The sequence below is a fragment of the Microbacterium sp. ARD31 genome (assembly GCF_031844425.1).
In genome coordinates this window covers 1-45,850 of sequence record NZ_JAUZVE010000053.1, presented here as the reverse complement: position 1 = coordinate 45,850, position 45,850 = coordinate 1, and the positions used below count along the sequence as shown (strand labels likewise).

Annotated in this window: 43 protein-coding genes and 2 pseudogenes; 18 read left to right on the top strand and 27 right to left on the bottom strand. The window is 71.6% G+C overall.

What is annotated here, in order from left to right; all coding sequences use genetic code 11:
* Both Q9S36_RS44470 and Q9S36_RS44465 read right to left on the bottom strand, forming a co-directional pair.
* Positions 1-203: pseudogene (locus tag Q9S36_RS44470) on the bottom strand (Fe-S cluster assembly protein SufB); the annotation flags it as partial.
* Complete coding sequence (locus Q9S36_RS44465) at positions 200-898, bottom strand: metalloregulator ArsR/SmtB family transcription factor (RefSeq protein WP_311291163.1); 699 nt, start codon at positions 896-898, stop codon at positions 200-202. The pseudogene Q9S36_RS44470 and the gene Q9S36_RS44465, both read right to left, overlap by 4 nt.
* A gap of 118 nt (positions 899-1,016) precedes the next feature.
* On the opposite strand from Q9S36_RS44465, the gene Q9S36_RS44460 reads away from it, so the two are divergent.
* From Q9S36_RS44460 to Q9S36_RS44450, 3 genes are read left to right on the top strand one after another with little or no spacing between them, the layout of a single operon-like run.
* Positions 1,017-1,955 carry an ABC transporter ATP-binding protein gene (locus Q9S36_RS44460; protein WP_311291162.1) on the top strand — a complete coding sequence of 313 codons (939 nt, stop codon included), beginning with the start codon at positions 1,017-1,019 and terminating at the stop codon, positions 1,953-1,955.
* The gene (locus Q9S36_RS44455; protein ID WP_311291161.1) at positions 1,952-2,743 is read left to right on the top strand and encodes an ABC transporter permease; all 792 of its coding nucleotides are present in this window, start codon (positions 1,952-1,954) and stop codon (positions 2,741-2,743) included. The genes Q9S36_RS44460 and Q9S36_RS44455 overlap by 4 nt, the downstream gene beginning before the upstream one ends.
* Positions 2,743-3,669, top strand: coding sequence for a COX15/CtaA family protein (locus Q9S36_RS44450; RefSeq protein WP_311291160.1), 927 nt, complete (start codon positions 2,743-2,745; stop codon positions 3,667-3,669). The genes Q9S36_RS44455 and Q9S36_RS44450 overlap by 1 nt, the downstream gene beginning before the upstream one ends.
* A gap of 76 nt (positions 3,670-3,745) precedes the next feature.
* Here the strand turns inward: Q9S36_RS44450 and Q9S36_RS44445 are convergent, their stop codons facing one another.
* From Q9S36_RS44445 to Q9S36_RS44435, 3 genes are all read right to left on the bottom strand, one after another.
* Entirely contained in the window at positions 3,746-4,216 is a 471-nt protein-coding gene (locus Q9S36_RS44445) for a class F sortase (protein ID WP_311291159.1), read from the bottom strand.
* Complete coding sequence (locus tag Q9S36_RS44440; protein WP_311291158.1) at positions 4,216-5,319, bottom strand: hypothetical protein; 1,104 nt, start codon at positions 5,317-5,319, stop codon at positions 4,216-4,218. The genes Q9S36_RS44445 and Q9S36_RS44440 overlap by 1 nt, the downstream gene beginning before the upstream one ends.
* A 220-nt stretch (positions 5,320-5,539) precedes the next feature.
* Positions 5,540-6,469: a heme o synthase gene (locus Q9S36_RS44435; protein ID WP_311291165.1), complete on the bottom strand. Its 930-nt coding sequence runs from the start codon at positions 6,467-6,469 to the stop codon at positions 5,540-5,542.
* Positions 6,470-6,732: 263 nt separating this feature from the next.
* On the opposite strand from Q9S36_RS44435, the gene tkt reads away from it, so the two are divergent.
* Genes tkt through pgl form a run of 6 tightly spaced genes read left to right on the top strand, consistent with a single transcriptional unit; the run spans position 6,733 to position 14,856 of the window.
* Complete coding sequence (gene tkt, locus Q9S36_RS44430; protein WP_311291157.1) at positions 6,733-8,850, top strand: transketolase; 2,118 nt, start codon at positions 6,733-6,735, stop codon at positions 8,848-8,850.
* A 35-nt stretch (positions 8,851-8,885) separates the two neighbouring features.
* Positions 8,886-10,001 carry a transaldolase gene (tal, locus tag Q9S36_RS44425; RefSeq protein ID WP_311291156.1) on the top strand — a complete coding sequence of 372 codons (1,116 nt, stop codon included), beginning with the start codon at positions 8,886-8,888 and terminating at the stop codon, positions 9,999-10,001.
* Positions 9,998-11,647 carry a glucose-6-phosphate isomerase gene (gene pgi, locus Q9S36_RS44420; RefSeq protein WP_311291155.1) on the top strand — a complete coding sequence of 550 codons (1,650 nt, stop codon included), beginning with the start codon at positions 9,998-10,000 and terminating at the stop codon, positions 11,645-11,647. Before tal ends, pgi begins: the two co-directional genes overlap by 4 nt.
* A complete protein-coding gene (zwf, locus tag Q9S36_RS44415; protein ID WP_311291154.1) occupies positions 11,647-13,170 on the top strand; it encodes a glucose-6-phosphate dehydrogenase in 1,524 nt (507 codons plus the stop codon). The genes pgi and zwf overlap by 1 nt, the downstream gene beginning before the upstream one ends.
* Before the next feature lie 31 nt (positions 13,171-13,201).
* Positions 13,202-14,116 (top strand): glucose-6-phosphate dehydrogenase assembly protein OpcA, encoded by a 915-nt coding sequence (locus tag Q9S36_RS44410; protein ID WP_311291153.1) that lies wholly within the window; start codon positions 13,202-13,204, stop codon positions 14,114-14,116.
* Positions 14,113-14,856, top strand: a complete 744-nt coding sequence (gene pgl / locus Q9S36_RS44405) for a 6-phosphogluconolactonase (RefSeq protein WP_311291152.1) — start codon at positions 14,113-14,115, stop codon at positions 14,854-14,856. The genes Q9S36_RS44410 and pgl overlap by 4 nt, the downstream gene beginning before the upstream one ends.
* A 113-nt stretch (positions 14,857-14,969) precedes the next feature.
* Here the strand turns inward: pgl and Q9S36_RS44400 are convergent, their stop codons facing one another.
* From Q9S36_RS44400 to uvrA, 14 genes are all read right to left on the bottom strand, one after another.
* Positions 14,970-15,959 (bottom strand): hypothetical protein, encoded by a 990-nt coding sequence (locus Q9S36_RS44400; RefSeq protein WP_311291151.1) that lies wholly within the window; start codon positions 15,957-15,959, stop codon positions 14,970-14,972.
* A gap of 147 nt (positions 15,960-16,106) precedes the next feature.
* Positions 16,107-16,466, bottom strand: coding sequence for an RNA polymerase-binding protein RbpA (locus Q9S36_RS44395; protein WP_311291150.1), 360 nt, complete (start codon positions 16,464-16,466; stop codon positions 16,107-16,109).
* A 31-nt stretch (positions 16,467-16,497) separates the two neighbouring features.
* Positions 16,498-16,737 (bottom strand): preprotein translocase subunit SecG, encoded by a 240-nt coding sequence (secG, locus tag Q9S36_RS44390; protein WP_311291149.1) that lies wholly within the window; start codon positions 16,735-16,737, stop codon positions 16,498-16,500.
* Between the two features lie 43 nt (positions 16,738-16,780).
* Entirely contained in the window at positions 16,781-17,587 is an 807-nt protein-coding gene (tpiA, locus tag Q9S36_RS44385) for a triose-phosphate isomerase (RefSeq protein WP_396653966.1), read from the bottom strand.
* A 2-nt stretch (positions 17,588-17,589) separates the two neighbouring features.
* Positions 17,590-18,795, bottom strand: a complete 1,206-nt coding sequence (locus Q9S36_RS44380; RefSeq protein ID WP_311291148.1) for a phosphoglycerate kinase — start codon at positions 18,793-18,795, stop codon at positions 17,590-17,592.
* 5 nt (positions 18,796-18,800) lie between these two features.
* Positions 18,801-19,796 carry a type I glyceraldehyde-3-phosphate dehydrogenase gene (gene gap, locus Q9S36_RS44375; RefSeq protein ID WP_311291147.1) on the bottom strand — a complete coding sequence of 332 codons (996 nt, stop codon included), beginning with the start codon at positions 19,794-19,796 and terminating at the stop codon, positions 18,801-18,803.
* 203 nt (positions 19,797-19,999) lie between these two features.
* Positions 20,000-20,986, bottom strand: coding sequence for a DNA-binding protein WhiA (gene whiA / locus Q9S36_RS44370; protein ID WP_311291146.1), 987 nt, complete (start codon positions 20,984-20,986; stop codon positions 20,000-20,002).
* A gap of 32 nt (positions 20,987-21,018) precedes the next feature.
* A complete protein-coding gene (gene yvcK / locus Q9S36_RS44365) occupies positions 21,019-22,002 on the bottom strand; it encodes a uridine diphosphate-N-acetylglucosamine-binding protein YvcK (protein ID WP_311291145.1) in 984 nt (327 codons plus the stop codon).
* 1 nt (position 22,003) lies between these two features.
* The gene (rapZ, locus tag Q9S36_RS44360) at positions 22,004-22,879 is read right to left on the bottom strand and encodes an RNase adapter RapZ (RefSeq protein WP_311291144.1); all 876 of its coding nucleotides are present in this window, start codon (positions 22,877-22,879) and stop codon (positions 22,004-22,006) included.
* Between the two features lie 3 nt (positions 22,880-22,882).
* Positions 22,883-24,862, bottom strand: coding sequence for an excinuclease ABC subunit UvrC (gene uvrC, locus Q9S36_RS44355; protein ID WP_311291143.1), 1,980 nt, complete (start codon positions 24,860-24,862; stop codon positions 22,883-22,885).
* A gap of 66 nt (positions 24,863-24,928) precedes the next feature.
* Entirely contained in the window at positions 24,929-27,109 is a 2,181-nt protein-coding gene (locus tag Q9S36_RS44350) for a hypothetical protein (protein WP_311291142.1), read from the bottom strand.
* A 100-nt stretch (positions 27,110-27,209) separates the two neighbouring features.
* Positions 27,210-27,911: a cytochrome c biogenesis CcdA family protein gene (locus Q9S36_RS44345; protein WP_311291141.1), complete on the bottom strand. Its 702-nt coding sequence runs from the start codon at positions 27,909-27,911 to the stop codon at positions 27,210-27,212.
* A 116-nt stretch (positions 27,912-28,027) separates the two neighbouring features.
* A complete protein-coding gene (locus Q9S36_RS44340) occupies positions 28,028-28,453 on the bottom strand; it encodes a Rieske (2Fe-2S) protein (protein WP_311291139.1) in 426 nt (141 codons plus the stop codon).
* Positions 28,454-28,502: 49 nt separating this feature from the next.
* Entirely contained in the window at positions 28,503-31,562 is a 3,060-nt protein-coding gene (gene uvrA, locus Q9S36_RS44335) for an excinuclease ABC subunit UvrA (RefSeq protein WP_396653965.1), read from the bottom strand.
* Between the two features lie 140 nt (positions 31,563-31,702).
* Here uvrA and Q9S36_RS44330 point away from each other — a divergent pair, with 140 nt between their 5' ends.
* Genes Q9S36_RS44330 through trxA form a run of 3 tightly spaced genes read left to right on the top strand, consistent with a single transcriptional unit; the run spans position 31,703 to position 33,795 of the window.
* The gene (locus tag Q9S36_RS44330) at positions 31,703-32,407 is read left to right on the top strand and encodes a maleylpyruvate isomerase family mycothiol-dependent enzyme (protein WP_311291137.1); all 705 of its coding nucleotides are present in this window, start codon (positions 31,703-31,705) and stop codon (positions 32,405-32,407) included.
* Positions 32,404-33,090: an MBL fold metallo-hydrolase gene (locus tag Q9S36_RS44325; RefSeq protein WP_311291135.1), complete on the top strand. Its 687-nt coding sequence runs from the start codon at positions 32,404-32,406 to the stop codon at positions 33,088-33,090. The genes Q9S36_RS44330 and Q9S36_RS44325 overlap by 4 nt, the downstream gene beginning before the upstream one ends.
* A gap of 24 nt (positions 33,091-33,114) precedes the next feature.
* A complete protein-coding gene (gene trxA / locus Q9S36_RS44320) occupies positions 33,115-33,795 on the top strand; it encodes a thioredoxin (protein WP_311291134.1) in 681 nt (226 codons plus the stop codon).
* A gap of 4 nt (positions 33,796-33,799) precedes the next feature.
* On the opposite strand, the gene Q9S36_RS44315 is transcribed toward trxA, so the two are convergent.
* Positions 33,800-34,375 (bottom strand): cytochrome b/b6 domain-containing protein, encoded by a 576-nt coding sequence (locus Q9S36_RS44315; RefSeq protein ID WP_311291133.1) that lies wholly within the window; start codon positions 34,373-34,375, stop codon positions 33,800-33,802.
* Positions 34,376-34,440: 65 nt separating this feature from the next.
* On the opposite strand from Q9S36_RS44315, the gene Q9S36_RS44310 reads away from it, so the two are divergent.
* Complete coding sequence (locus Q9S36_RS44310; protein WP_311291132.1) at positions 34,441-35,082, top strand: sulfotransferase family 2 domain-containing protein; 642 nt, start codon at positions 34,441-34,443, stop codon at positions 35,080-35,082.
* Here the strand turns inward: Q9S36_RS44310 and Q9S36_RS44305 are convergent.
* Entirely contained in the window at positions 35,076-35,738 is a 663-nt protein-coding gene (locus Q9S36_RS44305; RefSeq protein WP_311291131.1) for a hypothetical protein, read from the bottom strand. The genes Q9S36_RS44310 and Q9S36_RS44305 overlap by 7 nt on opposite strands.
* 85 nt (positions 35,739-35,823) lie before the next feature.
* On the opposite strand from Q9S36_RS44305, the gene Q9S36_RS44300 reads away from it, so the two are divergent.
* Positions 35,824-36,468 (top strand): sulfotransferase family 2 domain-containing protein, encoded by a 645-nt coding sequence (locus tag Q9S36_RS44300; RefSeq protein WP_311291130.1) that lies wholly within the window; start codon positions 35,824-35,826, stop codon positions 36,466-36,468.
* 13 nt (positions 36,469-36,481) lie between these two features.
* On the opposite strand, the gene Q9S36_RS44295 is transcribed toward Q9S36_RS44300, so the two are convergent.
* Positions 36,482-37,432, bottom strand: coding sequence for a zinc metalloprotease (locus Q9S36_RS44295; protein ID WP_311291129.1), 951 nt, complete (start codon positions 37,430-37,432; stop codon positions 36,482-36,484).
* Positions 37,433-37,557: 125 nt separating this feature from the next.
* Here Q9S36_RS44295 and Q9S36_RS44290 point away from each other — a divergent pair, with 125 nt between their 5' ends.
* Positions 37,558-38,301, top strand: coding sequence for a dienelactone hydrolase family protein (locus tag Q9S36_RS44290; protein WP_311291128.1), 744 nt, complete (start codon positions 37,558-37,560; stop codon positions 38,299-38,301).
* A 502-nt stretch (positions 38,302-38,803) separates the two neighbouring features.
* The gene (locus Q9S36_RS44285; protein ID WP_311291127.1) at positions 38,804-39,928 is read left to right on the top strand and encodes a hypothetical protein; all 1,125 of its coding nucleotides are present in this window, start codon (positions 38,804-38,806) and stop codon (positions 39,926-39,928) included.
* Positions 39,929-40,159: 231 nt separating this feature from the next.
* Here Q9S36_RS44285 and Q9S36_RS51725 read toward each other — a convergent pair whose 3' ends face one another.
* Both Q9S36_RS51725 and Q9S36_RS44280 read right to left on the bottom strand, forming a co-directional pair.
* Complete coding sequence (locus Q9S36_RS51725) at positions 40,160-40,693, bottom strand: LLM class flavin-dependent oxidoreductase (RefSeq protein WP_396653964.1); 534 nt, start codon at positions 40,691-40,693, stop codon at positions 40,160-40,162.
* Positions 40,694-41,123: 430 nt separating this feature from the next.
* Positions 41,124-42,014: an aminoglycoside phosphotransferase family protein gene (locus tag Q9S36_RS44280; RefSeq protein ID WP_311291126.1), complete on the bottom strand. Its 891-nt coding sequence runs from the start codon at positions 42,012-42,014 to the stop codon at positions 41,124-41,126.
* 38 nt (positions 42,015-42,052) lie between these two features.
* Between Q9S36_RS44280 and Q9S36_RS44275 the strand changes: the two genes are divergently transcribed.
* On the top strand, positions 42,053-43,348 hold the full coding sequence (locus Q9S36_RS44275) for an alpha/beta hydrolase (protein WP_311291125.1): 1,296 nt from the start codon (positions 42,053-42,055) through the stop codon (positions 43,346-43,348).
* Here the strand turns inward: Q9S36_RS44275 and Q9S36_RS44270 are convergent.
* A complete protein-coding gene (locus Q9S36_RS44270) occupies positions 43,345-43,686 on the bottom strand; it encodes a VOC family protein (protein ID WP_311291124.1) in 342 nt (113 codons plus the stop codon). The genes Q9S36_RS44275 and Q9S36_RS44270 overlap by 4 nt on opposite strands.
* 109 nt (positions 43,687-43,795) lie before the next feature.
* Between Q9S36_RS44270 and Q9S36_RS44265 the strand changes: the two genes are divergently transcribed.
* Entirely contained in the window at positions 43,796-44,440 is a 645-nt protein-coding gene (locus Q9S36_RS44265) for a class I SAM-dependent methyltransferase (RefSeq protein WP_311291123.1), read from the top strand.
* On the opposite strand, the gene Q9S36_RS44260 is transcribed toward Q9S36_RS44265, so the two are convergent.
* Together Q9S36_RS44260 and Q9S36_RS44255 are read right to left on the bottom strand one after the other, a co-directional pair.
* Positions 44,402-45,508: a prenyltransferase gene (locus tag Q9S36_RS44260; RefSeq protein ID WP_311291122.1), complete on the bottom strand. Its 1,107-nt coding sequence runs from the start codon at positions 45,506-45,508 to the stop codon at positions 44,402-44,404. The two genes, Q9S36_RS44265 and Q9S36_RS44260, sit on opposite strands and share 39 nt — an antisense overlap.
* Positions 45,505-45,850: pseudogene (locus tag Q9S36_RS44255) on the bottom strand (SAM-dependent methyltransferase); the annotation flags it as partial. The gene Q9S36_RS44260 and the pseudogene Q9S36_RS44255, both read right to left, overlap by 4 nt.

The following is a 45,850-nucleotide window of genomic DNA, read 5'->3' as shown; positions in this document are numbered from 1 at the left end:
TGGAAGAGCTTGAGGCCCTTCAGGCGCAGGTCGAGCATCCACTGCGGCTCGGACTTCTTCGAGGAGATGTCGCGCACGACGTCCTCGTTGAGGCCGCGCGTCGCGGACGCGCCGGCGTCGTCGGAGTCGGCCCAGCCGAACTCGTAGCGGCCGATGCCCTTGAGCTCGGGGTTGAGGTCTTCGATGCTCAGGTTCTGGGTCATGCCTGCTCCTTCTCGGGGTCCGACTTCGTCGTGTGGATCTGGGGGATGCACGTGGTGCAGACGCCGTCGCCGTGGGCGATGGTCGCCAGCCGCTGCACGTGGGTGCCGAGCACGGAGGCGATCGCCTCGGTCTCGGCCTCGCACAGCTGCGGGAACTCGTGGGCGACGTGGGAGACCGGGCAGTGCTGCTGGCACAGCTGCTCCCCCACGACCGGCAGCTCGCGCACGGACGCGGCGTAGCCGTTCTGGGTGAACACCCGGGCCAGTGCCTCCGCGGGCGTCAGGTCGGGCTCGGCGGCCACCACGGCCGCGTAGTCGCGCTCGACGAACGACACCCGGCGCCGGGCGAACTCGACCACGGCCTCCTCGCCCTGCGTCTCGGCCAGGAACCGCATGGCCTGCACGGCGAGGTCGTCGTACTGCTGGTCGAAGCTGTCGCGACCCGCCTCGGTGAGCGCGAACACCTTGGCCGGTCGGCCGCGGCCGCGCGCGCCGTAGACCTTGGGCTCGCGCGACTCCACGACGCCCTCGAGGGTGAGGTGGTCGAGGTGACGTCGTACGGCGGCCGGGGTGAGGTCGAGGCGGCGGGCGAGGTCGGCGGCCGTCGAGGGCCCGTTCTCCAGGATCGTGCGGCACACGCGATCGCGCGTGGGTGCGTCCCCGTCCGGGGTCGCCGCCGTCCTGGTGAATTCCACAACGACAGTGTGACGTTATTGCCGTACGCCGTTCAAGCAAGGGTCCCCTAAGTGACCCGGGCCACGACGGTCGACGCCGACCACGGCCCCGGCCGGGGTCCGACCTAGACTTCGCGACGTGCCAGCAGCCTCCCCCGCCGTCGAGATCGACGGCCTGGTGATGGCCTACGGCGACAAGGTCGCCGTCGACGGGCTGTCGCTCGACGTGGCGCGCGGGTCGGTCACCGCGGTCCTCGGCCCCAACGGCGCGGGCAAGACCACCACCCTCGAGACCTGCGAGGGCTACCGCGTCCCGCAGCGGGGGACGGTCCGGGTGCTCGGGCTCGACCCGCAGAGAGACCGTGCCACCCTGCTCCCCCGGATCGGCGTGATGCTGCAGTCCGGCGGCGCCTGGAGCGGCGTGCGGGCCCGGGAGATGCTCGACCACATGGCCTCGCTGCACGCCCGCCCCCTCGACACCGACATGCTGAGCGACCGCCTCGGCCTCGGCGACTGCGGTCGCACGCCCTACCGCCGGCTCTCGGGCGGCCAGCAGCAGCGGCTCGGCCTCGCGATCGCGCTGGTCGGGCGCCCGGAGCTGGTCTTCGTGGACGAGCCGACGGCGGGTATGGACCCGCAGGCCAGGCGGACCACGTGGGAGCTGCTCGAGGAGGTGCGCGGCGACGGCGTCACCGTCGTGCTGACCACGCACCACATGGACGAGGCCGAGCGCCTGGCCGACCGGATCCACATCATCGACCGGGGGCGCGTGATCGCCAGCGGGACGCCCGGCGAGCTCACCCGCGAGGGCCGCTCCGCCACGATCCGGCTCGTGGTGAACCGGCCGTTCCCCGACGGGGCGCCGGAGTCGCTGCGCGCCGAGCTCGGGGCCGACACCGAGGTCCGCCAGCTCGACGAGGTCAGCATGCTGATCCACGGTCCGGCCGACTCCACCACCCTCGGACGGGTCTCGCGGTGGTGCGAGGAGCACGACGTGCTCCCGGAGACGCTCAACCTGGGCCAGCGCAACCTCGAGGACGTCTTCCTCGACCTCACCGGACGGGAGCTCGCACCGTGAGCACGGCAGCCGGCACGTTCACCCCCGCCCCCGGGGGCGCCTCGCTCGCGCGGATGGTGCTCGCCCAGTCGCGCATGGAGGCCCGCCTCATGCTGCGCAACGGCGAGCAGCTCCTGCTGGCCATCGTCATCCCGGTCATCGTCCTGGTCGGCGGCGTCGTCGGCGCCGACCGCATCGGCGTCGACCTCGACGGCCACCGCCCGGTCGACATCCTGACGCCGGGCGTGCTCGCGCTCGCCGTGATGTCCACGGCGTTCACGTCCGTGGCGATCGCGACCGGCTTCGAGCGGCGCTACGGCGTCATCAAGCTCCTCGGCTCCTCGCCGCTCCCCCGCCACGGTCTCCTGCTCGGCAAGGTCCTCGCCCTGCTCAACGTGGTCGTGCTCCAGCTCGTGGTGCTGGTCGTGGTCGGCCTGGCCCTGGGGTGGGAGCCGACGCTCGACGACCCGCTGCGCTCGGTCGCAGGCGCGGCGCTGGCGCTCGGGCTCGGCACGGCGGCCTTCGCCGCCCTCGGGCTCCTCGTCGCCGGCGTGCTGCGCGCCGAGGCGACGCTCGCGCTCGCCAACCTCGTCTACCTCCTGCTGATGGCGGGTGGCGGGGTGGTGCTGCCCACGAGCACGTACGGCGCCGCGTCGGGCGTGATCTCGTGGCTGCCCTCGGGCGCCCTCGGCGAGGCGATGCGCGAGGCCCTCGTGCACGCGACCGTCGACACCCGCTCGTTGCTCGTGCTCGTCGGGTGGGCGATCGTCGGCACCCTGCTCACTGCCCGGACCTTCAGGTGGGAATGATGTCTGCCCTGCTCGACCGGCTCGCCCGGTACCTCTGGCCGCTCGCGCTGGCCAACCTCGTCGCCAACATCGGCATCGTGGTCACCGGCGCCGCCGTCCGGCTCACCGGCTCGGGGCTCGGCTGCCCGACATGGCCGCGCTGCTCCGACGAGTCGTACGTCACCCACGGCGAGCTGGGCGTGCACGGCGTCATCGAGTTCGGCAACCGCACGCTCACCTTCCTGCTGGCCGCGATCGCCGTGCTGTGCTTCCTGGCCGCGCTGGGCGCGCGGCACCGCCGGGCGACCCGGCTGTCCTTCGCGATCGGGCTCGGCATCCCGCTCCAGGCGGTGATCGGGGGCATCACCGTGCTGACCGACCTCAACCCGTGGATCGTGGCGGGCCACTTCCTGCTGTCGATGGCGATCATCTCGATCTGCATCGCCCTGCTCGACGAGCTCCGCAGCCCCGACCGCGGGGCGGCGCCCCCGCTGCCGCGGACGCTCGCCTGGGCGACCGCGGCGGCCGGCTGGGTGGTCCTCTACCTCGGCACCGTCGTCACCGGCGCCGGGCCGCACGCCGGCGACACCGACGCGCCGCGCAACGGCCTCGACCCGGCCTCCGTCTCCCAGGTCCACGCGTCCGCGGTCTACGTGCTCGTCGCCCTCACCGTGGCGTTGCTCGTCGTGGCGCTGCGCGGGGGCCACCGGTGGCTGGCCACCGTGACCGGGATGGTCCTGCTGATCGAGGTGCTGCAGGGCGTGCTGGGCTGGGTGCAGTACTGGCTCGACCTGCCCGTCGGGCTCGTCGCGCTGCACATGCTCGGCGCCGCCCTGCTCGCTGCGGGCCTGGCCCGCATCGCGCTCGCGGTGCTCCCCCACCACGCCGTCCACGAGGCACGGGCGGACAGCGGGTCGCAGCCGGACGCAGCGACCCGCCTCCCCTAGTCCTCCGCCTAGTCCTCCGCCTAGCCCTGCTCCTGGCCCCGCACCCGGCTCCGTCCGACGACGGGCCGGGCACGGATCAGAGCTTGCGGGCGAAGATCACCGTGCGCTTGGAGTAGTCGTCCGCCTTGCAGGCCACCAGCACGATCCGCGGTGGCCCCGAGACGGAGTAGAGCGAGCCCATCTTGCGGTCGGCCGCCCAGAACTCGCGGCGCACGACCTCGAAGCCACAGCCGCCGACGCGGATCCGGTCACCGCGTCGCAGCTGGCCCCACCTGTCGGCCACGCCGTTGCCGGCACGCCAGGCGTGACCGGCGTACACGGTGCTGCCGCTGGGGTCGCAGGGCGGGTCGCCCTTGGTCCACGTGTAGACGGTGCCGCGCAACCGCCACCCGACGTCGAGGGTGTCGTTGCGGGCCGCCACCTCCACCACCGCGGCGTCGGTGCCCGTGCGAGCGATCTGCAGCCGGTCAGGGGCGGCCTGGGCCGCACCCTGACCGACCAGCAGGGTCGCGCAGAGCGTCGCCGCGAGGAACGCGGCGCGACGCATCACGATCCCGTGTGCGGGGCGATCTCCGGGGCCTTCGCGCACGGGCGGGTGCTGAAGGTCATCCGCCACACCTGCTTGCCCTCGAGCCGGTAGGTGGCGTCCGCGGACTGGGCGCGCACGGTGATGGTGTACGACCGGGCGACCTTGGCGCCGATGCCCTTGAGGGTGCGGGCCTTGAGCCACACGCCCTGGCGGATCACCTGGCCGTCGACCTTGTAGACGACGCCGGAGCGCTTGCTGACCTTGAACAGGTCGCTCGCCCGGCCGCACTTGTCGAGCTGCTTGGCCTTGGCCTTCACCACGCGGACCTCCGCGGGCAGCACCTCCGGCGGGCTCACCGGGCACGGCTGCTGCGTGTCGGTGGGCGTCGGGAGGGTGATCACGGTCTGCCCGTTGCCGAAGGCGTGGCCGGGGTTGGCCGTGATCGTCAGGCTGCCGTCGGGGTTGACCACCGAGGTCCACGGGCCGCTGGGCACCGTGCCGTAGTGGGCGTTGCCCGGGCCGCACTCGTCGACGACCGGGACCTGGGGGGCCGCCTCGACGCACGGCTGGTTGCTGTCGGCCGGCACCGGGTAGGTGAGGACCGTCTGGCCGTTGGTGAAGACGTGGCCCGCGTCGGCCGTGATCGTCAGGCTCCCGTCGGGGTTGACCACCGAGGTCCACGGGCCGCCGGGCACCGTGCCGTAGTGGGCGTTGCCCGGGCCGCACTCGTCGACGACCGGGACCTCGGGCGCGTCGACCTTCTTGGTGTTGCAGTCCTCGGAGAAGGCCGAGGCCGCGATCCAGCCGGAGTTGGTCTGCGTCACGCCGTTGGACCAGCGCGCGTCGAGGGTCAGCACGACCGCGGACGTGGGCCTGGTGGTGATGGCCTCGGTGAACGTCTTGGACTCGTTCCAACCCAGCGTGGTGCCCACGGGCACCGCCTGGGGGCGGTTCGAGCCGGTGATGCGCTCGGTGCGCTGCTCGCTGTTGACGACCTCCCAGGTGACGTCCCACCCGCCGCCATCGCGGCAGGAGACGGACCCGGTGATCGTGTTGTGGTGTGCGCTCGAGGGTGCGGCGAGGCCGACGACGGCGAAGCCGACGGCCACCACCAGCGTCATGATCCTCGACACGCTCCGACCGGTCGTGCCCCCACGACCGGCGCCCATGCGTTGTCCTGGCGCGCCAAACATCAGTTTCGAACCCCCATGAATACGTGCGGAAGCCCTGCGCTTCCCCACCCGCGACGATTCAACGGGAAGTGACGCGGAGTCACACGGGAGGAATTCTCAAGAGGTTCTCTAGAAAGCCTCATTTCCCAGACGTTCGGGACAGGGTGCGCTAGCGCCCCAGCAAGGGATCGAGGGCGACGGCCACGAAGAGCAGGGAGAGGTAGAGGTTCGAGGCGTGGAACAGGCGCATCGGGTTGATCTCGCTGAGCACGTCGGAGGACCTGGCCCGGCCCCACATGCGGTGGGCCTCGACGAGGAACACCCCACCGAGGACGACGGCCGCGACGGGGTACACCGCGCTGGTGCCGGCGACCGGCCACAGCAGCAACGAGACCGCGACCATGACCCAGCTGTAGACGACGACCTGGCGGCCGACCTCCCCGGCGGGCTTGACCACGGGCAGCATCGGCACGTCGACGTTGGCGTAGTCCTCGCGGTAGCGCAGCGCCAGGGCCCAGGTGTGCGGCGGCGTCCAGAAGAAGACGACGAGGAACAGCACGACCGGCGTCCACGCCAGCTCACCCGTGACGGCGGTCCACCCGATGAGGGCGGGGAAGCAGCCCGCCAGGCCGCCCCACACGATGTTCTGGGTGGTGCGCCGCTTGAGCAGCATCGTGTACACCAGCACGTAGAACGCGTTGGCCAGGACGGACAGGCCGGCCGACAGCCAGTTCACCCACAGCGCGAGCACCACGGTCGAGACCACGGCCAGCACGGTGGCGAACACGAGCGCCGACGACGCCGAGACGATGTGGCGGGGCAACGCGCGTCGGCGCGTACGGCGCATCTGCTCGTCGATGTCGCGGTCGTAGACGCAGTTGTAGGCCGACGCCGAGCCCGCCGAGAGCGCACCTCCGACGACCGTCGCGACCACGAGGCCGAGCGGCGGGATCCCGCGCTCGGCGAAGAACATCACCGGCACGGTCGTGAGCAGCAGCAGCTCGATGACGCGAGGCTTGGTCAGCCCGACGTAGGCGGCGACGACGTCGCGCCAGGTCTTCGTCTCCTCCGGCCCGGCCCCCCCGTCACCGGTCGGCATCGCGGCGGACGCAGCAGCGCGCGAGCCGGCGTGGGACACGGTGGAGACCTCGGGAGGACGGGGACGGATGGGACACGGATGAGTGGGAACCAGAGGGGACGGACGGCCTGCGATGCGGTGTCCGCGGCCACCCTCGGGTGGGGTCGAGTCTACTCGGCCACGCCGCTAGGCTCGCAGTCGAGGCCACCCCAACGGACCTGTGATCCTGGCTGCACCCCCGACCGCCCCCGAGCGTCGGGTGCACTCCACCGAGAGGAACTGCGTTGACCAAGAAGTCCGCCCTGCCCGCCACCCTCGCGTGGGACGACGTCGACGAGCGCGCGGTCGACACCGCCCGCGCCCTCGCGATGGACGCGGTGCAGAAGGTCGGCAACGGCCACCCCGGCACGGCGATGAGCCTGGCGCCGGCGGCGTACCTGCTGTTCCAGAAGGTGATGCGGCACAACCCGGCCGACCCCCACTGGACCGGCCGCGACCGGTTCGTCCTCTCCTGCGGCCACAGCTCCATCACCCTCTACACCCAGCTCTTCCTGGGCGGGTGGGGCCTCGAGATCGAGGACCTCCGCTCGCTGCGCACCTGGGGCAGCAAGACCCCGGGCCATCCCGAGCACGGCCACACCGCCGGTGTGGAGACCACCACCGGTCCCCTCGGGCAGGGCGTCGCCAACGCCGTCGGCATGGCGATGGCCGCGCGGCGCGAGCGCGGCATCCTCGATCCGGAGACCGACGAGGCCGACTCGCCCTTCACCCACCACGTCTACGCCATCTGCTCCGACGGCGACCTCGAGGAGGGCGTCAGCGCCGAGGCGTCCTCGATCGCCGGCACCCAGCAGCTGGGCAACCTCACGATGATCTACGACGCCAACCAGATCTCGATCGAGGGCGACACCGACGTCGCGTTCACCGAGGACGTCGGCGCCCGCTACGAGGCCTACGGCTGGCACGTGCAGCACGTCGACTGGACCAACGGCGGCACCGACTACGTCGAGGACGTCCCCGGCCTCTACGCCGCCGTCCGGGCCGCCGACGAGGTCACCGACCGGCCCAGCCTCATCGTGCTGCACACCGTGATCGCGTGGCCCGCCCCCAACGCCCAGGGCACCGGCAAGTCGCACGGCTCCGCGCTGGGCGAGGAGGAGGTCGCCGCCACCAAGAAGGTCCTGGGCTTCGACCCCGAGAAGCACTTCGAGGTGCCGGCCGAGGTCATCGAGCGCACCCGTGGCCTGGTCGAGCGCGGCAAGCAGTGGCAGGCGGACTGGCAGGAGCGCCTCGACGCCTGGCGGTCCTCGGCTCCGGCCGAGGTCCTCGCGACCTTCGAGCGGATGCAGACCCGCGCGCTGCCCGAGGGCCTGGCCGGCGTGCTGCCGAGCTTCGACGCCGACCCCAAGGGGGTCGCGACCCGCAAGGCCTCCGGCGCGGTGATCAACGCCGTCGCCGGCGTGATGCCCGAGCTGTGGGGCGGCTCGGCCGACCTGGCCGAGTCCAACAACACCACCATCGACGACGCGCCGTCGTTCATCCCCGAGAGCCGTTCCACCGACCAGTGGAGCGGTGACTCGCTCGCCGGCCGGGTGCTGCACTTCGGCATCCGCGAGCACGGCATGGGCGGCATCCTCAACGGCATCGCCCTCCACGGCGGCACCCGGGTGTTCGGCGGCACCTTCCTCACCTTCAGCGACTACATGCGCGGATCCGTCCGGCTCGCCGCGATCATGGGCCTGCCGGTGACCTACGTCTGGACCCACGACTCGATCGGGCTCGGCGAGGACGGTCCCACCCACCAGCCGATCGAGCACCTCGCCGCCCTGCGCGCGATCCCCGGCCTCGACGTCGTACGCCCCGCGGACGCCAACGAGACCGCGGCCGCCTGGCACGCCGTGCTGGAGCGCACCGACCGGCCCGCCGGCATCGCGCTGACCCGTCAGAACGTCCCGGTCTTCCCGCGCGGCGAGGAGGGCTTCAGCGACACCAGCAACGTCCACCGCGGCGGCTACGTCCTGCTCGACGTCGACGGCGGCGAGCCCGACGTCATCTTGATGGGCACCGGCTCCGAGGTGCAGGTCGCCGTGGCCGCCCGCGAGCTGCTCGCGGCCGACGGGATCCGCGCCCGGGTGGTCTCGCTTCCCTGCCTCGAGTGGTTCGAGGAGCAGGAGGAGGCCTACCGCGAGTCGGTGCTCCCGCCGACGGTCAAGGCCCGCGTCTCGGTGGAGGCCGGTGTGAAGCAGGGGTGGCGCGAGTACGTCGGCGACCACGGCCGCATCGTCTCGCTCGACCACTACGGCGCCTCGGCCGACTTCGCGCGCATCTACGAGGAGTTCGGCATCACCGGCGAGGCGGTGGCCAACGCCGCCCGCGACAGCCTGCGCACCCTGACCGACTGACGTACGTCCCGCACGCCCCACACAGGAGGCATCACATGAACGACCGTCTCAAGGCCCTGGCCGACGCCGGGGTGTCCATCTGGCTCGACGACCTGTCCCGCGAGCGGCTGGAGACCGGCAACCTCGCCGACCTGGTGAAGAACAGCCACGTCGTCGGGGTCACCTCCAACCCGGCGATCTTCCAGTCCGCGCTGTCCGACGGCGAGCGCTACGACCCGCAGGTCCGCGAGCTCGCGGCTGCCGGTGCGGACGTCGACGAGGCGACCCGCACCATCACCACCGACGACGTCCGCGACGCGTGCCGGGTGATGCGCCCGGTCTTCGACGCGACCGACGGCGTCGACGGTCGGGTCTCCATCGAGGTCTCCCCCGGCTTCGCCCACGACACCGAGCAGACCGTCAAGGAGGCCGCCGAGCTCTGGGAGGTCGTCGGCGAGCCCAACCTGCTCATCAAGATCCCCGGCACGGAGGAGGGGTGGCCGGCGATCACCGAGACGATCGCCGCCGGCATCTCGGTCAACGTGACGCTGATCTTCGGCCTCGAGCAGTACCGCAACGTCATGGAGGCCTACGTCTCCGGGCTGGAGCAGGCCCTGGCCAACGGCCACGAGCTCGCCGACATCCACTCGGTCGCCTCGTTCTTCGTCTCGCGCGTCGACACCGAGATCGACAAGCGCCTCGAGGCGATGACCGACGGTCCCGGCACCGACCCGGGCCTGCGCGGCAAGGCCGGCGTGGCCAACGCCCGGCTCGCGTTCGAGATGTACGAGCAGTTCTTCGCGGGCTCGCGCTGGGAGGCCCTCGAGGCCAAGGGCGCGCGCAAGCAGCGGCCGCTGTGGGCCTCGACGGGTGTCAAGAACCCCGACTACGACGACACGATGTACGTCGTCGACCTCGTCGTCGAGGACACCGTCAACACCATGCCGGAGAAGACCCTCGACGCCGTCGCCGACCACGGCGAGGTGCGCGGTGACCGCGTGCGCCCCTTCTACGACGACGCGCGCGCCCACATGGACGCCCTGGCCGCGGCCGGCATCGACTACGACGACGTCATCGAGGTGCTGATCAAGGAGGGCGTCGACAAGTTCGTCGTCGCCTGGGACGAGCTGCAGACGACCCTGGCCGCGTCGCTCGAGGCCGCCCGGGCATGAGCACCGGCCCGGTGGACCCGACGACGACGGCCGCCTGGGCCGACCTCCAGCGTCTCGCCGACGCCTTCGAGCCGGACCTGCGCTCGGCGGTCACGCCGTCGTGGGTCGCCGCGCAGACGAGCACCGCCGGCGACCTCTTCGTCGACCTGTCGAAGAACCTCTGGGACGCCGACGTCGAGGCGGCGCTGCTGCGCCTGGCCGACCAGGTCGACGTCGCGGGGCGTCGCAGCGCCATGTTCGCCGGGGAGCACATCAACGTCACCGAGGACAGAGCGGTGCTCCACACCGCCCTGCGCCTGCCCGCCGACGCCACGCTGGAGGTCGACGGGCAGGACGTCGTGGCCGACGTGCACGAGGTCCTCGACCGGGTGTTCGCGTTCGCCGACCGGGTCCGGTCGGGCGACTGGACCGGCGTGACCGGTCGGCACATCGAGACCGTGGTCAACATCGGCATCGGCGGGTCCGACCTCGGGCCGGTGATGGCCTACGAGGCGCTCGCGCCCTACCGGAAGGACGGGCTCGCCTGCCGCTTCATCAGCAACATCGACCCGACCGACGCCGGTCAGACCCTCGAGGGCCTCGACCCGGAGACGACGCTGTTCATCGTCTCGAGCAAGACGTTCGGCACGCTGGAGACCCTGACCAACGCGCGTCTCTGCAAGGCGTGGCTGCTCGAGCGGCTCCCCTCCGGGACCGACGAGTCGGCCGCCGTCGCCCAGCACTTCGTCGCCGTCTCCACCGCGCTCGACAAGGTCGCCGACTTCGGCATCGACCCCGCCAACGCGTTCGGCTTCTGGGACTGGGTGGGCGGGCGCTACTCGATGGACTCCGCCATCGGTCTCTCGCTCGTGGTGGCCGTCGGGCCGGAGCACTTCGCCGACCTCCTGGCCGGCTTCCACACCATGGACGAGCACTTCCGCACCGCGCCGCCGGAGGCCAACGTCCCGCTCCGGATGGGTCTGCTCAACGTCTGGTACGCCAACTTCCTCGGCGCCCACACCCACGCGGTCCTGCCCTACTCCCAGCTGCTGCACCGCTTCCCGGCCTACCTCCAGCAGCTCACGATGGAGTCCAACGGCAAGTCCGTGCGCTGGGACGGCGAGGCGGTCGGCTACGACACGGGCGAGGTCTTCTGGGGCGAGCCCGGCACCAACGGCCAGCACGCCTTCTACCAGCTCATCCACCAGGGCACCCGGCTGGTCCCGGCGGACTTCATCGCCTTCGCCAACCCGGCGTACCCGCTCACGGACGGCGACACCGACGTCCACGAGCTGTTCCTGGCGAACTTCTTCGCGCAGACCAAGGCGCTCGCGTTCGGCAGGACCCCCGACGAGGTGCGAGCCGAGGGCGTCGCGGAGGAGCTGGTGTCCGCGCGGACGTTCCCGGGCAACCGACCCACCACCTCGATCATGGCACCCGCCCTCACTCCGAGCGTCCTGGGCCAGCTGGTCGCGCTCTACGAGCACATCACGTTCGTCGAGGGTGCCGTGTGGGGCATCGACAGCTTCGACCAGTGGGGCGTCGAGCTCGGCAAGCAGCTCGCCCAGCAGCTGGGGCCGGCCGTGTCCGGTGACGCGTCCGTCCTCGCCGAGCAGGACCCCTCCACGCAGTCCCTGATCGGCTACTACCAGGAGAACCGAGGCTGATGAGCACCCCGAACCCGCTGCGCGACCCGCAGGACCGACGGCTCCCCCGGATCGCCGGTCCCTGCGGGATGGTGCTCTTCGGTGTCACCGGCGACCTGTCGCGCAAGAAGATCATGCCGGCGATCTACGACCTCGCGAACCGCGGGCTGCTCCCGCCGGGGTTCAGCCTGGTGGGCTTCGCGCGACGAGACTGGGCCGACCAGGACTTCGCGCAGATCGTGCACGACGCCGTCCGCGAGCACGCGCGTACGCCGTTCCGCGAGGAGGTCTGGAACCAGCTCTCCGAGGGATTCCGCTTCGTCCCGGGCGACTTCGACGACGACGTCGCCTTCGACCAGCTGCGTCGCACCGTCGAGGAGCTCGACCAGCTGCGCGGCACCAACGGCAACATGGCGTTCTACCTCGCCATTCCGCCGGGCTTCTTCGGCACCGTGGTCGGCCAGCTCAAGGAGCACGGCCTCGCCGACCACCGCGAGGGCCAGTGGCGGCGCGTGGTCGTGGAGAAGCCGTTCGGCCACGACCTCGAGTCGGCCCGCGAGCTCAACGACATCCTCGCCGGCGTCTTCCCGTCCGGCTCGATCTTCCGGATCGACCACTACCTCGGCAAGGAGACCGTGCAGAACATCCTGGCGATGCGCTTCGCCAACAACATGTTCGAGCCGATCTGGAACTCCAACTACGTCGACCACGTGCAGATCACCATGGCCGAGGACATCGGCATCGGCGGGCGCGCCGGCTACTACGACGGCATCGGTGCGGCGCGCGACGTCATCCAGAACCACCTCCTGCAGCTGATGGCGCTGGTGGCCATGGAGGAGCCGATCGCCTTCGACGCCGAGAGCCTGCGGATCGAGAAGCAGAAGGTGCTCGCGTCGACGGTGCTGCCCCAGCGGCTCGACCTCACCACGGCGCGCGGCCAGTACGCCCCCGGCTGGGCGGGCGGGCAGAAGGTGAACGGCTTCCTCGAGGAGGAGGGCATCAAGGCCACCTCCACGACCGAGACCTACGCCGCCATCACGGTGCACTGCGACACCCGGCGGTGGGCGGGCGTGCCGTTCTACCTCCGCACCGGCAAGCGCCTCGGGCGCCGGGTCACGGAGGTCGCGATCGTCTTCAAGCGCGCACCGCACCTGCCGTTCTCCCAGACCGCGACCGAGGACCTCACGCAGAACGCCCTCGTGATCCGGGTCCAGCCCGACGAGGGCATGACGATGCGCTTCGGCGCCAAGGTGCCGGGCACCGCGATGGAGATCCGCGACGTCAACATGGACTTCGCCTACGGCGGCTCCTTCACCGAGGCGAGTGCCGAGGCCTACGAGCGGCTGATCCTCGACGTCCTCCTCGGCGACCCGCCGCTCTTCCCGCGGCACGAGGAGGTCGAGCTGTCCTGGAAGATCCTCGACCCGGTGCTCGACCACTGGGCCAAGAAGGGCAAGCCCGAGCCGTACGACTCCGGCACCTGGGGGCCCGCGTCCGCCGACGCGATGCTCGCCCGCGACGGCCGCACCTGGAGGAGGCCCTGATGAACACGCCGACCGAGGGGACCCCGACACGATGATCGAGCTCACCGACACCACCTCGTCCGAGATCGCGGCGGAGTTCGTCCGCGCCCGCACGCGCGCCGGCAGCCCGGCGATGGGCATGGTGATGACGCTGATCATCGTCGCGCCCGAGGACGACGCCGTCGAGGCGATGCAGGCGGCGAAGCGGGCCTCGCGCGAGCATCCCTCACGCGTGCTCGGCGTGATCCTCGGCAACGCCCGCGGCACCTCGCACGTCAACGCCCAGGTCGGCAGCGGCGACGGCTGGGGCGGTGAGACCGCGCTGATCCGGCTCAAGGGCGAGGTGGTCAAGCACGCCGAGTCGGTCGTCCTGCCCCTGCTCCTGCCCGACTCCCCCGTCGCGATCTGGTGGCCCACCGCCGCGCCGGCCGACCCGGCCGCGGACCCCCTCGGCCGCCTCGCCCAGCGGCGGATCACCGACGCGGCCGCCGTCTCGCGCGGCAAGTCGACGGCGATGGTCAACCAGTGCCGCTCCTACGCGCCCGGCAACACCGACCTCGCGTGGACCCGGCTCACGCCGTGGCGGGCCCTGCTGGCCGCCGCCCTGGACCAGCACCCGCTCAAGGTGACCGGCGCCAAGGTCACCGCCGAGCGGATCAGCCCGAGCGCCGACCTCCTCGTCGCCTGGCTCTGCGACCGGCTCAAGGTCCCGGTCGCCCGGGCCACGTCGGCCGGACCCGGCATCACCGAGGTCACCATGGACACCAAGGAGGGCCCGATCACCATCGCGCGCTCCGACGGCCGGCTGGCCACCTTCTCCTCCCCGCACCGGCCCGACCGGCCGGTCGCGCTCAAGCGGCGCGAGGTCCCGGCCCTGCTCGCCGAGGAGCTCCGCCGGCTCGACGAGGACGACATGTACGCCGCCACCGCGGCCAAGCTCGTGAAGCTGGAGGGCAAGAAGAAGTGACCGCGTCCGAGGTCCGTCCGTTCCCCAGTCGTGGCGAGCTCGCCACCGACGTCGCCGCCGCGCTCCTCGAGCGGATCGCCGCCACCCAGTCCCGTGGCGAGGTCCCGCACATCGGCCTCACCGGCGGCAGCATCGCCGAGGAGATCCACGCCGCGATCGCCCGCCTGTCGGCCGACTCGGAGGTCGACTGGTCGCGCGTGGTGCTGTGGTGGGGCGACGAGCGCTGGCTGCCCGCCGGGTCCGACGACCGCAACGAGGTCCAGGCCCACCGCGCGTTCATCGACGTCGTGGGCGTCGACCCGGACAACGTGCACGCGATGCCGCCGAGCGATGCGGGCCTCTCGCTGCGCGAGGCCGCGGACGCCTACAGCGCGACGGTGCGCGAGCGGGGCGCGGGCTTCTTCGAGGTGCTGATGCTCGGCATCGGCCCCGACGGGCACGTGGCCTCGCTCTTCCCGGGACACCCGGCGGCCGTGGTCCCCGACGCGATCGTCGTACCTGTCGAGGAGTCGCCGAAGCCGCCGCCCGAGCGGCTCTCCCTCACCTTCGAGGCGATGGAGCGCAGCAACGCGGTGTGGTTCGTGGCTGCCGGCGCGGACAAGGCCGACGCCGTCGCCCGCGCCCTCACCGGGCCGGCCTCCCCCGGCTCCCCCGAGGCCGTCGAGTGCCCGGCCCGCGTGCCCCGCGGCACGGTCGAGACCATCTGGTGGCTCGACGACGCCGCCGCCCCCCAGCGCTGACCGGGCACGTCCTCGCGCTGGCGCGCGCCGACCGGGCACTTCCTCACGCCGGCGCGTGCTGACCGGGCACTTCCTCGCGCTGGCGCGCGCCGAGCGGGCAGTTCCTCGCGCTGTCACCGCGCCAGGTCGATGTACGACGTCTCGCGGCGTCCGAGCGCGGCCCGGGCCCTGGCATGACCGACGTACAGGCGATCGCCCGCGGCGAGCTCGGTGCCGTAGACGTCGTCCTTCCAGAAGACCTCCATCCACCAGTGGCGCTCGTTCGCGAGCCAGGCCAGACGGTTCTCGTCGTCCTCCTCCTGGTCCGTGTCGTGGAACTGCTCCCCGAAGTACTCGGCGCCGAACCGGACGTCCTCGTCGCCCACGTCTATGCGGAAGCGAGGCGTTCCGTCATCGTCGTACACCCAGATCTGCGTACGAGGCCACGCCGGGATGTCGGCCTCGTGCCAGTGCAGCCGAAGGGCGCTCTCCGGGGGTGACTCTGCGCCGTCGTCGGCGAGGGGAGCCAGTCGCCGGAGCTGTACGACGCCGCGGAAGCCCTTGAAGCGATCGACCTCGTCGAGCAGCTCTGCCCGGTCGACACCACCTCGGAGGAACCCGTCGAGCGCTGCGATGGCGTCGTACCGCCAGAGCGAGCGTCCCAGGTCGCACGCCGTTCGCAAGGGTGTGGTCACCGCGAGGTCGCCGACGTGCTGCAGGTCGCGCGCCGCGAGGTCGCGGATCCCACTGGCGACGCCGGACCGGCGCATCCGGCTCTGCTGCCTGCTGGAGAGGTCGAGCTGCGGCATCTCGTGGATCGCGCTGCGCGGGAGCGCATCGACACCGTGGATCCACGCCGCCGTGCGGTCGACGACGACGGCATGCGCGGGCGCCACGAGACTCACGGCTGCCACCCTGAGGCGGAACGAGTCCGGCACCTGGCTGGCGACGAAGACGCCGCGCACCAAGGGCCTGATCAGGCCTCGAGCGACCAGCTTGTGCCGGAGGCTTGCCGGCACCCCGAGCGCGTCGGCCTCGCGCGCGGTGAACGGACGGTCGAGTGGAAGCGGGGCAGATGCGCCGAGCAGGACGACGTCACGGCACCACAGCGGCAGACGGGGCATCGACCGACCATGCCGCAGACGACGCTCCGGCGACGTGAGTCGTCCACAGGCGCGCGCTGCTCAGCGCGAGGAAGTGCCCGGTGAGCGGCCTCCAGCGCGAGGAAGTGCCCGGTCAGCACGTGCCAGCGCGAGGAAGTGCCCGGTCGGTCAGAAGATGATCTCGCCGGACTTCCGGCGGCTGCGCAGCAGCGCGACGGCCTCGTCGAGGATGTCGGCGGCCTCGGTCTCGCTGCGACGCTCCTTCACGTAGGCGAGGTGCGTCTTGTAGGGCTCGATCTTCGGCGCCGGGGGCGGGTTCTCGCTGTCCAGGCTGGCCGGCAGGCCGCACTTCGGGCAGTCCCACGAGTCCGGCACGGCGGCCTCGATCGCGAACGTCACCACCGAGCGGTGGTCGTGACTGCAGAAGTAGGTGACCGTCTGCCGGGGCGCGGCCTCGCCGCGCTCGGCCTCGCCCATGGGGCCAGCCCCGACCCGACTCCCTCGGATCGCGTTTCCTCCACCAGCCACGACTGCTCCTTCTCCCCGCGGACCGGGGGTGTCAGTTGCCCTGGTAGGCCATGAGCAGGCCCAGGGCGATGATGCAGGCAAACCAGATGACGCCGACCCCGACCGTGAACCGGTCGAGGTTGCGCTCAGCCACCGACGATCCCCCCAGGCTGCTGGTCACGCCGCCGCCGAACATGTCGGAGAGGCCACCGCCGCGTCCCTTGTGGAGCAGCACCAGCAGGATCATGATCGCGCTCGCGATGACGAGCAGGATGGTGAAGAGCAGAATCACGAGCGGAAGCCTACGTCACGTCCGTGACGTACCGGTGAGCGCCTCACAGCACCGGCATGTCGTAGAAGCGACAGATGCCGCCGAACTCGTCGACCTGCAGGCTCGCGCCGCCGACCAGGCAGCCGTCGACGTCGGCCTTGTCCATGATCCCGCCGACGTTGGCGGCCTTGACCGACCCGCCGTAGAGCACCCGCAGGCCGTCGGCCGCGGCGTCGCCGTGGACCTCCCGGACCCGCTCGCGGATGGCCGCGCAGACCTCCTGCGCGTCGTCCGGGGTGGCCACCTCGCCCGTGCCGATGGCCCACACGGGCTCGTAGGCGACGACCAGGCCGGCGACCTGCTCGGCGGTGAAGCCGTCGAGCGAGCCGTCGACCTGCGTCAGCGTGAACGGGACGTGCTCCCCCGCCTGGCGGACGTCAAGGCCCTCACCCACGCACACGATCGGCGTCATGCCGGCCGCCAAGGTCTTGTGGGCCTTGGCGTTGACCAGCTCGTCGCTCTCGTTGTGGTACATCCGGCGCTCGGAGTGGCCGACGACGACGTAGGAGCAGCCCAGCTTCGACAGCATGGCCGCCGAGATCTCGCCGGTGTAGGCGCCGTTGTCGTGCACGGACACGTCCTGCGCGCCGTAGCGGATCGCGAGCCGGTCGCCGTCGACGAGCGTCTGCACCGAGCGGAGGTCGGTGAACGGCGGCACCACGACCACCTCGACCTTGCCGTGGTCGTGGCGCTTGTCGGACAGGGTCCAGGCGAGCTTCTGGACGAGCACCACCGCTTCCTGGTGGTTGAGGTTCATCTTCCAGTTGCCCGCCATCAGCGGGGTGCGCCCCTTGGGCTGAGCCACGGCCATGCTCAGGACTTCCTCTCGAGTACGGCGATGCCCGGGAGCTCCTTGCCCTCCAGGAACTCCAGCGACGCGCCACCGCCGGTGGAGATGTGGCCGAAGGCGGCCTCGTCGAAGCCCAGCTTGCGCACGGCAGCGGCCGAGTCACCACCGCCGACGACGGACAGGCCGTCGACCTCGGTCAGCGCCTGCGCCACCGCACGGGTGCCGTCGGCGAAGGCGTCGACCTCGAACACGCCCATGGGACCGTTCCAGAAGACCGTCTTCGCGTCACGCAGCGCCTCCGCGAAGGCCTGCGCCGACTCCGGCCCGATGTCGAGGCCAAGGGCATCGGCCGGGATCTCGGAGGCGGGTACGACGGAGGGCTCGGGCTCGCGGTCGCCCGACGGGAACGCCGTGTCGACCACGACGTCGGTCGGGAGCAGGATCTCCACGCCGCGGTCCGCGGCCTCGGTGAGGTAGCGGGTGCAGGTGTCGAGCTGGTCGTCCTCGAGCAGGCTCTTGCCGACCTCGTGGCCCTGGGCCTTGAGGAAGGTGAAGACCATGCCGCCGCCGATGAGCAGCTTGTCGGCCTTGTCGATGAGGTTGTCGATGACGCCGAGCTTGTCGGACACCTTCGAGCCGCCGAGCACCACGACGTAGGGGCGCTCGGGGTGCTCGGTGAGCCGGCGCAGCACGTCGACCTCGGCCGCGACCAGGCCGCCCATCGCGGACGGCAGCCGCAGCGCGACGTCGTACACGCTCGCCTGCTTGCGGTGGACGACGCCGAAGCCGTCGGAGACGAAGGCGTCGGCCAGCTGGGCGAGCTGGTCGGCGAACGCGCCACGCACGTCGTCGTCCTTGCTGGTCTCACCGTCGTTGAACCGGACGTTCTCCAGCAGCGCGACGTCGCCGTCGGCCAGTGCGGCGACGGTCTCGGCGGCGCTCGACCCGACGGTGTCGGTGGCGAACGCGACCGGGCGCTCGAGCAGCTCGGAGAGCCTGGTGGCCACCGGCTGGAGGGAGTACTTCGGGTCGGGCGAGCCGTCCGGGCGGCCCAGGTGGGCGGTGACGACCACCCGGGCCCCTGCGTCGGACAGCTGCTTGATGGTGGGGACGCTGGCGCGGATCCGGCCGTCGTCGGTGATGGTGGTGCCGTCGAGGGGCACGTTGAGGTCCGAGCGGACCAGGACGCGCTTGCCCGTCAGGTCACCCAGCGAGCTGATGTCGGACATCGGGCTCAGAGCGAGGAGCCGACGTGCGTGATCAGGTCGGCGAGGCGGTTGGAGTAGCCCCACTCGTTGTCGTACCAGCCGAGGACCTTGACCTGGTTGCCGATGACCTTGGTCAGCGGGGCGTCGAAGATGCAGGACGCCGGGTCGGTGACGATGTCGGTGGACACCAGCGGGTCGGTCGAGTACTTCAGGAACCGGCCGTCGGCGGCCGCCTTGACGATCTCGTTGACCTCGTCGACGGAGGTCTCGCGGGAGGCCTCGAAGGTGAGGTCGGTGGCCGAGCCGGTCGGCACCGGGACGCGCATGGCGTAGCCGTCGAGCTTGCCCTTCAGCTCCGGGAGCACCAGGCCGATGGCCTTCGCGGCACCGGTCGAGGTCGGGACCATGTTGAGCGCGGCGGCCCGGGCCCGGCGCGGGTCCTTGTGGATGTTGTCCTGGAGGTTCTGGTCGGCGGTGTAGGCGTGGATCGTCGTCATCAGGCCCTTGGTGATGCCGAGGCCGTCGTTGAGGGCCTTCGCCATGGGGGCGAGGCAGTTGGTCGTGCACGACGCGTTGGAGATGACGGTGTGCGCGGCCGGGTCGTAGAGGTCGTGGTTGACGCCCATCACGATGGTGATGTCCTCGTTGGAGGCCGGCGCGGAGATGATGACCTTCTTGGCGCCCGCGTCGACGTGGGCCTTGGCCTTGGTCGCGTCGGTGAAGAAGCCGGTGGACTCGACGACCACGTCGACGCCCAGGTCGCCCCACTTGAGGGCGGACGGGTCGCGCTCGGCGAAGGCGGCGATGCTCTGGTCGCCGACCATGATCGAGGTGTCGTCGCTGGAGACGTCGGCGTCGAGCCGGCCCAGGATGGAGTCGAACTTGAGCAGGTTGGCGAGCGAGGCGTTGTCGGTGAGGTCGTTGACGCCGACGATCTCGATGTCGGCGCCCGACGCCCGGACGGCGCGGAAGAAGTTGCGGCCGATGCGGCCGAAGCCGTTGATACCTACGCGGACGGTCATGGGTGCATGTCTCCTTGAGGTGTGGGGCCTTCGGTGACCCCGTGGACAACTCTGGCCTTCGGTGACCTACGTCGACCCTATCGGTTGCCGACGTGCGCCAGGACCGCGGTCTCCCGCGGTACGGACAGGTAACTTTGGATCGTTCAAAGGCCTACGAGGAGCCTCACAGGCGGGACGGGCGGCCAGTAGGGCCGAAGGTCCCCTCACGCCTCGTCGGCGAGCATCTCCGGCGTCAGCGACGCCTCGGTGTCCGGGATGCCGAGCTCCTCGGCGCGCTTGTCGGCCATCGCGAGCAGGCGCCGGATGCGGCCCGCGATCGCGTCCTTGGTCAGCACCGGGTCGTGGAGCTGGCCGAGCTCCTCGAGCGAGGCCTGCTTGTGCTCGAGCCGGAGGTGGCCGGCCTGGCGGAGGTGGTCGGGGATCTCCTCGCCGAGGATCTCCAGCGCCCGCTCGACGCGGGCACCGGCGGCCACGGCCGCCCGGGCCGAGCGGCGCAGGTTCGCGTCGTCGAAGTTCGCGAGGCGGTTGGCAGTGGCCCGGACCTCGCGGCGCATCCGGCGCTCCTCCCACGCCATCAGCGACTCGTGGGCGCCGAGGCGGGTCAGGAGCGCGCCGATGGCGTCGCCGTCGCGGATCACGACCCGGTCCACACCGCGGACCTCGCGCGCCTTGGCGGAGATGCCGAGCCGGCGGGCCACACCCACGATCGCGAGGGCCGCCTCGGGTCCGGGACAGGTGATCTCGAGCGAGGAGGACCGGCCGGGCTCGGTCAGGGAGCCGTGGGCGAGGAAGGCGCCGCGCCAGGCGGCGACGGCGTCGCAACCGCCCCCGCTGACGACGGCCGGCGGCAGTCCGCGCACCGGCCGGCCGCGCTGGTCGAGCAGCCCGGTCTGGCGGGCGAGGGCCTCGCCGTCCTTGGTGACGCGCACGATGTAGCGGCTGCCCTTGCGCAGGCCGTTGCCCTGCACCATCACCACGTCGGAGGGATGGCCGTAGACCTCGGAGATGTCCTTGCGCAGGCGGCGCGCTGCGGCGCCGGTGTCGAGCTCGGCCTCGACGACGATCCGGCCGCTGACGATGTGGAGGCCCCCCGCGAAGCGGAGCATGGAGGCCACCTCGGCCTTCCGGCAGCAGGTCTTGGTGATCTGGGTGGAGGCGAGCTCTGCCTTCACCTGTGCCGTCATTGCCATGGTCGGAATCCTGCCATGCGGGTCAACGACCCTCAGCCGCTTCCCTCCATGCTTCCCTCCACGATCCTGCGGAACGCGGCGGCGAGCCGGTCGGGATCGTGACGAGGCTCACCGGGGACCGCGATGTCGTCGACGACGAGCCGGGCGCCACGGTCGGCGACGACCTTGGCGAGCTGGTCGCGGTCGTCGCCCACCGACGTCGCGTCGACCAGCACGGCGTGCACGGGGAGGTCGGGCGCGTGCTCGTAGAGGGCGGCGAGGTGGTCCTCCGGGCCGAACCCCGTCGTCTCGCCCGCCTGGGCCTCGAGGTTGAGCACCACGACGAGGCGGCCGCGGGTCTCCGCAAGGGCCCGGCGCAGGCCGGGCACCATCAGGTGCGGGATGACGGAGGTGAACCACGACCCGGGGCCGAGCACGACCCACTCGGCCGAGCGGATCGCCTCCACGGCCTCGGGGCACGCCTCGGGGTGCTCCGGGACGAGGGCGACGGACTCGATCTGGCCGGCGCTGGAGGCCACCTCGACCTGACCGCGTACGACGGCGACGCGCGCGGGGTCGTCAGGATCGGCGCCGCGGATGCGCGCGGTGATGTCCATGGGCGTGGTGGCCATCGGCAGCACCCGCCCGTGGGCGCCGAGGAGCCGGCCGACCCAGTCGAGCGCCCGGACGGGGTCGCCCATGAGCTCCCAGAGCGAGACGATGAGCAGGTTGCCGACGACGTGGCCCTTCATGTCGCCGTCGCCCGCGAACCGGTGCTGGACGACCTCGGCCCACGTCTGCCCCCACTCGTCGTCGCCGCACAGGGCGGCCAGCGCCATGCGCAGGTCGCCCGGGGGCAGCACGCCGAACTCGCCCCGCAGCCGGCCCGAGGACCCGCCGTTGTCGGCGACGGTCACGACGGCGGTGAGGTCGTCGATGGTGAGCTCGTCGTGCAGGCGCCGCAGCGCCGACAGCGTGGCCGCCAGGCCGTGCCCGCCACCGAGTGCGACCGCGGCCTGCGCGGTGTGGCGGGCCACGTCACTCCCTGCCGAGGTCGCGGTGGGCGGTGCTGACGTCGTGGCCGGCGTCGCGCAGCAGCCCGGCGATCGCCTCGGTCATGGCGACGCTGCGGTGCTTGCCGCCGGTGCAGCCGACCGCGACCTGCATGAACCGCTTGCCCTCCTCCATGTAGCCCTGCGCGACGGTCCGCAGGACCGGGAGGTACTGCTCGAGGAAGACGCCGGCGCCGGGCTGGGACAGGACGTAGGCCGCCACGTCGGGGTCGCGACCGTTCTGCGGGCGCAGCTCGGGCACCCAGTGCGGGTTGGGGAGGAAGCGCATGTCGGCGACCCAGTCGGCGTCGACCGGGATGCCGTACTTGAAGCCGAAGCTGATCACGGTCACCTTCAGGCGCGTGGTGGCCTCGGTGCCGAACAGCGAGGCGATCCGGTCCTGCAGCTGGTGCACGTTGTAGTTGGAGGTGTCGAGCAGCACGTCGGCGTCGCCGCGGATGTCGGCCATCACCTCGCGCTCGCGCTTGAGGCCGTGGAGCAGGCGGCCGCCGGCCTGCAGCGGGTGCGGACGCCGGGCCGCCTCCTGGCGGCGGACGAGCACCTCGTCGGTCGCCTCGAGGAACAGCAGCGTCGTGGGCCGGCCCGTCACCGGCTGGTGCCGGTTGGCCTGGAGGGAGTCGAAGAAGGATCCCGAGCGCACGTCGACGACGACGGCGATCGGCTGGTGGATCCCCCGGCTGTCGTCGACGAGGCGCACGACGTCGCGCACGAGCGTCGGCGGGAGGTTGTCGACCACGAAGAAGCCGAGGTCCTCGAGCTCCTTGGCCGCGGTGCTGCGACCGGCCCCGGTCATGCCGGTGACGATGACCAGCTCGCCGGGCGTCGGCTCCGTGACGGACATCTCCTAGTCCTCCTCGATGATCTCGCCCGTCGCGGTGTTCACCGTGGGGGCCTTGGCCGAAGTCTTGCGGGTCGCGTCGGCCTTCGCGACCGCGTCCTTGATGGCGGCGGCGGTCCGCGGGCCGATGCCGGGCACCAGCGCGATCTGCTCGACCTCGGCCTCGCGCAGCTTCTTGAGCGAGCCGAAGTGCTTGAGCAGCGTCTTGCGGCGCACCTCGCCGAGCCCGGGGACGTCGTCGAGGGTGCTCTCGACCATCGACTTGGAGCGGCGGTTGCGGTGGTGGGTGATGGCGAAGCGGTGGGCCTCGTCGCGGATCCGCTGGAGGAGGTAGAGGCCCTCGCTGGTGCGCGCCATGATCACCGGGTCCTCCTCCCCCGGCAGCCACACCTCCTCGAGCCGCTTGGCGAGCCCGCAGACGGGTACGTCGTTGACGCCGAGGTCGGCGAGCGCCTGCTCGGCGGCGGCGACCTGCGGCGGCCCGCCGTCGACCACGACCAGGGACGGCGCGTAGGCGAACTTCCGCGGCCGGCCGGTCTCGGGATCGACGAGCATCGGACCGGAGTCGGTCGACACCGTCTCGCTGCGGGCCTGCTCGTCGAGCAGCCGGCGGAACCGCCGGGTGATGACCTCGTGCATCGAGGCGACGTCGTTCTGGCCGTCGACGCCGCGGATCACGAACCGGCGGTACTCGGACTTGCGGGCCAGTCCGTCCTCGAAGACGACCATCGACGCCACCACCTCGGTGCCCTGGAGGTTGGAGACGTCGTAGCACTCGATGCGCAGCGGCACCTCGTCGAGGGACAGCGCCTGCTGGATCTCCTCCAGCGCCCGGTTGCGGGTGGTGAGGTCGCTGGCGCGCTTGGTCTTGTGCAGCGCGAGCGCCTGGGCGGCGTTGGTCGCGACCGTCTGCTGGAGGTCTCGCTTGTCGCCGCGCTGCGGCACCCGGATCGCGACCCGGCTCCCCCGCCGCTCGCTCAGCAGCTCCTCGAGCACGCCCGCGTCGGGCGGCAGCGCCGGCACCAGGACCTCGCGCGGGATGGAGTCGTCCTCGCCGCCGTAGAGCTGGAGGAGGAAGTCCTGGACCAGCTCGGGAGTGCCGCCCTCGTCGGTGCGGTCGGCCACCCAGCCGCGCTGACCGCGGATCCGGCCGCCGCGGACGTAGAAGATCTGCACGGCGACCTCGAGCGGGTCCTCGGCGAGCGCGATCACGTCGGCGTCGGTGCCGTCGCCGAGCACCACGGCCTGCTTCTCCAGCGCCTTGGTCAGCGCACCGAGGTCGTCGCGGAGCCGGGCGGCCTTCTCGAAGTCGAGCGCCTCGGAGGCGGCGTACATCTCCTTCTCGATGCGGCGGGTGAAGGCAGTGGTGTTGCCGGCCATGAAGTCGCAGAAGTCGTCGACGATCTCGCGATGCTGCTCGGCGGTGACGTTGCCGACGCACGGGGCGGCGCACTTGTCGATGTAGCCCAGCAGGCACGGCCGACCGATCTGGGAGGACCGCTTGAACACGCCGTTGCTGCAGGAGCGCATCGGGAAGACCCGCAGCAGCAGGTCGACGGTCTCGCGGATCGCCCAGGCGTGGCTGTAGGGGCCGAAGTAGCGGGTGCCCTTGCGCTTGGCGCCGCGCCCCACCATCACGCGCGGGAACTCCTCGCCGACGGTGACCGCCAGCCAGGGGTAGGACTTGTCGTCGCGGTACTTGACGTTGAACCGCGGGTCGAACTCCTTGATCCAGCTGTACTCCAGCTGGAGGGCCTCCACCTCGGTGTCGACGACGGTCCACTCGACGCTCGCGCCGGTGGTGACCATGGTGGCCGTGCGGGGGTGCAGGTTGCCGATGTCCTGGAAGTACGACGACAGTCGCGGACGCAGGCTCTTGGCCTTCCCGACGTAGATGACGCGGCCCTTGGCGTCGCGGAAGCGGTAGACCCCCGGCTTGGTCGGGATCGACCCGGGTGCGGGTCGGTAGGAGCTCGGGTTGGCCACCCGCCAACCCTACGGGCGGCCCCCGACACCCGGTGCGGGGTGGGGGCCGCCCGGTCGGGCGTCAGCTCACTTCACCTTCTTGGGCCTCGACTTCACCGTCGCCGACCGGAAACCCTTCTTCTTCCCGGTCACCTTCACGACCAGCTTCTTGCCGCGCAGGGACCGCGTGATCCTGAGCTTCTTGCCGGTCCCGCCGCGGATCGCCTTCTTGCCGGCGAACCACCGGTAGGAGAGCTTCGTGCCCTTGGTCCAGCCCTTGACGCGTGCCTTCACCCGCTTGCCGACCTTGGCCTTGCCGCCGATCGTGGGCCGCGTGGTGACGAGCTTGCCGATCCGGATCCTGCGGGTCGCCTCCGAACGCGCGTACGTCGTGCTGGCGAAGCCGAAGGCACGCGGGAACTCGCTGACCTGGATCTTCTTGCCCTTGTCCTTGCGGGTCAGCCGATAGGTGCTGCCGGTGACGCCCTTGATGACGTCGCCGTTGCGGGTCCACCGGTAGACCGGCGCGTAGCCGCCCGGTTTCTGCCCGTAGTAGTCCACCCAGTCCAGGCCCTGCGCGGTGAGGACGCCGCCGACGCGCGTGCTGCCGGTGATCTCCGGGTAGCGGCGGGTGCCGTTGGCGTACCACGCCGCGGGTGCGACCGTCTGCGGTGCCGAGGTGCGCGACACCGGGTCGTAGCCCGGGGCGTAGGCCGTCACGGTGACGCTGAGCGCCCCTCCCGCCATGGCCGGCGTGGGCTGGAAGGTCGGGTCCTCGGCGCCCGGGACGGGCTGGCCGTTGATCAGCCACTGGTAGCGGTAGCCGCCGGGGGCGGGGGTGAAGCCGCTCGCCGTCGCCGTCACGTCGCGCAGCGCGGTGGGGGCGGTCATGCCGGCGGTGCCCCCGGAGACGGTGCCGATCGCGGCGCCTCGGGTGATGGTCACCGAGCTGCCGTTGCCGACGACCCGGAGCCGGCCGCTGCCGCTGGTCCAGGCCTCGCCGCCGGTCAGGACGCCGTCGTTGCCGGGCACGGGCTGCAGGAACGCGCCGCTCGTCTCGTTCTCGCGCTCGACCGTCAGGCCGGCGAGGTAGTCCTGGCCGTAGCTGCCGCTGGTGTAGTTGCAGGAGCCGGAGACGTAGCAGGTGCCGGCGTCGTTGCCGGTGCCGGTGCGGTAGTCGACGAAGTGGCGTCGGCCGTTGTCGGGGTCGATGAACACGACGCTGCGCAGGCCGCTGGCGGCCGCGCGCGGGGCCAGGGACCAGGACCCGCCGCCACTGCCGTCGACGGTCTCGCCGGCGGCGACGATGCCCTGCTCCCAGCGGTAGACCGTGCCGAGGACGGGGCTGCGGTACTGGTCGGGCCCGGCGCCCATCACCTCGTAGACGTCGCCGTACTCGGCGGAGCGGTTGTTGGCGTGCTGGAGGCCGACGTTGTGGCCGAACTCGTGGTCGAGCGTCGGCTGCGGCTGCGGTCGCGCGTCGATGATGACCGCCCCGCCGTTGCCGAAGGACGTGCCGATCCGGCCGCGGCCGCTGGTGGTGCCGCCGCAGCCGTTGGGCACGACGACGACGAGGTGGTTGCTGCTGGCGCCCGAGAAGTCGACGCCGGGGAAGGCGGCGCTGCCGACGGCCTGGGTGATCGCGCCGAAGTCGGCGCCACCGTTGCCGAGGCCGCAGCCGCCCGCGGCGGAGCCTGCGGTCGACGCGACGGGGACCACGCCGGACACGCGCGTCCAGGACGGGATCTGGCCGCCGGACTCACGAACCCAGTAGGCCTGGGAGGCGTCGACGGTCGCGATGATCTGCGCGTCGGTGAGCGCGATCGGGCCGAAGTTGGTCACCTTGGCGACGTACGTCGTGTGGTTGGTCGGGCCGGGCGACGGCGCCGGCTCGGACGTGCGGGCGTCGACGACCTCCATCGGCGTGCCGGACGTCGCGGCGCGGCGCAGCGTGCTGGCCCGCATCGACCCGGTCAGGCGCGCGCCGGTGCCCACGCCCGGCACGGCGAGCGTGCCGGCGAAGGCGGACAGCGGCTCGGCCGTGAAGCCGTCGGCCAGCTCGACGGTGCGGCCCGAGGGCAGCAGCAGCGAGTAGCGGTCGTCCTCGCCCTCGCCGGCGGTCACCAGGACCGTTCCCGAGACCTCGAGGGTGTTGCGCGCCCCGCCCGCCGGGGTGGCGGCGCCACCCTGCGTCGGCGAGAGCAGCGCGGCGGCGACGGCGACCACCGTCGCGGCCGTGACCCGCTTCCGAACAGCCTGCAACGACATGTGGTGCTCCCCCTGCGCAGTGCCCCCGTCCGGGGCGTCCGGGGAGCATTGTGTCTCACCGGCATGGTTCTCAAACCTGGGGCGCTCCCGGTCGGTGGGGTCAGTACAGGAGGTTGACGGCCTGGAGCTGCGCCCACTGGGTGAACCAGGTCCACCAGCCGAGGAGCATGGCGACGCCGATGCCCACCATCGCCAGGCCGGCGACGGCGTTGACGGTGCGCCGGTGGTTGCTGATCAGCCGGAAGGCACGGAGGGCGACGTGCCACATGAGCGCGGCCGCCACGAACGGCAGGCCGAACCCGACGGTGTAGACGGCCAGCAGCAGACCACCCTGCACCGGCGAGGTGGAGGACGACGCCATGGTGAGGATCGCTCCCAGCACCGGCCCGACGCACGGCAGCCAGACCACGGCGAACATCGCGCCCAGGACGGGCGCGAAGCCGAGGCCCACCCCCGGCAGGCCCTTGACGCCGATCGCGGTGCCCCGCAGCGGCACCAGGCCGAGGAAGACCAGGCCCGAGAGGATCATCAGGACGCCCAGGACGATCGTGAACGAGTCCATGTGCCGCCAGGTGAACCAGCCCAGGCTCCCCGCGGCGACGCCGAGGGCGACGAAGACGACGCCGAACCCCGACACGAACAGCAGCGAGCCGGTCAGCATCCGCCCGCGCCGGGCGACGCCGTCCGCGATGTCGGAGACGGCGAGGCCGGTCGCGTAGGAGAGGTACGCCGGCACCAGCGGCAGGATGCACGGGGAGAAGAACGACACGAAGCCCGCGAGCAGCGCGAGGGGTGTCGCCACCACCAGGTTGTCGCTGATGTCGTCCTCCTGCTGGTCGTGCCCGCTCCCCGATGGTAGTCCTGCGCGCGCCTCGCCGACGAAGCGGGACGTACGGCGACGACCGGGGAGCGGTCCCCTCAGGCCCGGGTGATCGAGTCGCCCGAGACGGTGATCTCGACTTCCTCGAGCGCCGCGGTGGCGGGGCCCGAGAGGGGCGAGCCGTCGTCGAGCGAGAACTTGCTGCTGTGGCACGGGCAGGGGATGTCGCCCTCGGTGCTCGACTCGACCAGGCAGCCCCGGTGGGTGCAGACGGCCGTGAACGCCTTGAAGTCGCCCTCGGTCGGCTGGGTCACCACGACCTTGGCCCCGGAGACCACGAAGCAGCCCCCGACCGGTACGTCGGCGACGGCCGCCAGCTCCTCCCCCGGCGTGCCCCCCGCGTCGCCCGACCCCGTCGAGTCATCGGCGTCAGAGCTGTCGGAGCCGCAGGCGGCGAGGACCGGCACCCCCACGGCGACGGCGGCGGAGCCGGTCAGGGCACGACGTCGGTTGATCGCAGTCATGGCGGGGACAGTAGCCAGCGGTCCTGAGAGGAGCCTGTGACGACGCCGCCTACGCCCGCTTCGCGCTCGTCTTCTTTGCGGTGGCCTTCCGCGGCGCCGCCTTCTTCGCCGGCGCCTTCGTGGCGGCCGTCTTCTTCGCGGCCGTCTTCTTCGTGGCCGTGGCGCGCCCCGGCGCCGAGGCGGCGGCCGCGGTCGCCCGACGGGGCTTGCCCGGCTGCTTGGCCGCACGTCCCTCGAGGATCGGCGCGAGGAAGGTGCCGGTGTGGCTCTCGGGCACCGCAGCGACCTCCTCGGGCGTGCCCTCGGCGACGACCGTGCCGCCGCGCGAGCCGCCCTCGGGGCCCATGTCGACGAGCCAGTCCGCGGTCTTGATGACGTCGAGGTTGTGCTCGATCACCAGCACCGTGTTGCCCTTGTCGACCAGGCTGGACAGGACACCGAGCAGCTTGCGGATGTCCTCGAAGTGCAGGCCGGTGGTCGGCTCGTCGAGGACGTAGACCGTGCGGCCCGTGGACCGCTTCTGCAGCTCGCTGGCGAGCTTGACGCGCTGCGCCTCGCCGCCGGACAGGGTGGTGGCCGGCTGCCCGAGGCGGACGTAGCCGAGGCCGACCTCCTGCAGGGTGTTCATGTGGCGCGCGATCGCGGGGACCGCGGCGAAGAACTCGGCTGCCTCCTCGATCGGCATGTCGAGCACCTCAGCGATCGTCTTGCCCTTGTAGTGGACCTCGAGCGTCTCGCGGTTGTAGCGGGCGCCGTGGCACACCTCGCACGGGACGTAGACGTCCGGCAGGAAGTTCATCTCGATCTTGATCGTGCCGTCGCCCGAGCACGCCTCGCAGCGGCCGCCCTTGACGTTGAACGAGAAGCGTCCCTGGAGGTAGCCCCGCATCTTGGCCTCGGGGGTCGAGGCGAAGAGGCGGCGGATGTGGTCGAAGACACCGGTGTAGGTCGCCGGGTTGGACCGCGGCGTGCGGCCGATCGGCGACTGGTCGACGTGGATGACCTTGTCGACGTGCTCGAGGCCGGTGATCTTCGTGTGGCGGCCGGGGACGGCGCGCGCGTTGTAGATCTGCTTGGCCAGTGAGGTGTAGAGGATGTCGTTGACCAGCGTCGACTTGCCCGAGCCCGAGACGCCGGTGACGGCGCAGAAGACGCCGAGCGGGAAGCTGACGTCGACGTTCTGCAGGTTGTGCTCGCGGGCGCCGTGCACCTTGAGCTCGCGGCCGACCGTGCGCGGACGGCGGACGGCGGGGATGGGGATCTCGCGGCGACCGCTGAGGTACTGGCCGGTCATCGAGTCGGGGTGGGTCAGCAGGTCCTCGACGGAGCCCGAGTGCACCACCTGGCCGCCGTGCTCGCCGGCGCCCGGCCCGATGTCGACCACCCAGTCGGCCACCCGCACGGTGTCCTCGTCGTGCTCGACGACGATCAGGGTGTTGCCGAGGTCCTTGAGCCGGACGAGGGTCTCGATGAGGCGGTGGTTGTCGCGCTGGTGCAGGCCGATCGACGGCTCGTCGAGGACGTAGAGCACGCCCACGAGGCCGGCGCCGATCTGGGTGGCGAGGCGGATGCGCTGCGCCTCGCCGCCCGACAGCGACCCGCTGGGCCGGTCGAGGGAGAGGTAGTCGAGGCCGACGTCGAGGAGGAACTGGAGCCGCTCCTGGATCTCCTTGAGCACCCGCTCGCCGATCTGGCGCTCGCGCACGCTGAGGTCGAGGTTGCGGAGGTAGTCGGCCGTCTCGTTGATCGGCAGCGCGCAGACCTCGGCGATGTTCTTGCCGCCCTTGTCCTTCGGACCGAGGGTCACCGAGACCGAGACGGGCTTGAGGCGGGTGCCCTTGCAGGCCGGGCACGGGACCTCGCGCATGAAGCCCTCGAAGCGCTCCCGGCTCGTGTCGGACTCCGCCTCGCGGTGGCGGCGCTCGACGTAGGGGCGCACGCCCTCGAACGCGGCGTAGTAGGCGCGCTGGCGGCCGTAGCGGTTCTTGGTGACGACGTGGACCTTGGTCTTGTGGCCCTCCAGCAGCGAGGTGCGCGCGTGCGAGGAGAGCTGGTCCCACGGGGTGTTGAGGTCGAAGCCGAGCTCCTCGCCCAGCGCGTTGACCAGCCGGAGGAAGTAGTCGGCGACGTGGGCGCCGCTCCACGGCGCGATGGCACCCTCGCCGAGCGTCGCGCCCGGGTCGGGGACGACCAGCTCGGGGTCGACCTCCATCTTCGTGCCGAGGCCGGAGCAGACCGGGCAGGCCCCGAACGGCGAGTTGAACGAGAACGAGCGCGGCTCGAGGTCGTCGGTGTCGATGGGGTGGTCGTTGGGGCACGCCATCTTCTCGGAGAACCGCATCTCGCGGTGCGGGTCCTTGTCGTCGAGGTCGACGAAGTCGAACACGACGAGGCCGCCGGCGAGGCCGAGCGCGGTCTCGACCGAGTCGGTCAGGCGGCGCTTGGAGGACTCCTTCACCGCGAGCCGGTCGACCACGACCTCGATGGTGTGCTTGAGCTTCTTGTCGAGGGTCGGCGGCTCGTCGAGGGAGTGCGTCTGCCCGTCGACCCGCGCACGGCTGAACCCCTGCTGCTGGAGCTGGCGGAAGAGCTCGACGTACTCGCCCTTGCGGCCGCGGATGACCGGCGCGAGGACCTGGAAGCGACGGCCCTCCTCGAGGGCGAGGACGCGGTCGACGATCTGCTGCGGCGTCTGGCGCTCGATGGGCGCGCCGCAGGTCGGGCAGTGCGCCCGACCGGCGCGGGCGTAGAGGAGGCGGAGGTAGTCGTAGACCTCGGTGATCGTGCCCACGGTCGAGCGCGGGTTCTTCGAGGTGGACTTCTGGTCGATGCTGACCGCCGGGCTGAGGCCCTCGATGAAGTCGACGTCGGGCTTGTCCATCTGACCGAGGAACTGGCGCGCGTAGGCGGACAGCGACTCGACGTAGCGGCGCTGGCCCTCGGCGAAGATGGTGTCGAACGCGAGGCTGGACTTGCCCGAGCCGGACAGGCCGGTGAAGACGATGAGGGAGTCCCGCGGGAGGTCGAGCGACACGTCCTTCAGGTTGTGCTCGCGGGCGCCCCGGATGATGAGCTGGTCGGCCACAGTGGTCCTCGTTCGTGGGAGCATGGCAGAGTCGAACACATGTTCGTCTCGATGGAGGGTCGGGGTCAAACCGACACGCTCTACCACCCTATGTCGCAGCACCGACAACGGGCCCATCCGTCACCCGACCGGGTGGGTCACGACGAGGTGGCACGATGGGTCGCGTGACCGACCTCACTGGCCTCTCCCCCGATCTCCTGGCGCGGGCCGACCGGGAGCTGATCCGCACCGTCGACGGCCTGCCCGACCCGGCGTACGCCGAGCCGTCGCTCCTGCCCGGCTGGACCCGTGCCCACGTCGTCGCCCACGTCACGCTGAACGCCGAGGCGCTCGCCGGCGTCCTGCACGGTGCCCACCTCGGCGACCCGCCGACGATGTACGCCTCCCAGGAGGCTCGCGACGCCGACATCGAGGAGCTCGCAGGCGTGGCGCCGACCGAGCTCCGCGAGCGCCTCCTCGCCGCGACCGGACGCTTCACCGAGGCGCTCGAGGCCATGGCGCCGGCCGACTGGGAGGGCCGGTTCGACCGCACGCCCGGCGGCCGGTCGATCGCGCTCGCCAACGTCCCGCTCATGCGGGTGCGCGAGGTGGAGATCCACCACGCCGACCTCGACGCCGGCTACGGCCCCGACGACTGGGAGGCGGACTTCCGGCGCGTCCTGCTCGACTCGCTGACGAAGTTCACCACGCGCGAGGCGTTCACCGTGCGGCCGACCGACCTCGACGGCACCTGGGACTACGGAGAGGGTGACGGCGGCCCCGTCGTCACCGGTACGGCGGCCGCGCTGGGCTGGTGGCTCACCGGTCGCGGGTCGGGAGAGGGCCTGACGTCCGACACCGGCACGCTGCCGGAGATGGAGGCGTGGTGAACGACACCTACACCGGCACGGTCTCCCCGGGTGGGGACCCCGACGTCCGCACGCTGGGCTGCCTGACGCTCACCAAGGTCGCGGTCGACGAGCAGATGTCGAACAACTGCTACCTGCTGCACTGCGCCGAGACCGACGAGGTCGTGCTCGTCGACGCCGCGGCCGAGCCGTCGCGCCTGCTCGAGCTGGTCGGCGACCGCACCCTCACCTCGATCGTCACGACCCACCAGCACTGGGACCACCACCGCGCGCTGGCGGCCGTCAAGGCCGCGCACCCCGGGGCCATCGTCGTCGCCGGGGTCCCCGACGCCGACGCCATCGAGGAGCAGACCGGTGTCACGGTCGACCGTCGGGTCGGCGAGGGCGACAAGGTCGCCGTCGGCACCTGCGACCTGCGCGTGATCCCGGTCGCCGGCCACACGCCCGGCTCGATCTGCCTGCTGCTCGACGACACCCAGGTCGCCCCCACGCCCCACCTGTTCACGGGCGACTGCCTGTTCCCCGGCGGCGTGGGAGCCACCTTCGGCGACGCCGAGGCCTTCGCCCAGCTCATCGACGACGTCGAGACGAAGATCTTCGACCGGCTCCCCGACGAGACGTGGTTCTACCCCGGCCACGGCGACGACGGGGTGCTCGGCGACGAGCGCCCCCACCTGGCGGAATGGCGCGAGCGGGGCTGGTGACCCCCGTCGTGGCAGGCTGGGCGCATGAGCACGCGTGAGCTGACCCTGGCCGACTTCGAGCAGACCGTGAGCGGCGAGGGCATCGTCCTCGTGGACTTCTGGGCCGCGTGGTGCGGTCCGTGCCGCCAGTTCGCGCCGGTGTTCGAGAAAGCGTCCGAGGCCAACCCCGACATGGTCTTCGGCAAGGTCGACACCGAGGCCGAGCAGCAGCTGAGCCAGATGGCGGCGATCACCTCGATCCCGACCCTCATGCTGTTCCGCGACGGCCTCCTGCTCTTCAACCAGGCCGGCGCCCTGCCGCCCCAGGCGCTCGACGACGTGATCCGGCAGGCCCGCGAGCTCGACATGGATGCCGTACGCCAGGAGATGCAGGCCGCGCAGGAGGCCGCCGCCAACGGCCCGCAGGACGAGGTCGGCCTCGACGACTTCGCCGCGGCCCACAGCCAGGGTGCGTACGTCGTCGACGTCCGCGAGGCCGACGAAGTGGCCGGCGGCCGCGTGCCCGGAGCGGTCCACATCCCGATGAACGAGGTGCCCGGACGCGTGGCGGAGCTCCCCACCGACCAGCCCGTCTTCGTGGTCTGCCAGTCCGGCGGGCGCAGCCGCCAGGTCGTGGACCACCTGCGCGCCCAGGGCGTGCCGGCCGTCAACGTCGCCGGCGGCACCGGTGGCTGGGCCCAGCGCGGCTGGCCGCTCGAGCGCTGAGCCGCTAGAGCATCCGGCGCAGCACCGCCGGGCGCAGGTTCGTGGACAGGTGCGCCGCGAGCGCGGCGAAGAAGGCGATGTGGGCGCCGATGTGCAGCGGGAGCCAGGCGTCGTCGCCGGTGCCGACCAGCACCAGCCCGGACAGCGGGACCAGCACCAGCAGCGACATGAGGGCGCGCTCCGTCCACGTGGCGAGCCGCCGCTGCGCCGCCGAGAGGTGCTCCGACCACGGCGGGAGCCCGGCGACCCGCCGCCACAGCGGACGCACCACGCCCAGCGCCAGCACGGTCAGGCCCAGCACGAGGTGCAGCTCCGCGAGGTCGAAGCCGCCGCCGACCAGGTCGTAGGAGTCGGCGCGTGCCTCGCACGCGTCCTCGAGCCGGTCGAGCCGGTCCTCGAACGCGTCGCTGGTGTCGCCACCGCTGAGCTCCTCCCCCGGCGGGTCGCACCCGTCGTCGAGGTCGAGGTTGTAGCCGACGACGAGCTGGGCGGCCACCGCGAGGACCGTCAGCCAGTGCAGCAGCTTCTGCGATCCGCGGTAGCCGCGGACGGCGCTGGCAGGACCGGTGGGGTCGGACATCCGGCGATGCTAGAGGCTGCCGACGAGGTGCCGGGCCCCTCCCCCGGGTGGGATAGCCTCGGCGCGTGCTGATCAGCGACTCCCGGAAGGTCCTCTTCGTCCACGTCCCCAAGACGGGCGGCGTCTCGGTCGAGGAGACGGTCAAGGAGGCCTGCCCCGACGCACGGAAGGCGCGCGTCCCGATCGGCCGTCACGCGACGCTCGGCAAGATCATCAAGCACGAACCGCAGGTCGTCGACTACTGGACGTTCGGCTTCGTGCGGAACCCGTGGGCGCGGATGGTGTCGTGGTACTCCATGATCTCCGCCTGGGACCGGCGGCACGGCCCGAGCAGCGGCAAGCCGCAGGACGTGAAGCACGGCTCGATGCGCGACGGCAACGACATGTGGCGCGCCGCGGCGGCGTACTCCGGCTTCGACGAGTTCGTGATGCGTGGCACCGAGGAGCTGCCGCGCGTCGGCGTGCCGCAGATCCGCTACCTCCGGGCGCCCAAGCTCGACCGTGAGGTCGACTTCATCGGTCGCACGGAGAACTTCGTCGCCGACCTGCAGCAGGTGCAGGTCCACCTCGGCCTCGAGCCGTCGACGCCCGTGCACAAGAACAAGTCCAAGCACGGGACCTACCACGACTACTACACCGACGAGACCCGCAAGCGGGTCGCCGAGGTCTACGCCGAGGACATCGACCTCTTCGGCTACACCTACTGAGCCGTCCCCGACAGGTCCGGCAGGACCGTCCCGCGGGCGCCCGACCACTGGCCGGTCGCCTCGAGCCGGCGCCACACGTCGTACTCCGGGGCGAAGTGAGCGACCAGCGCGGCGCGCGTCTCCTCGCCCAGGTCGCCCCGCTCGGCGGTCGAGGCGTTGCGGCGCTCGAACTCCAGCGGCACGCCGAGCCGCTCGCCGAACCACGCCGCCCAGACGTCGGGGCGCTCGACGCTGAGGACCCGGTCCACCGCGACGGCGCCCTGGGCGTGGATGAACCTCGCCGGGCGCCCCTTGGGCACGGGGGCGTCGCCGTCGCCGGCGAGGTAGAGGCGGGCGAACTCGTCGAAGGTGAGGTCGGCGGTCGACTGCCGGCTGTCCTCGCGGGCGCGGTAGCGCCACCACGACTCCAGCCAGGCGATCGGCTCGCGGAACATCGTGACCAGCTCGTAGGACTCGCGCGGGTGGCCCTGCGCGGCCAGGTCGTGCGCCTTGGTGTGGACGAAGCCGCGCGCCGGCAGGTGCTTCTGGCCGGGCGGTGCCGCGACGACCTCGGTGGCGTACGGCGACAGCGTGCGCTCCAGCGACGTGCTGGCGGTCTTCGGCAGGGCGAGCAGCACGAAGTCGCGGCCGGCGCCGAGGCCGAGGAACGTCATCACGCGCCCGATCATCCCCCATCGACCGCTCCTCCCGACCGCCCTGTCGGTGGGGCCTGCCACGGGTGCGTGGGCTAGCCTCGCGCCCGTGCTGATCTCCGACTCCAAGCGGGCACTGTTCGTGCACGTGCCCAAGACGGGCGGGGTGTCGGTCGGGGTGGCGTTCGCCCGCTGCTGCCCCGACGCGCGCAGCAAGACCCCGGGCGTGAGGCCGCCGCTGGGCCGGCACGCGCCGTACGAGCGGATCCTGCGCGCGGAGCCGCAGGTCGCCGACTACTGGTCCTTCGCCTTCGTCCGCAACCCGTGGGCGCGCATGGTGTCGTGGTGGTCGATGATCCACGACTGGGACCTCGCCCACGGCCCCGCGAGCGGCAAGCCGCAGGGCGCCGCGGCCGAGCGGATGCGCGGCAACGACATGTGGCGCGCCGCGGCGGCGTACTCCGGCTTCGAGGAGTTCGTGCTGCGCGGCACCGAGGAGCTCCCGCGGGTCGGGCGCCCGCAGGTGGACTACCTGCGCGCGCCCGGCCGCGAGGTCGACTTCGTCGGACGCACCGAGAGCTTCGCCGAGGACCTGCAGCAGGTCGAGCGGCGGCTCGGCGGCGAGCCGACCCGCGTCCCGCACCGGAACAAGTCCCCCCACGGCAGCTACCGCGACTACTACACCGACGCGACGCGTGCGAAGGTCGCCGAGGTCTACGCAGCGGACCTCGACGCCTTCGGCTACACGTTCTGAGACCGGCCGGGCGTCAGCTCGCGCGGTACTGCTGCCAGGCGTCGCTCATCCGGGCGACCTGGCCGGAGGTGAACTGGTACATGCAGGAGTCCTGCGTGTAGTCCATGTAGTTGTGGATCGGGTCGAGGCCCGGTGCGGTGCACGTGTCGGCGCCGGTCGGGCAGTCGAACTGCGGGGTCGCCTCCGCGGGCGTGTCGGCGACCTGGTCGCCCTTGCCCTTGCAGCCGCCCTCGAAGGTGTGGAAGAGCGCCAGCCAGTGGCCGACCTCGTGGGTCAGGGTGTCGCCGAGCGCGTACTTCCCGGCGGTGCCTCCCGGCATCGACTCGTCGAGGATCACGACGCCGTCGTTGCTGCTGAGCTTCCTCGTGGGGAAGGTCGCCCAGCCGAGCAGGTCGTCGCCGATGTTCGCGGTCCACACGTTGAGCGTGTCCTTGCCACCGACGCGGGTGGCGGCCTTCATCTGCTTCTCGACGTTGCCAGGGACCACGCCGTACCAGGCGTCGTTGTAGGAGAAGTCGATGCGCTGGAGGGCGAACCGGAAGGGCGTGGCGGCCGACGACTGCGTGCCGGTGCGGCCGGCGTAGGCCTCGTTGAGCACGTCGACCTGGGCGTTGACCAGCGAGGTGAGCCGGTCCTCGGCGGCCGAGCCGTTGCCCTGCTCGGCGGCGGGGAGGACGACGTGGAAGTACGTCGGGACGGTGACCGCCCCCGCGGCGAGGGTGCTGGCGTCGGCGAGGCTGAGGTACTGGTCGCCCTGGCCCGCGAACAGCTGGGGCTCGAGCTGCTTGGACCCTTCGCGGACCCGGGCCGACGCCGACTCGCTGTGGTCGTCGGCGCAGGCAGCCGCCTGCGGGGACGGAGCGAGGGCGGTGGCCGGCACGGCGGCGGTGGCCGAGAGGGTGGTGGCGGCGAGCGCCATCGAGCCGGTCACCACGACGGAGCGGAGGAGACGGGAGTGGTGCATTCCGAGATCACCTGTCTGTTGGGAGGTAGGTGCCAGCAACCTAACCGGACGGTCAGGAAATGGACAGGGCCTTCGCCCTTCCCTCGCCTCTTCCCTCCGCAGGGCGGGGCTGCGACCCTTCCGCCGTGGACGCACTCGACTCCTGGACCCGATCCGAGCACACCGCCGACGTCGCCGGCACCCCGACGACGCACCCGGTCTGGCGGCGCGGCAGCGGCCCGGGGGTCGTCGTCGTCCACGAGATGCCCGGCCTCACCGCGGGCGTGATCCGGTTCGGCGAGGAGCTCGTCGACGCCGGCTACACGGTGCTGCTCCCCCACCTGTTCGGGCCGGCCGGACGGGAGTTCAGCAACCTCGACGTCGCGCGGGTCTTCCCGCGGGTCTGCATCAGCCGTGAGCTCACGACGATCGCCCGCGGCGAGACTACGCCGGTCGCAGGATGGCTGCGCTCCCTCGCCCGCGCGCTGCACGCAGAGGTCGGCGGGCCGGGCGTGGGCGCCCTCGGGATGTGCTTCACCGGCGGGTTCGCGCTGGCGATGATGGTCGACGAGTCCACCGTGGCGCCGGTCGTCTGCCAGCCCAGCGTCCCGTTCATCGGCCTCCCGGGCCGCGCCGCCGACCTCAATCTCTCGCCCGCCGACGCGGAGGTCGTACGACGTCGCGCGGCCGCGGGCTGCGCCGTCCTCGGCATCCGCTACGCCTCCGACCCGCTCCCGGGCACCCGGTTCGAGACCCTCACCTCGCTCATCGGCGACGCCTTCATCAAGGTCGAGCTCGAGGGCAAGGGCCACTCCACGGTCACCGAGCAGCGCTCGCAGCGCGCCGTCGACGCGGTGCTCGACTTCTTCGGCGAGCGGCTGCACCCCTGAAAGGACCCTGGTCTGGAGGCGGACCCCACGAGGTCGCCGACCGGTATCCCGAGACCGGGATCATCGAGAACTACGGCGAGGGCCAGTGCCGAGACGTCCACTGCATCGACTCGGGGCGTTAAGGCCACGAAACGTGCGGGCCATCCAGCGTCCACAGCCGTTCCCAGTATCCGTGGCCTTCCGGATTCGAGAAAAGATCGTCCTGCGCGACCCCACCTGCCTCTTCCCGTGGTGAGCCCGCCGCGCCCGCGAGGCCGACGTCTACCAGCCCGACCACGACCAGGACGACGAGGACGACGAGGACGACGAGGACGACGAGGACGACGAGGCCGACGAGGCCGACGAGGCCGAGACCGCGAGCAACGCGGACAGACGATCACCAGCAACTTGGCTAGTTCTTCGTACATCCTCGTAGTGAAAGTCGGAGATGCCGCGACAACCCTGAGTAGGGCATATAGCGAAGATCGAAGCGATCGTCCGAGGAGGCACCTACTATGCGGCCATGAGCAACCTCGGCGCCGAACCAACACCCGAAGATATCGCTACAGTTCAAAACGTTCTTCAGCTTTGGAACTCGGGAAACCAGCCAGCCGCCGTCGACGCTCTACGCCCATACGCAGAAGAGAAAAGGCCTTGGGCTGTCGGATTGATCTGCTGGCTCTCTGTGCAGTCGGGCTACCCCAGTGTCGAACAAGCAATCCCGCACGCTAGAACAGCGTTAGAACTTGGCATGCCATGGGTCGCCACCTATCTCGCAAACAACTTGATGGCCCACGTAGCAAGCGGGCCACACTTGGCTGATCTGGCTATGGAGCTGTTCGAGAACAGCGCACCAGCGCCCTTCGGCATGGATCCAGTGGGACAAGGATGGAATCTATTGTCCCAAGGCCGACCCACTGAAGGTCTGAAACTCATGGGCCTGACATGGCAGTTGCCGACTTCCGCTGCAGGTTGGGAATCATTTCTGACGACCGCCAGGAACAAGATGGCGGAATTGGACGTGTTGATCGTGTCCGCTCAGCACCAGCACGATCAGGTACAGACAACCGCGGCAAGCAGCATCGTTGAGATCAACCAGCGTAAGGACGAGCTTGAGACAAGCGCCAAGCAAGCAGGACTTCTCGTCTCGGCTACTGTCTCGGACGCGACCAACGCACTGTTTAAGGCGGATGCGGACCGCAACGAGGGTGAGTCGAAGACCGCATGGAAGTGGGGTCTAACTGTGCTGGGAGTTGCCGCGGCCATCGCGGTGCTTCCCTTGATCCTGCACTATTGCGGCGTGGGACCAGAGTACTCGCAGGCTGGCCTCATTGGTGCACACGTTGCGTCGACTGCGGCCCTTGCCACGGTGGCCGGCGTCGTGTTGGCGCGTGCGCGTTCCAGGGACCTAGCGCGCCAGCGCGCGAATGACTTGTCCACAGCGATGGGGACGATGATCTCGTACAGCAATCAGATCCACGACCCAAGCGAGAAACAGCGTTTCATGATGACCATGGGCCAATTGGTGCTTCAGGCGCACCTAACCGCGGGGAGCGGGGCTCACGTCAAGGACGAGTCGCTAACGGGACTGCTAGCGCTGGCGAACATTATGCGAACGCCTGCTAGCGGATCGACGCCCAGCGCCTAGTGGAGACCCGCCGCGGCTGAGCCCGCGCTTCACATGAATTGGCAACGTAACTGGGGGGTGGTTCGAGGCGCAGTCCGCGCGCAGTGGAGGGTGAAGGTGCATCTCGGGTCGCCAAGGGCCCGAGCGGCCGCCGCGCCCGGGACGCTCGAGTGGACCAGCCCCCACGGCCACCGCTACCTCCGCGACCGCAACGGCACGGTCCTCTCGAGGGGCGGGTCCGGCCGGAACGTCCTAGTCCGTCCGGGGGAGCCGTACGACCAGGTCGCGCTCCTCCGGCTTGACGCCTGATGACCGCATCGCTGCAGCTCGCGGCAGACCGAGGTTTGCCCGTCCCCGACACGCCATCGACCAGGAAGTTGCTCTTACGCACGGAACGAGTATCTCCTCACGATCCTGCGTCCACGAGCGCCCGCACGCGGTCGAGGTCGATGTTGTAGGGGCGATGCGCGTCAGGACCCACGAGGCGCCCCGGTTCAGCCAATGGGCCGGGTCCTGGTCGGGCCGCAGGTCGACGACCACGTAGAAGCCGGGCCGCGGGGCGTGCTGGGCGACCTCAGCGGTGACCCGGTCGAGGTCGGCCGGGCCGTCGAGCCCGATCACGAAATACCCCTCGTGGCCCGCTACGCGCCGGAGAGGCGCCCGGTTCCCGTAGCGGCCAGCGAGCCAGACTGGCACCCGCGGCGCAGGACGGAACCGCACGTCCTGCGCGGAGTAGTGCTCGCCAGCGTGGTCCACCTGCTCGCCGGACAGCAGCCCGGAGAGCACCGCGAGCCTTCGTCGAGCATCCGTCCGCGCGTCCGCGGGTCCGCCTCGTCACCGAAGGTGCTGAACTCCCCCATCCAGTCGTCGCCGAGGCCGAGGCTGAGCACGAACCGTCCGCCCGAGAGCGCGGCCAGGCTGGCGCCTGCCGGGCCAGCACCTGTGGCCGTCGCCGCGCCAGCGGCGTGACCATCGGCCCGAGCAGCAGGCGCTCGGTGCGCATCGCCACGGCCGCACAGCACGTGCAGACGTCGGCGATGTCGCTGGCCCGGTCGCCGTGAGAGCAGGTGGCCCCAGACCAAGAAGCCGGCCCAGCCGGCCGCGTCGGCCGACGCGGCGAGCTCAACGGCCACTCCTGGGTCGGCGAGCTCGTCAAAGGGGCGACGAACAGTCCGCAGCGGGTGGTCAAATGGCCCGATGATGCCCGTCGCGCTCGTCACCCCAGCGAGGCGATCAGCCGGCGCACGGTCTCCAGCGCGCCGCGCGCGATGTGCGGCGCGGTCTCGCGGTAGTACGTCGAGGCGCTGATCGAGGGCGCCAGCGCGAAGCCGCGCGCGCGGCGATACGCCGCCTCGTCGAGGCCGACGGTGGTCCGGTAGAGGTCGGCCGCGGACTCGGGCAGATAGCCCCACATCGCGTTCAGCTCGATCGCGGGGTCGCCGCGACCGGCGGCGCCCCAGTCGATCACCGCGGCCAGCCGGCCGTCGGCGACGAGCAGGTTGCCCTCGTGGAGGTCGCCGTGGAACCAGCAGGGCTCGCCGTCGTACGCCGGCGCGGCGAGGGCGTCCGCCCAGACCGCGAGCACCGCGTGGCGCGAGACCTCCGTGGGGTCGGCCCTCGCGGTCCACTCCTGCACCCACGGGTCCAGGGCGACCAGCGGCGCGCCGCGGCCCTCGGTCGTGACCGGGCCGCCCAGCCCGGGCACCGCCCGGCACTCCTTCACGAACGACCCCAGCGACACCGCCCACTTCTCGGGGTCGAAGGTCTCCGGCGTCGGGTTGGCCCCCTCGATCCACGGCACCACCGTCCAGTGCCACGGGTAGCCCTCGCCGGGCAGCCCCAGGGCGACGGGCGACGGGATCGGCAGCGAGAGGTGCGGCGCGATCCGGGGCAGCCAGGTGTGCTCGAAGAGCACGGCCTCCGCCGGCCCGGCGATGCGCGGCATCCGCACCAGCAGGTCCTCGCCGAGCCGGAACAGCTGGTTGTCGGTGCCGATCGGTGGGAGCCGTCGCAGCGGCAGGCCGGCCCACTCGGGGAGCTGGGCGTCCACCAGGCGGCGTACGGTCCGGTCGTCGATCGCGATCTCGTCTGCGTGCATCCCACTCATCGGACGGCAACCTAGTACCGACGAGTAGGTTTGGTCGCGTGAGTTTCCTGCGCCGCCAGGCCATCGTCGCCGCCCTGACCGCCAACGCACTCCGCCCGCCGCGCGGGCGCCGCTCCGGGCTCGCCGCCTTCCCTGTCGGGTGGGTCTTCGGCGAGACGGCGCCGCAGATGCTCGCGCTGACCGCGGTGGACGCCGTGACGCACCTGACCAAGGGCCGACGGGCCGGGTGGCGGGCCAAGGCCGGGCTCGCCCTCGCCGGGGCGAGCGCCCTCGGCCTGTCCCGCATCGTCCGGCAGAGCCGGCAGGCGAAGGACGGGTTCGAGGACGCGCTCGTCCAGGGCCTCGGCGTCGACTACGTCGAGCAGCTCGACGAGGTCCCCTCGCCTGCCGACCTCGCGACGCCGTGGCGACGCCTGGCCCGCCCGTTCAGCTTCGCCGACGACGGCGTGAAGGTGATCCGGAACCTGCCCTACAGCGAGGCCGGCCGGCGCGGCCACCTCGACATCTACCTGCCGGCCGGCCAGGACGCGATCAAGGACGCGCCCGTGCTGCTCCAGGTGCACGGTGGCGCCTGGACGCTCGGCGAGAAGGAGCACCAGGGCCGGCCCCTGATGAACCGGATGGCAACCAAGGGCTGGGTCTGCGTCGCGATCAACTACCGCCTCGCCCCCCGCGACCCGTGGCCGGCGCACGTCGTCGACGTCAAGCGGGCGATCGCATGGGTCAAGGACAACATCGCCGAGCACGGCGGCGACCCCGACTACCTCGTCATCACGGGCGGCTCTGCCGGGGGCCACCTGGCCGCGCTGGCGGCGCTGACGCCCGGCGACCCGGCGTTCCAGCCGGGGTTCGAGGACGCCGACACCAGCGTCCGGGCGGCCGTGCCGTTCTACGGCGTCTACGACCTGGCCGGCTCGACCGGACTCGCCAACGCCATCGGGATGCGCGACTCGTTCCTCGGTCCCCGGGTCATGCAGACGACGTGGACGGACGCGCCCGAGGTCTACGAGGCGGCCTCGCCGATCCTGCGGATCACCCCGGAGGCGCCGGACTTCTTCGTCATCCACGGCGAGCTCGACAGCCTGGTGTCGGTCGAGCAGGCCCGGATGTTCGTCGCCGACCTGCGACGCGCCTCGCGGAGCTCCGTGGTGTACGCCGAGGTGCCGGGCGCCCAGCACGCCTTCGACGTGTTCCACTCGATCCGCAGCGCCCACGCCGTCCGCGCCGTCGACCGCTACCTCACCTGGCACTGGAACACCTGGCGGCACGGCCTCGAGGCGGACAGCGGCGTCGAGCCCGAGGAGATCTCCGAGCTCGACGACCGCGTGGGCTAGCCGGCCTGGGTGATGAAGCCGACCTGGTTCCCTGCCGGGTCCGTCATCAGCGCCAGCGAGGTGCCGCCGCCGACCGCGGTGACGGGTCGTACGACGGTCCCGCCCGCCGCCTCGACCTCGGCGACCTTCGCCTCGAGGTCGTCGGTGCTCCAGTAGACGACCGGGCCGGTCATCTGGTCGCGCTCACCGTTCGGGTTGAGGCCGATCTTCTGCCCGTCGAGGTTGAAGCCCACGTAGTAGGGCGTCTCGGTGTGCGGCTCGGCACCCCACGCGACCTTGTAGAAGGCCGTGGCGGCGGCGAGGTCGGGGGTGGGGATGACGATGGTGTGGTTGCTCATGACGTGCTCCTGTGTCGAGTGGGACGGGGCGGTGGCCGCCCCCACCCACCTGACGGTCGGCAACGCGCCGGTGTGACCGCACTAGGGTCGTCCCCGTGATGACGCCGTGATGCCAGCCGACCTGCTCGACCACGCCCGCGCCGCGAAGGGCTTCATGCCCGAGGACGAGGGCGCCCTCCTGCACCGCTGGGCGCGGGAGCGGCTGCCGTACGGCCCGGCGCTCGAGGTCGGCACCTACTGCGGCAAGTCCGCGATCTGGCTCGGCGCCGCTGCGCGCGAGGTGGGCGGCACGGTCTTCACCGTCGACCACCACCGCGGGTCCGAGGAGAACCAGGCCGGCTGGGAGCACCACGACGACTCCCTCGTCGACCCCGACCTCGGGCTGATGGACACCCTGCCCACCTTCCGGCGCACGATCGCCGACGCGGGTCTCGAGGACGAGGTGGTCGCCGTCGTCGGCCGGTCCGCCACGGTGAGCCGGTGGTGGCGCACTCCCCTGTCGTTGCTGTTCATCGACGGCGGCCACGGCCAGGAGCCCGCCCGCGCCGACTTCCGCGGCTGGGCCCACTGGGTCGCGGCCGACGGGGTGCTGGTGGTCCACGACGTCTTCCCCGACCCCGCCGACGGCGGCCGGCCGCCCTACGAGGACATCTACCTGCCGGCGCTGGCCAGCGACGCGTTCACCGAGGTGGAGGCCCTGGGCTCGATGCGGGTGCTACGCCGTACGTCCGGCGACGCCGGCGACCCGCTCTGAGTCGCACCCGCACTCGAGCCCGATCTCGGCGAAGTCCGGCGCGAGCGTGGTGCCACGCATGATGTCGGCACCCGGCGTGCCGTCGGACAGCGCGTCGACCGCGAGGACGACCGCCGCTGCCGTGTAGGTGGTCTGCTCGTGGGGCCAGTTCACGTCGTCGGGGAAGACGTAGCCGGTCCAGTAGGAGCCCTCGTCGGTGCGCAGGTGCTGCATGTCGGCGAGCAGCCGCAGCGCCCGCTCCCGGTCGCCGATCGCCTCCAGCGCCAGCACCAGCTCGCAGGTCTCCGCGCCGGTCACCCACGGGTTGGCGGACACGCAACGGATGCCCAGACCGGGCTCCACGAAGGTGTCCCAGCGCTCGGCCAGCAGCGCGTGGGCCGCCTCCCCGCGCACGGCACCGCCGAGGACCGGGTAGTACCAGTCCATCGAGAAGGTGGACTTGTCGAGGAACAGGTCGCGGTGCGCGCGCAGCGCGTGGCCGAGCCGCCCGCCGGCGAGCTCCCACTCGACCTGCGGCTCGCCCACCAGGTCGGCGAGCGCGACGCCGGCCCGCAGGGCGTGGTGGATGCTCGACGAGCCCGCGAGCAGCGCCTCCTCGTTGACCTTCGCGGGCGCACCCTCGTGCCACTCCTGCGACCAGGCGACGCCGCCGAAGGGCAGCTGCATCGACACCACGAAGTCCAGCGCACGGCGCACGGTCGGCCACATCGTGCGGACGAAGGCCTCGTCGCGGAGCACCAGCCAGTGGTGCCACACCCCCACCGCGACGTACGCCGACATGTTGGTCTCGCCGGAGTGGTCCTCGACGACACCGCCCACGATCTTCATCGGCCAGGAGCCGTCGGCGCGCTGCGTGTCGCGGACCCACGCGTAGGCGCGCTCGGCCCCCTCGCGCTGCCCGCCGACGACGAGGGCCATGGCCGACTCGACGTGGTTCCAGACGTCGGTGTGCTCGCCGACCGACCACGGGATCGCGCCGGACGGCTCCTGGACGGCGGCGATCGTGGCGGCGGTCTGCTCGACCTGGCCGCGCGTGAGGATGTCCTCGATCGCCGGGGTGGCGCTCATGCGTCCGCGGCGGCCGGCCCGGTCACGGGCTTGGTGAAGTACAGCACCATGCTCTTGCCGATCAGGGGGTCGAGCACCTTGCCGGCGAGCTGGAGGGCCCGGGGGTTCTCCATGATCTCCCACACCAGCAGCTTGTGGTACGCCCTGGCGAGCGGGTGGTCGTCGTTGGTCACGCCGACCGCGCACTTGATCCACCAGTAGGGCGCGTGCAGTCCGTGGGCGTAGTCCTTGCCGGTGAAGGTCATCCCCGCCTTCGTGACCTTGTCGACCAGCTCCTCCTGCGTGTAGATCCGGATGTGGCCGCCCTCGACGTTGTGGTAGTCCTCGGACAGCTTCCAGTTC

What these genes read in the sequence shown, in the direction of transcription:
- tal (WP_311291156.1), top strand. Translation starts at nt 8,886, where the DNA reads ATGAACGACCGTCTCAAGGCCCTGGCCGACGCCGGGGTGTCCATCTGG.
- uvrA (WP_396653965.1), bottom strand. Translation starts at nt 31,562, where the DNA reads ATGCTCCCACGAACGAGGACCACTGTGGCCGACCAGCTCATCATCCGG.
- Q9S36_RS44400 (WP_311291151.1), bottom strand. Translation starts at nt 15,959, where the DNA reads ATGCCCCGTCTGCCGCTGTGGTGCCGTGACGTCGTCCTGCTCGGCGCA.
- Q9S36_RS44445 (WP_311291159.1), bottom strand. Translation starts at nt 4,216, where the DNA reads ATGCGTCGCGCCGCGTTCCTCGCGGCGACGCTCTGCGCGACCCTGCTG.
- Q9S36_RS44380 (WP_311291148.1), bottom strand. Translation starts at nt 18,795, where the DNA reads ATGTCCGACATCAGCTCGCTGGGTGACCTGACGGGCAAGCGCGTCCTG.
- zwf (WP_311291154.1), top strand. Translation starts at nt 11,647, where the DNA reads ATGAGCACCCCGAACCCGCTGCGCGACCCGCAGGACCGACGGCTCCCC.
- pgi (WP_311291155.1), top strand. Translation starts at nt 9,998, where the DNA reads ATGAGCACCGGCCCGGTGGACCCGACGACGACGGCCGCCTGGGCCGAC.
- Q9S36_RS44265 (WP_311291123.1), top strand. Translation starts at nt 43,796, where the DNA reads ATGCCAGCCGACCTGCTCGACCACGCCCGCGCCGCGAAGGGCTTCATG.
- Q9S36_RS44440 (WP_311291158.1), bottom strand. Translation starts at nt 5,319, where the DNA reads ATGACGCTGGTGGTGGCCGTCGGCTTCGCCGTCGTCGGCCTCGCCGCA.
- Q9S36_RS44270 (WP_311291124.1), bottom strand. Translation starts at nt 43,686, where the DNA reads ATGAGCAACCACACCATCGTCATCCCCACCCCCGACCTCGCCGCCGCC.
- Q9S36_RS44260 (WP_311291122.1), bottom strand. Translation starts at nt 45,508, where the DNA reads ATGAGCGCCACCCCGGCGATCGAGGACATCCTCACGCGCGGCCAGGTC.
- Q9S36_RS44295 (WP_311291129.1), bottom strand. Translation starts at nt 37,432, where the DNA reads ATGCACCACTCCCGTCTCCTCCGCTCCGTCGTGGTGACCGGCTCGATG.
- rapZ (WP_311291144.1), bottom strand. Translation starts at nt 22,879, where the DNA reads ATGTCCGTCACGGAGCCGACGCCCGGCGAGCTGGTCATCGTCACCGGC.
- whiA (WP_311291146.1), bottom strand. Translation starts at nt 20,986, where the DNA reads ATGGCAATGACGGCACAGGTGAAGGCAGAGCTCGCCTCCACCCAGATC.
- Q9S36_RS44315 (WP_311291133.1), bottom strand. Translation starts at nt 34,375, where the DNA reads ATGTCCGACCCCACCGGTCCTGCCAGCGCCGTCCGCGGCTACCGCGGA.
- Q9S36_RS44280 (WP_311291126.1), bottom strand. Translation starts at nt 42,014, where the DNA reads ATGAGTGGGATGCACGCAGACGAGATCGCGATCGACGACCGGACCGTA.
- Q9S36_RS44350 (WP_311291142.1), bottom strand. Translation starts at nt 27,109, where the DNA reads ATGTCGTTGCAGGCTGTTCGGAAGCGGGTCACGGCCGCGACGGTGGTC.
- gap (WP_311291147.1), bottom strand. Translation starts at nt 19,796, where the DNA reads ATGACCGTCCGCGTAGGTATCAACGGCTTCGGCCGCATCGGCCGCAAC.
- Q9S36_RS44450 (WP_311291160.1), top strand. Translation starts at nt 2,743, where the DNA reads ATGTCTGCCCTGCTCGACCGGCTCGCCCGGTACCTCTGGCCGCTCGCG.
- Q9S36_RS44435 (WP_311291165.1), bottom strand. Translation starts at nt 6,469, where the DNA reads ATGCCGACCGGTGACGGGGGGGCCGGGCCGGAGGAGACGAAGACCTGG.
- Q9S36_RS44410 (WP_311291153.1), top strand. Translation starts at nt 13,202, where the DNA reads ATGATCGAGCTCACCGACACCACCTCGTCCGAGATCGCGGCGGAGTTC.
- trxA (WP_311291134.1), top strand. Translation starts at nt 33,115, where the DNA reads ATGAGCACGCGTGAGCTGACCCTGGCCGACTTCGAGCAGACCGTGAGC.
- Q9S36_RS44340 (WP_311291139.1), bottom strand. Translation starts at nt 28,453, where the DNA reads ATGACTGCGATCAACCGACGTCGTGCCCTGACCGGCTCCGCCGCCGTC.
- tpiA (WP_396653966.1), bottom strand. Translation starts at nt 17,587, where the DNA reads ATGGCCGTGGCTCAGCCCAAGGGGCGCACCCCGCTGATGGCGGGCAAC.
- Q9S36_RS44285 (WP_311291127.1), top strand. Translation starts at nt 38,804, where the DNA reads ATGAGCAACCTCGGCGCCGAACCAACACCCGAAGATATCGCTACAGTT.